Source organism: Paenibacillus ginsengarvi, from assembly GCF_003626695.1.
GTDB lineage: Bacteria > Bacillota > Bacilli > Paenibacillales > NBRC-103111 > Paenibacillus_AB > Paenibacillus_AB ginsengarvi.
Window position 1 is genome coordinate 1 of sequence record NZ_RBAH01000015.1, and the last position, 57,671, is coordinate 57,671.

Sequence of the window (57,671 nt, forward strand, 5' to 3'; positions counted from 1 at the left end):
ACTACCAAAGCGAATTCAGGGGGGTTGGTTTCCTATTGCCAAAAACGTGCGTATCCGGAGGATTGCGCAAAGACAATACCCTCCAAGCGGCGTTCTCCCACCCGATTAATTTTCAGGATAGAAAGTTTATTTGCTAAAGCTTTAAAGCGAAGTGCGACTTTCTGTACCAGAAAAACTTCCGCTAAACCGCGGTCGCTCCTCCTTGAATTTCGTCGATAGACGTTTTTCTTATAATACCACAAGATAGGCTTCGGAACGAAGCGGCTGAAGGGACACGTGTCAGAGAGAGCCGCATGTTCCGGATTAATGTATACAAAAACGATCGAAATTCAAAACTTTTCATGAAGATGCCACGGATTATGGATACCATAACCGGACTTTATATGTTAACATATAAATGATATTTGCAACAATATTCAATATTTTACCAAATATCCGCGTGTTCCACGTAAACATAGCCTAGTTATTGGCAAAGATAGTAGCAGGCATTCTTATCAAAATGAAAGATCGTTTATCGAAGCAACCGTTCCGGACCGTTCAGGTTTCATCGGAATCGCTGCGACTAGCGAAGCTGCAAATGAGGTGTAATTTTTGAAAATATCGACAAAAGGCCGCTACGGACTTACGATCATGATGGAGCTGGCCTCGAAGTTCGGTGAAGGCCCCACATCGCTTAAAAGCATTGCGGAGAAACATCAGCTATCCGAGCATTATTTGGAACAATTGATCGCACCGCTGCGCAACGCCGGTCTCGTAAAGAGTATCCGCGGCGCATACGGCGGTTACATCTTATCGCGCCAGCCCGAGGACATTACGGCGGGCGACATTATTCGCGTGCTGGAAGGACCGATCAGTCCGGTCGATTTCACGGACGAAGACGATCCGGCCAAGCGCGACCTGTGGATTCGAATCAAAAACAGCATTGCCGAAGTGCTTGATTCGACGACGCTGGCGGCCCTGATCGCGTATCAGGACGAAGGCAAAAACGATAATTTCATGTTTTATATTTGACGGTGGAGCCGATGAATCCGATTTATCTCGATCATGCGGCTACGACGCCGATGCGTGCGGAAGTGCTGGAAGCGATGCTTCCTTACTATACGGAGAAGTTCGGCAATCCGTCCAGTCTTCACGCTTTCGGCCGGGAAGCGCGTATTGCGCTGAGCCGTTCGCGCGACCGTATGGCTGAGCTGCTTGGCTGTTCGCCGTCGGAGCTGCTGTTTACGAGCGGCGGCACGGAAAGCGACAATACGGCGATATTCGGGGCAGCCTCCTTGTACGGCACCGCCAAGAAACATATCATTACGACGCAATCCGAGCATCATGCCGTTCTTCATGCATGCGAGCAGCTCGGGCGCTTCGGTTATGACATTACGTATTTGCCCGTTGACGAGACCGGACAGGTCAGCGCCTCCGATGTAGCCGATGCGATTCGGCCCGAAACGTTTCTGATCAGCGTCATGTATGCCAACAACGAAGTCGGGACGATTCAGCCGATCGAATCCATCGGCTCACTAGCGCGCGAGCGCGGCATCCTGTTCCATGTCGATGCAGTTCAGGCGCTTGGCTTGCTTCCTCTTCAGCTATCCGAACTGCCCGTCGATCTGATGAGCTTCTCGGCACACAAAATATACGGCCCGAAAGGCGTCGGAGCTTTGTACGTTTCGAAGCGGGTCTCCGTAACTCCTCTCCTCGTAGGGGGCTCCCAGGAGCGCAAACGGCGTGCGGGCACGGAACACGTAGCCGGCATCGTCGGGTTCGCCAAAGCGGCCGAGCTCGCCATCGAGGCACAACCGGACAACCGGCGGCATGTACAGCTTTTGCGCGACGAAATGATTGACGGCTTGTCCCGCGAGATCGGGACCGCAGCTTTTACGGTGAATGGCCATCCCTCCAGCGTTTTGCCGCACATCCTAAACGTCAGCTTCCCCGGCATTGATACCGAGACTATGCTAATGAGTCTGGATTTGGAAGGTATAGCGGCCGCCAGCGGTTCGGCCTGTACGTCCGGTTCTTTGGAACTTTCCCATGTGCTTCGCGCCATGAGGCTTCCGGAGAGCGTGATGCGCTCCGCTGTTCGCTTCAGCTTCGGTTTAACGCAGCCTGTCGAACAAATTCGTGCTGCAACTGAAAAAGTTGCAACCATTTCGCGCCGAATTCGTAATAGAACATAATAGACTGTTAAGCCACGTGTTCACGTGCCGGAGGAGGTGCGCCTATCGCAAACCGATCCAGCTTTTTCCCGTAGATAACACCGTATTTACGCTACCTTACGCCAAGGACAACCGACGCCCTAAGTGCGTGCGGAACAGGAATAAACTTCCGCCGGGGCGAGCATCATATATACGAACGTGTACGCTGAGGAAGCGGCTTGAATCAGCAAAGCTTGTAGGAGGATAAGGAAACCCTTGCGCAAAGCTGGAGACATCATGGGGCTTCCCGTTCTGATTCTCGCAACGGGTAAGCAGGCAGGAATAGCCAAAGATTTTTTGATCGATCGCGATTGGAAGCTGAGAGGCATCCTGATTGAGGCGAAAGGCTGGTTCGCCGCGTCCCGCTATATCGAATGGGACGACATCGAAGCTATTGGCGCGGACGCCGTCACTATAAAGGACGAGCAGGCCGTCCGTGACCTGGGCGAAGAAACGGCCGATCTCGTGCCGCTTCTGGATGGCAGCTTCAAATTGAAAGGATTGCCGGTCGTCACGGCTAGCGGCGACGAGCTTGGCTTTGTGGAAGATGTTTATTTTGGTACGCAAATGGATAAAAAGATACTAGGATACGAGTTATCCGGAGGATTGATATCCGACCTAACCGAAGGACGCAGATGGCTCCCATTGCCCGAAGAGGCGACGATCGGGGAGGACGCCGTGATCGTACCGGTCCATTGCGATCTAAAAGACGCACCATCAATTGAAGAAATAGGGTGATTATGATGCTCAGATGTCCGAACTGCAACTCCAAGGATATTGGAAAAATCGGCTCCCACCAGTTTTACTGCTGGAGCTGCTTTATTGAATTAACCGTAAACGGCGACAAAATGTCCGTGTATCAAGTAGAAGAAGACGGTACGCTCAGCTCGCTGGACGATTTGTTCTTTGAGGAAGAAATCCCGGAAGTTCACGCGAACTAAGGAAGCGATCCCGATAGACCGCTTAAGCTTTCATAAGACGAGAGAGATCACGCCAAGCCGGCGCGGTCTCTTTTTTGCTGCGCTTAACTCCTTCCGTATTCGCTCAGGTTCGTGAATGAAGCGGACCGGGTTGTACATATACTGTAGTGGGAAGGAGGCGGCAAAGCTTGGACAAATTCATCAAAAATAAATGGTTCGCCATCATGGTATACGTGCTGCTCGGATTGGCCATTTTGTTCATGCTGCTGCAAATAGGGCCGATCCTTTCTGCAGCTTACGGGTTTTTGAAGGCAGTGCTGGCGCCTTTTCTGATCGCTCTCATCATCTCTTACGTGCTGAACCCGATCGTGCGTATGTTGAACGTACGCAAAGTTCCGCGAACGGCGGCCGTATTGCTCATTTACGCCGTCTTCATCACCTCTTTCGTCGTTATCGTGATGAACTTGACGCCGATCTTCGTCAAGCAGATCGGGGAGCTTAACGAGCATATGCCGGAATTAACGATGCGGGCGCAAGGGCTGTTCGACGGCTTGAACGACAATCGGATGCTTCCTTTGAGTGTGCGCAGCGGCATCAACGACGCGCTGCTGAAGGCGGAGAACGGCCTGTCCAAATTTATTTCAAACTTTGTCGACGGCATCGGCAGCACGATCAATATGCTGATGATCGCATTTATCGTGCCGTTTCTCGCCTTTTACATTTTGAAGGATTACCAGCTTATCGAAAAAACGGTTCTCGCCACGGTCCCCCGCGCACACCGGCACAGCGCCATCAAACTTGTGATCGACATCGATACGGCCCTCGGCAATTACATACGCGGACAGTTTATCGTATGCGTGCTCGTTGGTCTTCTCGCGTACATCGGCTATTGGCTCATCGGGATGCCTTATGCGCTGCTGCTTGCCAGTATCGTGGCTATATTTAATATAATTCCTTATTTGGGGCCGTTTTTCGGGGCGGCTCCCGCTATTGTTATGGCTTCCACCGTGTCGTTTAAAATGGTGCTGTTCGTTGTGTTCGTTAATCTGCTCGTGCAAATCCTGGAAGGAAACGTCATCTCTCCCCAAGTTGTCGGACGAACGCTGCATTTGCATCCGCTGCTTATCATCTTCGCCTTGCTGGTAGGCGGCGAGCTTGCCGGCATTATCGGGCTTATACTCGCCGTACCGCTGTTTGCCGTAGGCAAAGTAATCGTTCAGCACATTTATTTGTATTACGTGAATCGAAGGCCGACTTCCTGAGGGAAGCGGCCTTTGATTTGATTTGTCTTCGGTTCACGAGTTCCGGTAGGTGTCGTACAGCGCTGTCCGGCGATTGTAAAACGGGGCTACGCCGCCATGGGCGCGATTGTAGGCCAGCATGTCCAGATCCGCAGAAGCGCACACGACGCCGTTGCGGTTCGTAGAACCGACGCCTATTATGCCGTTATCCGGAAACGGTTTGTCGCATGGGGCAAAAATGCCGGCCTGACAGTACCCGGCGTCGACCTGCTCCACATCCGGCATGTTGCCCACAAGGCCGCTCAGCGCGACATACAGCTGATTCTCGACCGCCCGCGCCTGGCTGCAATGGCGTACGCGCCAATAGCCGGCGGCGGCGTCCGTGTACGACGGGCACAGGATGATTTCCGCGCCCATATCGGCCACGATGCGAGCTCCTTCAGGGAACTCGATGTCGTAGCACACTTGAACGGCGACCTTACCGACGGCGGTCTCGTATACTTTATACTCATCGCCCGACAGCAGGGGCCACGCCCGCTGCTCCTCGGGAGTCAAATGAACTTTTTTGCAGCCTTCGATCCGGCCGTCCGGGAAAAACAGGAACGCCTCGTTATAATAGCGGGCTTCGGCACCAATTGGAGCGTTTTCCCGGTGAATATGCGTGCCGCCGAGCAAAATGAGGCCGGTTTCGCGGCTCATTTTCGTAAAACGGGATTTGTACTCGTCCGTAAACCGGTGTAAATATTCGCACGATTCGGCATTGTTCATCTTGGATGCCAGCGACAGCAGCTGCCCGGTCAAATATTCGGGAAATACGATCAGCTTTGCTCCTTCGGACTCGGCTTTCGCAACATGGCGGCGAATCCGGTTCCAAAACTCGTTCTCAGAACGCAGCGGGCCGATTCCGTATTGGACGGCGGCAATGATGTTAGATGTCATGAGGCGGTTTCCCCTCCCGAAATAGTGGTAATGCAACGTTCGTTTCTCCACTCGACCAATACGGCTTTGTTCAGCGATTCTTCGTCCTCCAAGTAGTCGTCCAGCACTTGGATCGGCACCATGCCCTGCCGCAGCATGAACGAGAGCACCAGGTCCTTGAACTCTCCATCGACTACGCGGCCAACATACTCCTCCGCGCTCATGCTGCCGGCGTGCAGATGAAAACCCGGAATGCGGCATCCGGCCATAAAACGTTTCAGGCCGGAGCGTACAACGAGCTGCTTGCGCGCTTCATACAGGGCGCCGGCGACGCCGCGAGACCGGTACGAAGGCCGGACGCACAAGTCTATGCCATACAGGCTGTCGCCCTCCGGGTCGTGTGAGCGCCTGATATAGCCGTTGTCGGACACCTCTGCCCATGTATGCGGCTGTCCCGTATAGGTGATGAGCAGGGAAGTGGCTGATCCGACCACAATCCCGTCGCACAGCGCAACCATCGCGCCTTCCGGGTATAGAGACACATGATCTTCGATCTGCTCCCTCTTCCACCAGAGCTCCTCGGGAAATGGGGGCGGGAACGCCTCGCGCTGAACGCTCAGCAGCCCCTCGTAATCGTTTCTCGTATAAGGCCTTATTTCAATAGTCACCCGATCAACTCCTTTTACCATATGGCCCGAATCGAGCGAAGCGGGGAAGTGGCGAACAAGTAAGCGATGCCACCGCATTCCCGGAGCGTGTAATAGGCGAGCCGCAGCGGCCTGATCTGTACGGGCTCCACGCTTGCGTCGATGCCTATCATCTTCGCCATCATCCGGGCTCTGAGGGCGTGGTAGCCGTGAGTGACCAGGACGGCGCTTTTCATCTCGTGCTGCTGCATAAACTCAAGACTGTTATGCAAATTCTCGTACGTGCTTCGGGACTTGTCCTCTATGATGATCCGGTTCTCGGGGACGCCTCGTTCGATTAACGTTTTCTTAATTACGGAAGCTTCCGAAGGTTCTCCGGGCAGGCCGATGCCCCCGGTGGCGATAATAGCCGGAGCGAGCTGATCGTTCCACGCCTCCACTGCCATATCGATCCGCTCTCGCAGCGCCGGGCTCGGCTTGCCGTTCCAGACGGCGGCTCCAAGCACGATAATGGTGTCAGCCGGCGTTCCTTTTGACGTCTTCCACGTATGCATAATGATCCAGCTCATGCCTCCAAAATAGAGACCCGCCGCCAAAACGGCGCCAAGCAATAGACGGAAGACGAGCCGGATAGGATGAAGTTTGCGCGCTCGTTTGTTCATGTTTAGGTTACCCGCCTATGTCGCAATTATGTTCCATTATACATGGATTTGCGGCCGAGCTAAAGACGGGGAGTGATTATGGACAAGATCCTGCTTCATGGCCAGCCGTTCCGTCAGACGGGACGCACTTCCAGTGCTAGAAACAAGGACTTGCTTTAGATTGGCTCCCTACTATTCGGCAACGCTTCCAATCCGTTACAATATATAAGGACAGGATCAGCAGTACATTCATGTGATTCGGGGGGATTTCTATGTCTTATTTATCGGTCAGCACCTGGAGCCTGCACCGGCTGCTCGGTCCGCTGCGCTGGACCGTCTGGAACGCAAATGCCGGTACGTTTGAAACGCGTATTCAGGAGCAGCCCGAGATCCATACGCTGCTGGAGCTGCCGGGGGAGGCGGCGAAGCGGGGATATGCGGCAGTTGAAATATGCCACTTTCACTTCCCGTCTACGGAAGAGGCCTATTTGTCGCAATTGGGCGAAGCGTTTGCCGACGCGGGCGTATCGCTGGATACGCTGCTGCTCGACTATGGCGACTTGACCTCGCAGGAGGAGCGCCGTGCAGCGGCCGATCTTGCGCTAGCCAAGCGATGGATCGATGTCGCTTCTGCCTGCGGGGCCAAGCAGATTCGCATCGTTGCGGGTGAAGCTTTGCCGACGGACGAAGAGGCGCTCCGCCGTTCCGCAGCGGCGCTTCTCGAGCTGGCCGCATATGGGGAAACCTGCCGTGTCCGCGTGGTTACCGAAAATTTCAAGCCATTGACTTCTACCGGCAGCAGCGCTTCCAGGCTGCTGGAGCTGACGGAACAGCGGATCGGTTTCATCACCGATTTCGGCAACTACAAGGGGGAGACCAAGTACGAGGACATTGCTCTGACGACGCCGCACAGCGTGTCCGTACACGCCAAGGCGATTTTCAACGAACGGGGCGTACCGGACGAAGCGGAATTCCGCCAATGTTTGGACGCTGTCTTGCAAACGGGCTTCGATGGCGCGTATGTTCTCATTTACGACGGCCCGGGCGACATGTGGGAAGGATTGGAGCGAGTGAGGCGAATTGTCGAGCCGTACTTGCGGCGCGGCTAAGCAAACTGGCGTTTAATTGGAGCTGTGAGATAAAGGTCGTATTCTGCAGGCGAGCGTCAATGTCTGCCGGGATACGGCTTTTCGGCATGGACAGAAAACCGGCGCGCTGACGATGCTCCGATGAGGACGAAGATTTGTGTCGAAAATGTGAAACCATTCGTCAAAAGGCGCGTATTAACTAATGACTAGTTAGGTTGATTAAAAATTGGAAAAGGCTGCACGCGGAAAGCGGGGTGAATCTTCGTGGAGCAATTGTTTTGGGCGTGTTTGGCCGGAGGCGTACTGTTTGCTATCGTTACCGTCATCTTGGGCGACCTGATCAGTCATGCGATCGACGGCCTCCTCGATTTTTTGTCGGTGGATGCGCTGCGGAAGCTGCGCCCGATGGTGATCGTCAGCGGTATTACGGTATTTGGCGGCGCAGGGCTGCTCGTCCTGCATTATACGCCGCTAGGCGGGCTGCTTGCGGCTTTAATCGCCATAGCGAGCGCCATCGCGATCGGAGCGCTGGTGTACGTGGCTTATGTACGGCCGATGGAAAACAGCGAGAACTCTACAGGCTTTTCGATCCACGAGCTGACAGGACGAATCGGAGAAGTGCTGGTGCCGGTTCCGCCGAGAGGCTACGGAGAAGTGATGGTGAAGATCGGACACGGGAATACGAATCAGATTGCCGCCAGCTTCGACGGCGAAACGCTGAAAGCAGGCGAGCGCGTCGTTATTGTCGAGGTTCGCGACGATACGCTGTTCGTTAGCCGACTGGACGAAACATCGCCATCCAATGGGAACAAAGACGAGAGAGGAGAGATCGGATGAATTTTTCGGAGGCACTCGTTATACCTGGTATTGTTGTAGGGGTCATTGTCATACTTGGCTTGGCGTTTTGGGCGAGGTACAAAACGGTCAGTCCTGACGAAGCGATGATCGTAACGGGTACGTTTCTCGGCAGCAAAAACTCGCTTGTCGACGATTCGGGCCGGCGCATCAAAATCGTACGCGGAGGCGGCGCGTTCATCCTGCCGATCTTCCAGAAAGCCGAGTTTTTATCGCTGCTTTCCCACAAGCTGGACGTGTCGACCCCGGAAGTATATACGGAGCAGGGCGTTCCGGTTATGACGGACGCCGTCGCGATCATTAAGATCGGCGGTTCCGTGGAAGATGTGGCCACGGCTGCGGAGCAATTTATGGGCAAGCCTACGGAAGGGCTGAAGAGCGAGGCGCAGGAAGTGCTGGAAGGTCATCTGCGCTCGATTCTCGGTTCGATGACGGTGGAGGAAGTGTACCGCAACCGCGACAAGTTCGCCCAGGAAGTGCAGGCTGTGGCCGCTAAAGATTTGAAGAAGATGGGCCTTCAGATCGTATCGTTTACGATCAAGGACGTTCGCGATAAGCACGGCTATCTCGATTCGTTAGGGAAGCCGCGTATCGCCGCCGTCAAGCGGGACGCCGAAATTGCCGAGGCCGAGGCGGTGCGGGATTCGCGGATTCAGAAGGCGAAGGCGGAGGAAGAAGGAATGAAGGCCGAGCTGCTGCGCGATACGAATATCGCCGAGGCGGCGAAGGAGAAAGAGCTGAAGACGGCCGCGTTTAAGAAAGATCAAGATATGGCTAAAGCCGAAGCGGATCAGGCGTACCATATTCAGGAGGCGCGCTCGAAGCAAAGCGTCGTCGAGGAGCAAATGAAAGTCGAGCTCGTTCGCAGAGAGCGGGAAATCGACCTCGAGGCGAAAGAGATATTGCGCCGCGAGAAGCAGTATGACGCCGAAGTGAAGAAGAAGGCGGACGCCGAGCGGTACGCGGTCGTACAGGCGGCGGAAGCGGAGAAGGCGCGGCGCTTTCTGGAGGCCGAGGCGATGCAGTACAAGATCGAGGCCGAAGCGAAAGCGAACGCCGAGATGAAGCGGCTTGAAGGTCTCGCGATCGCCGATGCGGAGCGGGCGAAAGGGACCGCGGACGCCGAGGTTATCCGGCTGCGCGGTCTGGCCGAAGCGGAAGCGAAGCAAAAGCTCGCCGAGGCGTTCGAGAAGTTCGGCGAAGCGGCGATTCTCGATATTATCGTGAAAATGCTGCCGGAGCTGGCCGGGAAGGTGGCCGAGCCGATCTCTTCGATCGACAAGCTGACCGTAGTCGATACCGGACACGGCGAAGGCGCCGCCCGCGTAAGCAATTACGTGACGCAACTGATGGCGACGGCGCCGGAAATGCTGAAAAGCGTCTCGGGCATCGATCTCGATCAACTGGTGAAAGGCTTAACCGGAAAGCTTGGCGGAGGCGCAACCGCCGGTACGTCAGTGCCTGCGAAGCCTAAGGCTGCCTCGCCGGTTGTGCTGCCGGTCGAACTGCCGAGCGATACGGCCAGTGACAAAGGCTGAAGACGATAATAGAATGAATGCGTTAAGCAAGCTGTGTTATAAGCCGAGGTCTGGCTTTAACGCAGCTTGTTTTTCGTTGTTGGACTGCATAGATTCTACCGCAGCGGGAGAAACTGAATCCCAAACAGGGAGGGATCTGTGTGGCATACCGTCAATTCGGAATCGGGGGCCTGACTGTTATCCTCTGCATCGCTTTGGCCGGCTGTGGCGGCAAATCCTCCAAGGCGGAAGCGGAGAAGGCGAAAGCGCAGCAGCAAAACCAGCCCAGCGTGATCGATCAGGAACTGAAGAAGCAATATCAGATGTACAGGGAAATGCGGCAGTATCAGCTCGAGCAGCAGATGAAGGCCGAGCAGGAAGCGAAGTCGAAGCAAGCGAAGTCGAAGGAAGCGAAGCAGGACGAAAACAAGCAGAACGGCAAAGGCGATAAGGACAACAGCAAGGACAAGGAAAAAAACAAGGAAGCGAATCGGGGGAAGGAAGGCGAGGATGGGGGCGATTGATTGCTTGGCGTTGGTTGCAGCAACGGATCATACTCCAAAAAGCCAATCGGCGGGGGAGCGGGAGCTGTTCGAGAACGATTTAGATTGAATTGAATCATACGGAGTCCGGCCAGGCATCCCGATGTCTGGTTTTTGCTTTTCTTGCAGGTTGTCGGCGGTAACGAAAAAACTTCTCGAAATATTAACTTTACATCCAAAGTTCGATGGAATATAGTGGAACTATACTGACTAGTCAGTATAAAAACAAGAAAAGGTGTTTAATATGAGCAGGCACAAAATTGTGCAAGCCGCAATCGAGCTGTTTGCGCTCAAAGGTTATCATCAAGCCAGCATGGATGAAATTGCGATTCGCGCTGGTGTTGCGAAGGGATCGCTTTACTATCATTTTACCGGCAAGTCGCAGCTGTTTCAGACGATTGTCAGCGAAGGGCTGCGCCAAATTACAACTAGAATCGACGCAGAGCTTAACAGCTCGGCCTCGATTCATGAACAAATTCAAAATATCGTCGGATATTATGTCGATTTGTTTTTGGAATACAGCGATTTGGCCCACATCGTTTTTCATGAGTTGTCGAATGGCATTGAAGAGGAGGTATTAATGGAGATCAGGCAACTGCGCAACAACCACCTCACCTACATGGCTGGCATCCTCGCAGAAGGCGTAAAGCTCGGCTATATACGCGACATCGATTGCAGGCTTGCCGCTTCAGGAGTATTCGGAATGCTCGACGGCTGCTGCGATTATTTCCTGAGAAATAATTCGCAAGTAACACGCCAGCAGGTGAAGTCGTTCATAAGTTCTACCGTTTTGTCGGGAATTGTCACAAAAAACGTTTAACATACAGCAAGCCCTTTTTTTGGTCTGACCACTAATGGTGAAGCGGGGAAATAAAAAATGAGCCCTATCGTGCCTGAACATCTCCTTCCGCTGGTTAAATTTCGCGACCGGAGATCGGTTTCTCCGGTGTTGTATCATCCGGACAGCAACGGTTGGTCCGTATACAAATACAGCGATGTAAAGGCAATTTTTAGCGATCACGAGCGGTTTTCGTCGCATACGGGACGTACGCCGACCAAAGAAGAGCCGATCGAAGCCAGCATTCTCCGCAAAGATCCGCCGAAGCACCGACAGCTGCGCTCGCTTGTTTCGCAGGCGTTCACTCCGCGGGCGATCGAGTCGCTGGTCCCCCGCATCCAGGCGGTGACGGACCGGCTGCTGGACGAAGCGGAGGCGAAAGGAAAAGGAGCGGCCATCGATGCGGTCGGCGAGTTTACCGGCCCGCTGCCCGTGCTGATTATCGCGGATATGCTCGGCATTCCTCCGGAAGACATCGGTTTGTTCAAGCGCTGGTCGGATGAGCTGGTCGGCAATAATGCGGATGATTTTTTCCGCTGCCAGCAGGAGATGAGCGTATACTTCTCCGACGTGGTCGAGTCGCGGCGGCTCGAACCGCGAGACGATCTGATAAGCAGGCTGGTGGCGGCAAGTATAAACAACGAGCGGCTGAGCGAGCTGGAGCTGATCGGATTTTGCATTTTGCTGCTCGTGGCGGGGAATGAGACGACGACAAACTTGATCTCGTCGGCGCTTCTATGTCTGAACGGTTCGGAGGAAGCGCGCGCACGGCTGATCGGCAGCGAAGCTCAGCTGCCGGGCGCGATCGAGGAGGTGCTGCGTTATTGCTCGCCGGTTCAGCATATGATCCGCCGGGTAACGGCGGACACCGAGTTTCGCGGGTTTCGGCTGACGGCGGGGCAGATCGTGCAATTGTGGATCGGCTCGGCGAATCACGATGAAGACGTGTTTGCATCTCCGGAGACGTTCGACATCGCGCGGGACCCGAATCCGCATCTCGCATTCGGGCACGGTATCCATTTTTGCCTCGGCGCTTTGCTTGCCCGGCTAGAGGCACGTATTGCCATCCAGTCTCTGCTCGCAAGATTTCCGGCCTTTGCGGCAGATCGCACGTATCCGCTTGAGCGACTGCCCAGCTCGATCATTTTCGGCGTGAAGCGTCTGCCTCTCACGTTATGCCCATAGACGCTACTGCACGGCGGCATCGATTTTATGCAAATATTGCTTTGGCGTGCAGCCGTTAAACCGTTTGAACAGCTCGTAAAAATGCGCCATATTTTCGATGCCGACCGCTCTGGCGATATCTCCTACATTTTGCCCGCTCGTGACGAGCAGCCGCTCGGCCTTCGCGATCCGTTTCCGATTCACGTAATCGGTGAACGACGAGCCCATCGCCCTTTTGAAATACTTGGAAAAGTAGAAGTAGCTCATCCCGGCGATATGGCTGACCTGCTCCATCTCGATTTTCTCCGCCAAATGGCTGTCCACATATTCGATAATCGGCTTCATAACGAGCGGATCGACGGAATCGTGCGCCTGCAGCAGCCCGCGCGTATCCCCCCGCAGCAGCGTCAGCAGCAAATGCTTGATATACATGCTGGCGGCGATTTCGTAGCCGGCCGACTTGCCGATAATTTCGTCATGCATACGCTCAATGATGCCCCCGACTTCGGCGCGCACGTTCGCGTTTTCCTTGAACATATAGTTCAGCTCTTCCAGCGGATGATGCACCTCGGAGAAATGGCGGTAATACCGCATCATCGCCGGATCGAAATACGGCTCCAGATCGACGTGAAGCACGATGTATACGACTTTATCGGTGAGGACTCTCGTCCGGTGAAGCTGAGAGGAGCCGATCAGGACGACATCGCCTTCGTGCAGCAGGTACGTATGACCCGGAGTATGCACCTCATGCGAGCCTTCCAACACGAGGATCAGCTCGACTTCCTTATGGTAATGCCAGCGGACGTCCTGAATCGGTCTCGGCGGGGAGGCCCGTCTTCCCTCGAACTTCCACACTTTGATGCACAGAATCGGATTCTGGTAATGGATCGGCTCTTTATAAATATCCATGAGCTTCGGCACCTGCTCTTTCGAACATGACAAAATTGGATACAAAACCGACAAATAGCGGCATATACGGAACATGGGAAAGGTTGTATCGTTGGCGTTGAGTCTATTATACAACGAAATGAAGAGAGGGAAAGCCATGAAAGTAGCCATCGTCGGTTGCGGGGGCTTGGGTAACGTACACGCGGGCGCCTACTCCAAAATTCCTGGCGTTACCATTGTCGGCGTATGCGACATCGACGCGAATCACTTGAGCAAAATGGCACAGCGTACGGGCGCGAAGGCGTACGAATCGTTCGACGAGATGCTGGAGCAATCGGGCTGCGAAGTTGTAAGCGTTACGCTTCCGAGCCATCTGCATAAGCCGTTCTCGATCAAGGCCGCGCAAGCGGGCAAACATGTCATCTGCGAAAAGCCGATTGCGCTTAATCTCGAGGACGCCGCCGAAATGATCCGCGTCTGCGAGGAAAACGGCGTGCGCCTGTTTATCGGACATGTCGTCCGTTTCTTCCCCGAATATGTGCAAATGAAAAATAAAATCGCTCAGGGCGCGCTCGGCCGCATCGGCGTCGCTCATCTGAAGCGGATCGGCGGACATCCCGGCGAACGTCGTCCCTGGTTCAAGGACGAAGAGAAAAGCGGCGGCGTTGTGCTCGATCTGATGGTGCATGACCTCGACTTCCTGCGCTGGTCGCTCGGCGAAGTCCGGTCCGTATACGGCCTCCGCAAGCTGGAAGGAAACGTGGATTATGCAGCCGCTACCCTCGTATTCGAAAGCGGCGCGGTTGCAAACGTGGAAGCGCACTGGGGCTATCAGGGACCGTTCACGACGGCGGCCGAAATCGCCGGCAGCGAAGGTCTGATCCGCAGCGACAGCTCCAAATCGGTATCGCTGCAAATTCGCAAAGCGGCGGCTGACAATGCAAAGGGTCCTTTTGTCGAAGTACCGCAAAGTCCGGGCTTCCACAGCCCGTTCGAGCTGGAGATCAAACATTATATCGAATGTATCGTGGAAAACAAGCAGCCGATCGTCACCGCTCAGGATGCCTATAAGGCGCTTGAGATCGGTCTTGCCGCTCTGGAGTCCGCTCGCACGGGCAAGGCTGTTTTCCTGAATAACAGCGCGCAGGAGGTATCGCGATGAACAAGCTGAAGGTTGGGATGATCAGCTTCGCCCATGGCCACGCCCACTCTTATTTGCATTCGCTGGCGGCGCTGCCGCAGGTGGAAGTAGTCGCGATTGCAGATGAAGAGAAGAGCCGCGTGGAAGGCGTCGTTACGAAACACGGAATCGCTTACTATGAAAACTATCTGGATCTGCTCGCGATCGCGGACATCGACGCCGTCGTCATCTGCTCCGAGAATGCGTTTCACGCGAAGCATACGATCGATTCGGCCCGAGCGAAAAAACACGTCATTTGCGAGAAGCCGCTTGGCATTTCGGTATCCGAAATGGAGCAGATGATCGCCGTATGCGAGGAAAACGGCGTACAACTGTTCACGGCGTTCCCTTGCCGCTACCTCGCGGCCGTCATCAGCGCGAAGGCAGCGGTCGACCGCGGCGATATCGGCGACATTTTGGCGATCAAAGGTACGAATCGCGGCACGATGCCGGGCAAATGGTTCGTCGAGCCGGAGCTCTCCGGCGGCGGCGCTTTGCTTGACCATACCGTCCACGTGATGGACCTTATGAACTGGTTCACCGGTTCGAAGGTGACCGAGGTTTATGCTTATGCGGCGACGCTGTTCCACGAGGATTTGAAGGTGGACGATGCGGGCATGATCCATGTCAAATTCGAGAACGGCACCATCGGCGTACTCGACACGAGCTGGTCGCGTCCGAAGGCGTTCCCGACGTGGGGCGACGTGACGATGGAAATCGTCGGCACGAAAGGCACGATCTCGGTCGACAGTTTCGCTCAGAAAAACGAAATGTTCAGCAACGCGATCGGCAAAGGCCAATATCTCGGCTGGGGCGACTCGATGGACCATTACATGGTCGAAGCGTTCGTGAATGCTCTGCTTGAAGGAAAGCCGGCTCCGATATCCGGTCTCGACGGGCTTCGTTCGGCGGAAGTGGCGCTTGCCGGCTACCAATCGGTGAAAACGGGCCAGCCTGTGCAAATATAAGCGGTAAGGAAAACGGAGTGCGGTCTGGCGACAGACGAGGCGCTCCGTTTTTATTTGTTGCGCCGACGCTCGTTTTGCGATAACGGAACGGATGTTCCGCTATTCTTTTTGGACAACGCGCCCAAACCCTACTATACTTTTACTGATAGACGCGAAAGGGGAATTGGACTTCAGTATGGATCGTTATGCCATCGTTTTCGATGTCGGAGGGACATCAATCAAAGCGGCCGTCGTTCGGGAGAACGGGGCGATCGTGGAGGGAGCTACCGAAACGTTTCCTTCCAGGGGGAAAGAGGATCGGGACACGCTGCTGGCGCATTTTTACGGGCTGATCGCGGGGCGCGTCGAGGTGCTGGAGAGGCTCGGCGAAGGGCGTCCATTCGAAGTGATCGGGATCGGTTATGCGTTCCCGTCGCCGTTTGATTACGATAACGGAATTTGTTATATACAGGGGCAGCAAAAATACGATGCGCTGTACGGGACCGATATGCGCGCGGCCATGAAGGAGCGCAACGCCGCCGATCCGGCCGTAAGCCGCGTTTTGGCGGCGGATGCGCCGATCGTGTTCGATAACGATGCGGCTTTGTTTGCCGCCGGTGAGCTGTACTACGGGCACGCGAAAAAGTATCACCGCTCGCTGTGCATTACGATCGGAACGGGCACGGGCTCGTCGTTCATCGACGAGCAGGGCATCGTCAAAGGAAAAGAGCTGTGGAACGATCCGTTCCTGGACAGCAATATCGACGATTACATTTCCCAGCGGGGCATTCTCCGGCTGGCGGAAGCGTACGGTCTCGGAAAGGACGGAGCTGTGAAGCCGATCGCGGACGCAGCCCGTGCCGGTATCGCGGACGCCCGGGACGTGTTTGCCCGGTTTGGCCGCATGTTCGGCGAGATGCTCGCTCCGTATGTGGACGAGTTCAAGCCGGAGGCCGTCATCGTAGGCGGCAATATTGCAAGAAGCGCCGATCTGTTCCTCGGGGAGACGAGGGAGGCACTGATCGGACGGGGTATTGCCTCACCGCGCGTCCCCGCCTTTGAGACAGCGGAGGATACGTCGGCGAGCGCCTTTGCCGGGGCATTGGCGCTCGTTCAGGAGTTTATCCGGCGCCCCCGTTAAGGGAAGCGCGTCAGTCTATCGGCTGGCGGCTGGCTAAACCCGGTTACTCCTGCGAATCGCCGCCCCGCGGGCCGTACAGCTCGTCGTCCTCTTTGTTGTCTCTTACGGTTTTCTGGAGCACGAACGAGGACATCGTCAGAAACAGGGCGCAGACGGCATAGTAGCCTTGTACGGACAGCGGCTGGTTCAAATTGTAGATGCCGATGAACATTGCGATCAGCGCGGTGGCGAAGGCGGCCCAGGCCAGAAAGGTGAAGGCGCCGGTGTTGCGTTTTTTGCCGGTCCCCTCGTCGTCTTGGTTGTCGCGGATCGTTTTTTGCAGGACGAAGGCGGACATGGTCAGGTAAAGCGCGGCGACGGCGTAATAACCCTTGACGGAAAGCGTCTCTTCTAGCGTGTAAATGCCGATGAACATGGCCAGAAACGCACAGGCGAACGCGGCCCAAGACATAAACGAAAATGCTGTCGTATTTCTTCTTCTCACGATCATTACAAACACCCCATTATGGAATATTGGACCGCGCGCCTGCCGGGTTATGTCGAAGGTTCCGCTCGTTAGCGCTACGTCCTAGTACCTGATCCTATATTATGCCGCCGGCGCCGTTTGCGACAGTACTAACTTTTCGTAGTACCCGGGCATATGGTACACTTTGAACCAGGATATAAGGACGATGGAAGGAGGCGGACGTATTGTTCGTGCAGCAAAGACATCAGGCGATTATGCAAAAGCTGAACAAGGAGCAGTCGATCAAAGCGTCGGAGCTGATCGAGCTGTTCGGTGTGTCGTTCGAGACGGTCCGCCGCGATCTCGAGTTTCTGGAGAACGAAGGGCTGCTCCAGCGCGTTCACGGCGGAGCGATTTTGAAGCAGTTGGATTATAGCCAGGAAATTCCGCTAACGGTGAGGGAAACCGCGTACCGGACCGAAAAAGTCGAGCTTGCCGCCGTCGCCTGCCGTTATGTGAGCGAAGGGCAATCGATCGCGTTGGACGTCAGCACGACGAACAACGAATTCGCCGCCGTGCTGGCCAAGAAGTTCGAGCGTCTGACAGTCATTACGAACTCGCTGCCGATCGCGAGTATGCTGTCGCCGATGCCACATTATACGGTCGTTTTGATCGGCGGTGTCATCCGCAGCAGCGAGCAAAGCATTATCGGCGATCTGGCCGAGCAGTTTGCCGCCCGCTTCCATCCCGATCTGTTCTTCATGAGCATGAGCGGAGTTACGCTCGCAGAGGGCATAACCGATTACGGCATCGGGGAAATCGGCGTCAAAAAAACGCTGCTGCGCAATGCAAAGCGTACGATCGCGCTGGCGGACAGCAGCAAGTTCGACCGCGTTTCGCTGACGAAAATATGCGGCTGCGCGGAGGTGGAGCGATTCGTGACCGATTCCGGCATCGATCGCGAGCTGGTGGAGCGGTATCGGCAAAACGGCGTGGAAATCGTATACGAATGAGGGAAAGGCGGTTGGTTGCGTCATGCGACTGACTGCCTTTTTTGTTTTTCCTTTTTGTGTGTTGTATTTTTGTGAATTATGTTGTATATATGTGTGTATACGTGTTATTTTCTGTATAGAGACAAAAAGATGAGATGTACAGCGGGAGTAAAGGGGAGATGGAGATGGCTTTGCCGGTCGTGTCGCTAGCATTCGTTATGTGTTCGGGTCTGGCGCATTCGATATGGAACTTGTTTGCGAAGAAAAGCGACAATAAAGCTGTGTTTTTATGGGCGATGTATATTCCGTCGACGCTTTTGCTGCTGCCGGTTTTGCTTATGGAATTGCCGGGTGTGCCGAGGCAGCCGGGCGTATACCTCAGCATTGCCCTGTCGCTTGCGCTTAACAGCGTGTACGCGCTGCTGCTGGCTCAGACATATAAACGGAGCGACCTGTCGCTGGCCTATCCGATTATGAGGGGCACGCCGACGCTGCTCGTTCCGGTGCTCGGCGTCGTTTTCCTGCAGGAATCTCTCCCGCTTCTGGGATGGGGTGGGATCGCCTGTCTCGTGGCCGGTTTTATCGTTATGAGCGGCTGGCTGCAGCGACGAGACGGTGCCGCGCTTGAGGTGAAGCCGTTTCTGCTTGCGCTTTCCGTCGGGTTATGCTCGACCAGCTATACGCTGGCCGACAAGCTTAACCTCGGCTATTTGTCGCCGGTGGCGCTGCTCGTCGTAACGAATATCGGCTTCATCCTCGGGCTTACGCCTTCGGCGCTTGTGTCGGGAGCGATCCGCTCGACGATCGTTCACCAGTGGAAGTCGTTTCTGGTCGGTGCCGTATTGTCGCCGGGCTCGTATCTCTTATTCCTGTTCGCAATGTCGCAAGCCCAGATGGCGTACATCGCTCCGCTGCGCGAGATCGGCATCGTGTTCGGCGTGCTGCTTGGGCTGTTCGTTCTCAAGGAGAAGCACGGCGTGAGCCGGATTGCAGCGTCGGCCGTCGTCGTGGCGGGTATATTTTTGATCGCGGTATCTGGAAATTAGCGGTAGATGCGGCTAAGACGCGGCATTTGCGGCAAACACATTTCGTTATGGTTGAAAGAGAAGGGGCGTTCGTAAAAACGCCGCTCGTCCAGCTAAAGTTCGGTCCTTTGCGGCCGGGCTTTTTTTTGCCGTTTGATCGTTTCCTTGTAAGAACATCGCACCGATGTACCGAATCCGTATTGACGTATGGATGCGATTTCCCTAATTTGGAAGATAAGCGGTTGCAATAGAAAATTAGTACTCGATGTAAATCAGTTGGCAGCGGTTTGTACATCGGTTGGAAGCGGGCGTAACCGATATGTACATCGCTGCGAGCGTAAAAGAGACGGAGGTGAGTAAGTCTGAATGCAACTGCTGATGGCGGATCACCCAACTCGGGAGCGCGGGAGGAGGAGCACATGAAGGGCAGACAATTGCACAAGCATTTCCGGGAGCGGCTGGAGACAATCGTACAAACGCTGCGCGATGAAATTTTGGACGGCCGATATGCTGTAGGCAGTTTTTTGCCCTCCGAGCTTGCTTTGGCGCAGCGGTTCCGGATCAGCAACAAATCGCTTAGATCCGGTCTCGCCGCACTTGTCAAGGAGGGGCTAATCGAGAAAGTACCGAGCGTAGGCAATCGCGTCGTGACCCGGCGAACCCGCGTTACGCTCACCCTGCTCAGCCCGCCTACGATGCTGCGCGATATTAACCTCATGAAGCTGCTGGAGGATTTTGGGACCATCCATCCGTGGATTCGCATCGAAACGATATTCGGCTTCGCGAACGAACAATATGTGCCTGCCGATCTGTGTATTCTAAATCGGCTCCAGTTCCGGGAAATGGTCGAAGCGGACGACTACGCCAAGCTTGAACCGCTTCAGCCGAGCGGCGATGCATATCCATTTTTGACGGATGCGTTTGCGCATAAGGAGCATGTATACGCCCAGCCGTTCATTTTCTCGCCGATCGTCCTTTGCTACAACAAGGAGCATTTTCGCGAGCGGAACGTTCCCGAGCCTGACGGCAGCTGGACATGGGAGCATCTTATTCGCGCAGCGGCAGAGTTGTCCGTCGAAGGGGAACGATTCGGCATATGCTTCCATCTTCCTTCGGAGCACCGGTGGCCGCTTTTCCTGGTCCAAAGCGGGGAGACTTTCCAATGGGAGGCAGGCGGTTCCAAATCGATCGAAGGCACCCGGCTGCTGGACAGTATGCGGTTATGCAAAAGCATCATCCGCAATCGGACGATTTTTCCGTTCTTTTTGTCCGAAAATAACGACGACACGCAAAACTTGTTCGCCGAGGGCAAAGTTTCGATGATTCTCAACAATTACATGAGCATGAACGATCTGGCGAACACGAGACTGCCTTATGATATTTCGCCCGTTCCGTTCGAAAGCGAGCCTCGAACGCTGCTGGTCACATGCGGCATCGGGATTTACCGCCATTCGGCGAAAAAGGAAGCAGCCGCCCTGCTGGTCGACTACTTCGTATCCGAGCGAGGTCAAGATTTCATCCGCCGTACGACGACCAGCATACCTGCCTGCAAGCAGGTCGCCGAACGTGACTTCGAGAAATCCGGAATGAACCGACCGAGCCGTTATGGCTTATTTCGGGAAATTTTATTTTCGATGCGCAACCACAGCGAATTGAACATCCCGGCCGCCTGTTTCAAGCCGTTGCTCCAGCCGCTGAAGGCGTACTGGTCCGATCTGATCGACGAGAGGCAGCTGTGCGCAAGAATTCAGAAGACGCTGTCCTCCCGCTCGTCGAAGGCGGGGGAGCTGGAGCAGCACGTTTTGTAACATGCCGGATGATCCATCGATACGGCATTGGCTTTCAATACGCCTATAGACAAGATTAGAAAGGGGACCGTATGATATGCCGAATGAAAAAAGAAACAAGGTCAGATTGCTAACCGCGCTTATGCTGCTGAGCGTACCGCTTGCCGCATGCGGTACGGGATCGGTTTCGAACTCGGGAGAAAAGTCGCAGACTCCTTCTGTAAGCGCTAACAAGGACTGGACGAAGGAATCGTTCAAGGTTGTGTTTTTCGCCAACAACACACAGAAGCAGGAGGAGATCGACTTTTGGTTCGGAAACCCGCTGCGTAAAAAGTTTCCGAATATCGAATTCGTCTGGCAGCCCTCCACGCCAGGTTATACGCTGCCGGAGCTGGTCGCGACCGGCGGGCAGATCGACGTGTTTTTCACGACCCGGGGCAATTTCGAGACGCTCGCCTACGGCCATGACATCCAGTACGACATGACGGAGCTGGCGAAGCTGCACGATGTCGACCTCAGCCGGATCGAACCGATATTGCTGGACGAAGTAAAGCGGACCTCGGGCGGAAAGCTGTATATGCTGCCGGTGCAGAACAATATTCAGCTGTTGTTTTACAACAAGGACATCTTCGATAAATTCGGCGTGACGTACCCGAAGGACGGCATGACGTGGGATGAGGTGCTCGCGCTCGGCAGCAAAATGACGCGCAAGGACGGCGACAAGCTGTATTTCGGCTTTTCCAATCAAGGAGCGGGGCAGGTCATCAAAATGAACCCGATGTCGCTCGTCAAAGTCGATCCGGAAACGGGCAAAGTGCAGGTCAACAAAGATCCGAAGTGGGCTAGCCTGTTCGAGACGTTTTTCGTCCGGCCGTATCCGCCGAATGCGGTGTTTCAGGAGTTTTTCGCAAAAAATAGCGCTCCGCCCGGAATTCTTCAATTTTATAAGGAGCAGAACACCGCAATGACGACGTACATTGCCTCGCTGCTCGGCCAGCAGTATATGGATCTGTATTTGGGCGATCTGAACTGGGATATCGTGTCGCATCCGACGATCAGCGGTTATCCCGGCCTTGGGACGCAGCCGGACCCGATTTATATCGGCATGACGAAGCTGACGAAAAACAAAGAGGCGACGATGGAGGTGATCAAATACCTCGTTTCCGATGAGTACCAGACGATGATGGCCCGGCAGGCGAATATGACCGTTCTGAAAGATCCGGCCATTCAGAAGCAGACCGGCGCAGATATTCAGCGAAGCGGCGTCGGCAAAAACTGGGGCGCCCTATACGCCAACAAAATGGCTCCGCTCGCGCCTATTCATCCGAAGGTTGACCTGCTCGTCGTGACCGAGCTGTCCAAATACGCGAACCAGGTTTCCAAAGGCGAGCTAGATCTGAATACGGCACTGCGAACGGCCGAGGAAGTCATTCAGAAAAAAATCGACGAGGAGCTGGCGAAGGGGAAATAAACGGCGGGCTGCCCAAGAGGAGGTTCCTTTTCATTCGTTTCCGATCAGGGGTATAATGTACAAGATTGTTACTTAGCGACCTTCGGTTCCGATAGAAAGGGGACACATCTGTGGCTACCATCCAATCCTCCTTGCCCGCCGAAACGGCCCGGCAGCACAAACGCAGCTCGAAGCTGAAAGTTCTTCGCAAGGCGCTTCTCATCTTCCTGGGAGCGGCGCTCGTATCCGTAGCGCTCGAAATTTTTCTCGTTCCGAACCGGATCATTGACGGCGGCGTGACCGGCGTTTCGATTATTGCCCAGCATTTGACGGGCTGGCCGCTCGGCGTGTTTTTGACCGTTATCAATTTGCCGTTTCTGTTTCTCGGGTATAAGCAGATCGGTAAAACGTTCGCAATTTCCACCTTGTACGGGGTTATTGTTATGTCAGTCGGCACAGCGCTGCTGCATCCTGTCGAGCCGCTTACACTCGATCCGTTGCTGGCGGCCGTATTCGGCGGCATTATTCTCGGCATCGGCGTCGGGATCGTCATCCGCGTCGGCGGATCGCTCGACGGTACGGAGATCGTCGCGATTTTGCTGAACAAAAACTCGCCGTTTTCCGTCGGGGAGTTCGTGATGTTTTTCAACGTGTTCATTCTCGGCAGCGCCGGCTTCGTTTTCGGCTGGGATCACGCGATGTATTCGCTGATTGCTTATTATATTGCCTTCAAAATGATCGACATTACGATCGAAGGCTTCGACGAGTCGAAGTCAGTATGGATTATAAGCGACGAATCGAAGGCGCTTGGGGAAGCGATTTTGAAGCGGCTCGGACGCGGCGTTACGTATTTGCACGGGGAAGGCGGATATTCCGGCGACGACAAAAACGTTATTTTTTGCGTCGTGACGCGGCTTGAGCAGGCGAAGTTGAAGACGATCGTAGAGGAGATGGACCCGAACGCGTTTCTTGCGATCGGCAACATTCATGACGTGAAGGGCGGACGGTTCAAGAAAAAGGACATCCACTAAGTTACCCCAAAAAGTGAAGCGAAGCGATGTAGCGTAGTCCGATTACTTTTCGGGGACCCCGGTACTTCACCCCAAAAAGTGAACATTTTTCCACCAAGACGACTTCCGGTCAGACCTGCACGAATGTCAACTTCGAAAAGGTCAAGGAGGATTTGGATGGGAACGAGCAAACGATATCGGAAGCCAATGTGGTTATGTGTAGGGCTGGCGATCCTGGTCGCCTTTTTATGGAACGACGCTCCTTCGCGGGCATATGCGCTTGGCACGCCGCTGCATATTGTGGAGAACGGCACCGCGCATGCGGTTATCCTGGTGCCGGAGCAGGCGGATCCGGTCATTGCCCGGGCAGCCGGAGAACTGGCCGAGTACGTTCTGAAATCGACGGGAGCGACGCTCCCGATTATGACGGAAGCCGAGCTTCAAGCAAACGGCGGAGGACTGAACGGTCATGTCCGTATATATGTCGGCGATTCCGGTTCGGACCCGCATATGAGCACCTTGCTCAGCGGGCTGAACAGCGACGGCTTTGCGATTCATCCGCATGGGACGAGGATTGTGATTGCAGGATCGACGCCGAGCGGCACCTTGTACGGGGTTTATGAATTTCTGGAGCGATACGCGGGCGTACGGTGGCTGATGCCCGGCGATAACGGGGAAGATGTGCCGAGCCAAACCGATCTGGACGTTCCCGATCAGGATGTCGTTATGCAGCCGGCTTTTTTCTCGCGGGTATTCAGCCCGGGGGTGAGCTGGACGCAAGCTCCGGAGCGGTCGGACTGGCTCGACAAAAACCGGCTCCACAATCAAATCCAGTTTCATCACAACTTGCTGAAGCTGTTTCCGCCTTCGAAATACGGCTCCACGCATCCGGAATACTTCCCGGTTCGGAACGGTCAGCCGTATATTCCTCCGACCGATTCGACGCATGGATGGCAGCCTTGCTTTACGGCTCCAGGTATCGTGCAGGAGGCGATCCAGAACATCATCCAATATTTCGGCGACCATCCGGAGGAAACGTCGTACTCGCTCGGAATGAACGATTCGGGCGGCTTTTGCGAGGCGAACCCCGCCCATCCGGATTATCCGAACAAAATCAATTCGATCGGGCTCGTCGACATGTCCGACATTTACTATGGTTGGGTCAATCAGGTCGTCGAAGGCGTGCTGGACGTGTATCCGGACAAATGGTTCGGTTTGCTCGCTTATCAGGAAGTGATGGACCCGCCTTCATTTGCGCTGACCCCCCGGGTCGTTCCGTTTCTGACGAAAGACCGGATGGCTTGGGCCGACCCGGCCGTCGAAGCGGCGGGCAAAGCGCAGGTAGCGGCCTGGGCGGCCGTATCGGACAATTTGGCCTGGTACGATTATATGTACGGCACGCCGTATTTGCTGCCGAGAGTGTACAACCACCTGATGGCCGACAATTACAAATACGCCAAGCAGGCCGGTGTATCCGCCCACTATGCGGAGCTGTATCCGAACTGGGGAGAAGGACCGAAGCCGTGGCTGTCCGCCAAGCTGCAGTGGGACCCGGATGCGGATGAGGACGCTTTGCTGCAGGAATGGTACGTCCGGGCAGTTGGACCGACTGCAGCCGCCGACCTCGCCGCTTACTACGACCATTGGGAGCAATTTTGGACCGACCGGGTGCTCTCGACCGACTGGTTCCAGTCCCGTAAAATGACCACTTACTTAGAGTTTAATTATTCGGAATACTTGAATCTCGTCACCGATCAGGAAATTGCGGACAGCCGCGCGCTGCTGGAATCTGTCGTCGCGAAGGCGCAGACGGCGCCGCAAAAAGCCCGCGCGAACTTGCTGCTGCGTGCATTCGAGTATTATGAGGCGTCGGCGCTCAGTTATCCGAAAGACGAACCGGCTCCGACGGACAGCACTTCCGCGCTGGCGCTGCTGGACGGGCTCGATACCCGGCGGCTTAATCTGCAGAAACGGCTCACGCTCGTCGACGAATTCAAGAGCGATCCGGTGCTGGCGCATCCGCTGGACCCTAGAACGTATTCGCTGGAATGGCCGCTGTGGAATGCCGGGACGTTCTGGAACCTTGTGGCGTATTTGAAGCAAGAGGAACCGGGAGGCGGGACAGTTACGTCTCATATAGCCGGGCTGGCGGCGAGCGGAAGCCCGTCCGAGCAGGCATTCGCCAAACTGCTGCAGGAAGCGGTCCGGGGACTGTTCCCGCTGGAGGCGAACGGCTCGTTCGAGAACGGGACGACATCGGCGTCTTCCTGGGCGAACTGGATTCAAAGTATCGGAACGATACAACGATCGACGGAGAACCCCCGGACAGGAGCGGCGGGGCTTAAAATCCAAGGACTCGATCGTGGCGGACCCGTTCAGGTGATGCCGGTAAAACCCGGACTGTTCGCCGCCCGCGCCTATTATTCCGCTCCGAACGGGTACAACGGCAAAGGCACGATCCAGCTTGCCATCAACTTGCGCGATGCCGCCGGCAAGCAGATCGGCACGGCCAAAGGCAAGACGGTGCCGTTATCCGCCGGCGCAGGCGTTTGGCGGGAGTCGGTATTCCTGTACGATATTCCGGCTCTGATAGGCGGCGCGGAAGTGAAAAGCGCGCAGTTTATCGTGATTGTGGACGGCGTGCAGGACAGCACGGTGTATGTGGACGACGTATCCGTATACCAAGCGAACGACAGCATGAACCTGGCGTCGAACTTTTGGCGGGTGCTGGATTATATCCGGACGAACGAGCCGTTAGGCGGACCGCTGAAGCAATCCGTTACGGATACGGTGTACGGCACCGTATACGGGTCCGTGTACGAGACGGAACGGAACTGGGCGAAGCTGCTGCTCCGGGTAGTAGATTCTGCTCCTTCCGAGGCCATCAATAGCTCGTTCGAGACCGGCTCTGGAGCGTCCGCCGCTTCTTGGAGCTACTGGTATTCGTCAACGGGAAGCATCTCGCGCACGACCGAGGCGGCGCGCAGCGGACAATACGGCCTGAAGATCAAGGATATTCCGCGCGGCGGTCCGAATCAAACGATAACGGCATCCCCCGGACTGTTCGCGGCGGAAGTCTGGTATACGGTCAAGCCGGGAACGCCGCCGAACGGAACGATCCAGCTCTCCGTTAATTTCTTGGATGCGCAGGGCAAAACGATTGCGAACGCCTTATCGGAGGTTCGGGCGCTTAGCGGCGCCGCTCCGGGCGCATGGAGCCCGCTCGGCTTGAAGGCGGCCATTCCGGCGGCGGTCAACGGCACCGAGGTCAAGAAGCTGCAAATCGTCATTATCGCCGACAAAGTGCAGAACGGAGCCGAGCTTCTGGTCGACGATCTCATGCTGTATACGACACCGAATCCATGACGCATGGGGGCAAATGCAATAGAGGGCACTACCGCCTCTAATGCGTTTGCCCTGGACGTAGGCGACCAAACATTGACAAACCGTGCCCCCAAAGATAGAATAATGGGATAAATGCGGTTTACAAACAACTCCGCAAAATGTTATATCCCAAACGCCATGATGAAACGAGTACGTCGTAGCCCTTGATCCAGAGAGAAGGCTCCGGTGCCGGAATTCCAATTCCTCAGCCGTGCTGGAAGAGCCTTTATTGAAGAAGAACGACCGAAGCTGCTTCGGAGCGTGGATCAAACTCCACCGGTGCGGAACCGTTACTTTCCGGCAAAGGCGATTGCGGGCATCTGCCCGGAACAGGCCGTACCTAGCGGGCAATGTTAGCAAATGTTGCAGGCGGGAACGGAGTTTCCGGCCGGGCACAGGCGCAATAACCAGGGTGGTACCGCGAGGAAGAACTCGTCCCTGAATTTATTCAGGGGCGTTTTTTGTTTTCTTTGGAGATGTAACCTATAACCCCAGGTAGATGGAGGAATCACGATGAAAGCTAGTGAAATTCGCCGCAAGTGGCTGGAATTTTTCGCTGAGAAAGGACACAAAATCGAGCCCAGCGCATCGCTCGTGCCGCACAACGATCCATCCCTACTGTGGATTAACGCGGGCATGGCGCCGCTGAAGGCTTACTTCGACGGCCGGGTCGTGCCGGAAAATCCGCGGATCGCCAATTCGCAGAAATGTATCCGCACAAACGACATCGAAAATGTCGGCAAAACGCGCCGTCACCATACGATGTTCGAAATGCTCGGCAACTTCTCCATCGGCGATTACTTCAAGGAAGAAACGATCACTTGGGCCTGGGAGTTTCTGACCAACCCGAAATGGATCGGCTTCGATCCGGATCGCCTGTCCGTCACCGTGTATCCGGAAGATACGGAAGCGTACGAGTTTTGGAACAAAAAGATCGGTATCCCGGAGAACCGGATCTACAAGCTGGAAGAAAACTTCTGGGATATCGGCGAAGGCCCGTGCGGCCCTTGTACGGAAATTTTCTACGACCGCGGCGATAAATACGGCGATCTGAACGATCCCGAATGCTGGCCGGGCGGCGAGAACGAACGCTTCCTGGAAGTATGGAACCTCGTCTTCTCGCAATTTAACCATAACAAGGACGGCAGCTACACGCCACTGCCGAACAAAAATATCGATACCGGCGCGGGACTTGAGCGTTTTGCTTCGATTTTACAGGATGTCGATTCGAACTTCGATACCGATCTGTTCCAGCCGATCATTCAGCAAACCAGCCAAATTGCCGGCGTTACGTACCATATGAACGCCGACCACGATGTGGCGCTCAAAGTCATCGCCGACCATATCCGCACGGTTGTATTTGCCGTAGGAGACGGCGTTCTTCCTTCGAACGAAGGCCGCGGGTACATCATCCGCCGTCTGCTGCGCCGCGCCGTTCGTTACGGTAAGTCACTCGGCATCGAGAAGCCGTTCATGTACAAGCTGACGGAAACGGTCGGCTCCATCATGGGCACGTATTATCCGGAAGTGGTCGAGAAGTGCGAATTTATCGAGAAAGTGATCAGGACGGAGGAAGAGCGGTTCCACGAAACGCTGTCCGATGGGCTCGATATGCTGCAATCGATAATCGCCGGGCTGAAGAAGGAAGGCAGCACCGTCATCGGCGGGCAGGATGCGTTCCGTCTGTACGATACGTACGGCTTCCCGCTCGATCTGACCGAAGACTTCGCCCAAGAGAACGGTTTTACGGTCGACAGCGCCGGCTTCGAAAGCGAAATGGAAGCTCAGCGAAATCGCGCCCGTTCGGCCCGGCAAGAGTCGGAAAGCATGAAGGTGCAGGGCGGACCGTTCGCCGAATATACGGTTAAAACCGAATTTGTTGGATATACTGATCTGGTAACTACTGCTAAAATTGTGGCGATCGTACACGGTGAATCGTTCGTCGATCTGATCGGCGCCGGCGAAACGTGCCAGGTCGTGCTGGACCGGACGCCCTTCTATGCGGAGAGCGGCGGGCAAGTAAGCGATCATGGCTTTATTGTCGGCAGCGGCGTGCGGGCGATCGTAGAGGACGTGTGGAAAGCGCCGCACGGTCAGACCGTACAATCGGTCAAGATCGAGCAAGGCACGCTCCGCACGGGGGATACCGTGCAGGCCGAAGTCCAGGTTTCGAGCCGCGGCGACATCGTCAAAAATCATACGGCGACGCACCTGCTCCACAAGGCGCTGAAGGAAACGCTTGGGGAACACGTGAATCAGGCAGGCTCTCTCGTCGAGCCGGACCGGCTGCGCTTCGACTTCTCCCACTTCGGTTCGATCAGCGCCGAAGAACTGGCACAGATCGAACAGCGGGTTAACGAGCAGATCTGGAAGCAGACGGGCGTCGTCATCGAGCAAAAACCGATCGCAGAAGCAAAGGCAATGGGCGCCATGGCGCTGTTTGGCGAAAAATACGGCGAAGTCGTCCGCGTCGTGCAGGTCGGCGACTACAGCATCGAGCTATGCGGCGGCTGCCACGTCCGCAATACGGCGGAGATCGGACTGTTCAAAATCGTCAGCGAAAGCGGCATTGGCTCAGGCGTGCGCCGCATCGAGGCCGTGACCGGACGAAACGCATACTTGTATCTGGATTCGCAGCTAGGACTGCTGCGCGAATCGGCAGCGATGCTGAAGTCGAGCGTAGCTGACGTGCCGAAGCGCGTGGAAGCAGCGCTTGCCCAGATGAAAGAGCTGCAGCGCGAAAACGAATCGCTGCGCGGCAAATTAAGCGCGATCGAGGCTGGTTCGCTGACGGACAGCGCCAAGACGGTCGGCGGAGTGACGCTGCTTGCGGCTAAGGTGAACGCTGGCGACATGGATTCGCTGCGCAATATCGTAGACCAGATGAAAGTGAAGCTGGGCTCGGCCGTGGTCGTGCTCGGAGCAGTGGAGGGCGACAAAGTGAATCTCGTTGCGGCCGTGACGCCGGATCTCGTGCAGAAAGGCTTCCATGCCGGCAAGCTGGTCAAGGAAGTTGCTGCCCGCTGCGGCGGTGGCGGCGGCGGCAGACCGGATATGGCGCAGGCAGGCGGCAAAGATCCGTCGAAGCTCGGCGAAGCGCTTGCGGCTGTCGAGGCGATCGTAGCGGGACAATAACCGCAAGGCATTCACCAGTGCCTCAATTACAAACTTTTTTAAAATTGTGTGAATATTTACAAGCTCCGACAGGAATTTTGCGGGGACTCGCGAATAATAATGGTAAACAATGGCGTTTCAGCAATCGGGGGGTGTTACGGTAATGAATCCGATGGATAAAACGATGAAATTCGACGTCAAAGCCGACGGCGTGGAAACTTCGCCGAAGGAGGTTTTGCTCGCGGTGTACGATGCGTTGCAGGAGAAAGGGTACAATCCGATTAACCAGATCGTCGGTTATTTGTTATCCGGGGACCCTGCGTTCATACCCCGCCATAACAATGCAAGAAGCCTGATCCGCAAAAGAGAGCGGGATGAGCTGATTGAAGAGCTCGTCCGGTTCTACTTGCAGCACCATAAATGACCGATGGCCGGTGGAGATTTCCATCGGCTTCCGTGCTTAGGCGTTTTTTCCGAAAAAGGGCGCCGCTATCGGGCGGCGGCCTGTACGGGAAGCGCACGTAATCGCTGCGGAGACGATGGTTGTCCGGCCGGCGGCGAAAGGGATTGTAAACGATCATGGGCCGAATTATGGGACTGGATTATGGAGACAAGACGATCGGCGTTGCCGTCAGCGACGAATTCGGCTGGACAGCGCAGGGGGTCGAGGTCATCCGGAGGCGGAAGCCGGAGGATGACGAGTTGCGGCTGCAGCAATTGACCGCCGAATACGAGGTCCAGTCGATCGTGGTCGGTTTGCCGAAAAATATGAACAACACGATCGGACCGCGCGGCGAGCTGTGCATGGCGTTTGCCGAATCGCTGCGGGAGTCGCTGCGGCTCCCCGTCAGTATGTGGGACGAACGGCTGTCGACGGCGGCTGCGCAGCGGACGCTGCTCGAAGCGGACGTCAGCCGTAAAAAAAGAAAGATGGTCGTCGACAAAATGGCGGCCGCGATTATTTTGCAAAACTACTTGGATTCCAGGCGCGGTTAATAAGAAACGGACTAACAACGTTCTTTTTGATCCCGCCATAAATCGAAAAGGTGAGGTGCGACCATGTCTAAAGATGAGCTTAACGCAAATGAGCCGGAAATCATCTATATTCCGGACGAGGAAGGCAACGAAGAGGAATTTGAAGTGATTATGAAATTCGAGATCGAATCCGGGGAGTTTGCGGGCAACCAATACATGATGGTCGTTCCGATCGAGACGGATGAGGAGAACGAAGATAGCGACGAAGTATACGCGTTCCGCTACGAGGAAGACGGCGACGATCTGCAATTGTATACGATCGAGAATGAGAAGGAATGGGACGAAGTGGAAGAAACGTTCAACACGCTCGTTGCCGAGGTCGAGGAAGAGGAAGACAAGTGAGCGAGCAGTCGGAATGGGCGCAAGTCGAAGAAGCCCGGACGCTCCGGGACAAGTACGGCGACCAGATCGAACTGACGGATGAGCAGGACGAAGCGGTCGTTCACCGCATATTGGCGGAATTTCGCCACGAGGGCAGCCTGTATGCGGTGCTCCAATCGAAGGAACTGAAGAAAGACAAGGAAGTCGCCATTTTCAAAGTTACGCAAGCCGCAGACGGCGAGCTCACGCTCGAGACGATTGAAGACGATGACGAATGGGAAACCGTTTCGGAGCTGTATGACGAAATGTCGTTTCCCGGTCAGGACCGGCCCTAAAGCCGGGTGCCTCGCGCACCCCGGCAGTGCCGGCTGGCCAGTTGCACGACTACGGGCGGCTGTATAACCGCTCTTTTTTTCGTGTACAGCCGCGCTTGGATATGGGAGAGGGATCGTTTGAAACGAATCGCATTTGTAGTGCTTTGGTGCGTATTGCTGGGCCTGGTGCTCGCCGGGGCGGGAACTGCGGTCTATGTAGCGTCCGCGCTTAAGCCGGTCGAAGCCTCGGGGGATAATGAGGTACGGATTTCGATTCCGGCAGGCTTCGGCTCGGGGCAAATCGCGAGACTGCTGGAGAGCAGCGGGCTGATCCGCGACGCCAAAGTATTCCGCTATTATTTGATCTATAAAAAAGAAGGCGCCCGGTTTCAGGCCGGTGACTATATGATGACGAAAGGGATGGAGCTGGACGACATCATCCGCAAGCTGAACGACGGCGATACCGTCAAGGACGAGACGTTACGCTTCACGATACCCGAAGGGTACTCGGTGATGCAGGTGGCGGACAAGCTGGAAGAGCAGCCGGGCTTCGACCGGAACGCGTTCCTCCAGCTGGTAAACAGCAAAGACGAGTTCGCGGCGGTGAAATGGGTGTCGGACATTCCGGACGACCCGAGAATCAAAACCAGGCTGGAAGGTTATCTGTTTCCCGAAACGTACGAAATGAAGCTGGACAGCACCACGAAAGACATGGTGCTCCGGATGGCCGGCGAGCTGGACAAAAAGCTCGCGGGACTGCCCGCCGATTGGCAGGACAAGCTGAAGATGCGGGGGCTTACGTTCCACCAGATGATGACGATCGCTTCGATGATCGAGCGCGAAGTGGTGGACGACGAGGAACGGCCGCTTGTCGCCAGCGTCATTTATAACCGGATGAAAATCGGCATGAAGCTGCAGCTCGACGCTACGGTGCAGTACGTGCTGGACAAGCCGAAGGAACGGCTGTTTGAGAAGGATCTGCTGATCGACAGTCCGTACAATACGTACAAGGTCGCCGGATTGCCGCCGGGGCCGATCGCAAGCCCGAGTTTGAAGTCGATCGAGGCGGTGCTGTATCCGGCCGAATCGAAATTTTTGTTTTACGTGACGAAAAGCGACGGATCGCAAAAGCATAACTTCGCGGAGACGTACGAGCAGCATCTGAAAAATATTGCGGATAGCAAGAAGAGGTGACAACGAGAATGACGAGCGATGAAGGAAGAGAAGCCTCAGCGGGATTTCGCAAGCCCGAGCTGCTGATCGGAGCGGGCTCGATCGAGCAAATCGAGCGATTTGCGGATGCCGGCGCGGATGCGGTTGGCATCGGCGATCGCCGCTTCGGCATGCGGCTGATGGGACATATCCCCGAGGAGCGCATCGCGGAGGCGATCCGGGCTGCCCACAGCAAGGGCATGAAGGCGTACGTCGTGTGCAACGGCATTTTGCATAACGAACTGCTGCCCGCCCTGCCCGGCTATTTGAAGCGGATAGCGGACGCCGGAGCGGACGCCGTCGTGTTCGGCGACCCGGCCGTGCTAATCTCGATGAGACAGGCAGGCGTCAAGCTGCCGCTTCACTGGAACGCCGAGATGACCTCGACCAACTACAAAACGGCGGGGTATTGGGTCAGCAAAGGAGCGACGCGCGTGTTCCTCGCCCGGGAGCTGAATATGGACGAGGTGCTGGAGTTCCGGCGCCAATTCGCCGCCGAAATCCAGGTGCAGGTTCACGGGATGACGAATATTTACCATTCGAAGCGGAATCTGCTGACGAACTACTGGGAGCATCAGGGACGACCCGCGAGCGGGGAACGGCTGGATGCGGACCGCAAGCTGTTCCTGATCGAGGAAGAGCGCAAGGACGAGAAATATCCGGTATACGAGGACGAGAGCGGCACCCACATTATGAGCGGTGACGATCTGTGCATGCTGGAAAGCTTGCATGAGCTTATGGAAGCCGGTTTCGACAGCTTCCGGATCGAAGGGCTGCTGAAATCGCCGGAATATAATGAAGCGGTCCTTCGCGCCTACCGTCTGGCGATAGACGCGTATGCGGCTGATCCGGCGGGGTATTCGTTCGACGAGGCATGGCTCGAGCCGATTCGCAGTCTGCAGGACCCGGATCGCGAGCTGTCGTTCGGCTTTTTCTACAAGGAGCAGGTGTACTGATGGCGCCTTTTCCAAGCATATACGGCTTGACGGAAAAGGATCAGACCGGCACGATAGAGGCAGGGGTGGTTAAGGATGAATAAAGTGCTGGAGCAAATCGTTCATACGACATTAAAGCCGGGGCAGAAGCCGGAGCTGCTCGCGCCCGGCGGCAATCTAGAGAAGCTGAAATTCGCGATCCATTACGGCGCGGATGCGGTTTATATAGGCGGGCAGAAGTACGGGCTTCGCTCGAACGCCGACAATTTCACGTTCGAGGAAATGCGCGAGGCGGTCGAATTCGCGAACCAGTACGGGGCCAAAGTGTTCGTGGCCGCCAACATTTACGCGCACAACGAAGATATTGCGGGCATTGAGGATTACTTGCGCAATTTGCAGGAAGCGGGCATTGCCGCCATCATCGTTGCCGATCCGGCGATTATCGAGACGTGCAAACGGGCGGCGCCGAAACTGGAGATCCATCTAAGCACCCAGCAGTCGACCGTCAACTGGCAGGCGGTGCAATTTTGGAAGGAAGAAGGCATTCACCGCATCGTCCTAGGCCGGGAGGCGACGATGGAGGAAATAACCGAGATCAAGCGTTATGTGGATATCGAGATCGAGACGTTCATCCATGGAGCGATGTGCAGCTCTTACTCCGGACGGTGCGTACTGTCGAACCATTTTACCGACCGGGATTCGAACCGCGGGGGCTGCTGCCAATCGTGCCGGTGGAAATACGATCTGTTCGAAGAAAGCGGCGCGGAGATCGAACAGATCGTCAGCGAGGAGGAAGCTTTGGCGGATCAGGCCGTCAAGCGCTACAAGGAAGGCATGACCGGAACGCCGCTGTTCCCGGGAGAAGACCCGTTCATGATGAGCGCCAAAGACTTGTGCATGATCGAACACGTGCCGGAGATGATGATGTCCGGGGTGGAGAGTTTCAAGATCGAAGGGCGAATGAAGAGCATCCACTACGTGGCAACCGTCGTTAATGCGTATCGCCAGGCGATTGACGCCTTCTACGCCGACCCGGAAGGCTACGAGCTGAAGGAACAATGGCTGCACGAAATTTATAAAGCGGCGAATCGTCCGCTCAATACCGGATTTTTTCTGGACGTACCGGACCATGAGGATCATATATTCGGCCCGGAGGAGAAACGGATCGATTACGATTTTGCCGGTTTGGTCGTTGCGTATGACGAATCGACGCGGATGGCGACCGTGCAGCAGCGCAATCATTTCAAGCCCGGCCAAGAGGTCGAATTTTTCGGCCCCGGCGGCACCTTTTTCAAGCAGCAGGTCGGCCAGCTGACCGACGAGGAGGGGCAGACGCTGGACGCCGCCCGCCACCCGCTGCAGCTTGTGAAGTTTCAGGTCGAACAGCCGGTCAAGGCGATGGATATGATGCGCAAGCAGGTCGGCCGGAAGAAGTGACAAGATCTTAAGTCGTTGTGTTGCTGCTTGAAGCGGCAAACAGCGGCTTTTTTTTGTACCACGCTGATATTTGGAGCGAGCTCGAGCGGTTCGATGCCGGCTGTTTGCGCCCTCGCCGCTTTGTCGATACTGATACTTGATACGCACAAAGACGAGGCAAAAGGGATGGTCTGGATGAGGCAGCGCAGAATATGGTTCAGCTTGCTTGTTATCACGCTGTTGCTAGGCATATGGCTAGGCCGCCTGGCCTGGATTCAGGTGATCGACACCGGCAGCTTCTCGCGAAGGGACATCGATCTGACCCGAAACTCGGTGGCGCAGCGGGAGGTGGGCATCGAGCTGGACAGCGGGCGTGGCGGGTTCGTGGACCGATTAGGCAAGCCGCTGACCGGGGAAACGGTCAAGGCGCTTGTCGTCTTCCCGCTTTCGCGCAGCGAAACGCAGTATGCGGGCGCGCTTGCCGAGGCAGGGGCTATTTTGCAGGCGGATGGGAAGGTGTGGAACGACTTCGTAAGCAGCGCGGTCAGTCCGGCGATGTGGACGGATGCCGCCAGCGGTTTGCCGGTCGCTCTCACGGACAAGCAGGTAAGGATCCTAACCGGGCTGGATATTCCCGGCATCGTCGTTATGGATACGGTGCGAAGATATCCCGGGGATGGGGCGGCCAGGCATGTTATCGGATACATTGGGCAAAATCCGCAGCGGATCGAATCCGAGTTCGCCAGGCAGCTGCTTAGCGGAAGTTTGACGATGACGAGCCGGATCGGCGCGTCAGGGCTGGAGAAGACGATGGAGACCTATTTGCAGAGCGTGGGCAAAACGTCGGTCAGCTTGTTTACGGACGGGGCTCACAGACCGCTCGCCGGGCTGAACGTTCGCTTGATTCAGCCGAACAACCCGTATTATCCGCTTCAGGTGAATACGACGCTGGACCTCGATTTGCAGAAGCAGGCGGAGCGGCTGCTGGACAAGGCCGGGATCGCTTCCGGGGCGGCTGTCATTCTGGATGCGAACAACGCCGATGTGCTGGCGATGGCCAGCCGGCCGGATTTTGATCCGTACCGGGTGACGCCGCAGGACGGCAACTGGGGCAACAAGGCGCTCAAGGCGATAACGCCGGGGTCGGTATTCAAAACCGTTGTGGCGGCCGCCGCGCTGGAGGAAGGCGTCGTACAGCCGGGGGAAACGTTCGAGTGTAACGGCGAGCTGGGCAAATACGGCTTTACGTGCTGGCTGCATGGCGGTCACGGAACGATTACGTTCGAAGAGGGATTTGCGAAGTCGTGCAACATCGTCTTCGCCAGAGTGATGCAGCGGCTAAGCGGCAGCAAATTGCAGGAGGTGGCCGATCGGCTCGGTCTGGATAGGCAGGTAGGCTGGTCCGCCGGAAACAATGACGGCAAGTCATGGAGCCAGTTTGACGGGGAAGAGCGCGGCCAGATTTTCGCCGGACGTACGCCCAGCGAGGACGAAGGCGTTCGCGTCCAAACGGCGATCGGCCAGCGCGACGTGCTCGTATCGCCGCTCCAGGCGGCCAATCTGGTCGTAACGCTGCTGCATGGCGGAGAAGTGCGCAGCCCCCGCATCGTTACGGATGTGCGCTATCGCACCGGGGCCGTCGTCAAGTCGTTTCCGGAGCGGGTGCTTGTTTCCGGCAAGGCGGGTATTCCGGCCAAAACAGCCGGAACGATTCTGGACTTCATGCAGGAGGTTGTCTCTGAGGGAACGGGACAATCGCTGCAAAACGCCAAATGGCATCTCGCCGGCAAGTCCGGCACGGCGCAAACGGCATGCGGAGGGCGGCCCTGCGTACATAGCTGGTTTGTCGGCTACGGGCCCGCAGAAAAGCCGAAGTACGCCGTCGCCGTTGTGGCCGAAAACGAGCCGGAGAACACGGCGAGCCGGGCGATCGCCGCTTTTCGGGACATCATGGACATGCTGGCTGAGCGAGAGAATAAGCTTTTGCCGAGGGACAAATGAACAGGAAGATGTCCTTCCCCGGGCATACGATATAGCGTTATCCGCTAATGGTACTGCCGCAAAAGCTTAGGATGACGCGGTAACAATCGGCCCTGGGAATTGAATCCTCCGGCGAAGCTTCGGCCGCTGTTCACGCGGCGCAGGCTGTTCCGGAAGTTCGAGGAGGTAAGTGAAGTTATGGAACAAGATTTGCAAGAGGAGGGAAAGGAAGCGAATATTGCGTCGGCCGAACAGGCAGCGGAACTAAGTGAGATCCCTCAGCCTGCCGCAGCGGATGCCTCCGCTCCGCCGGCGTCCGAGCAAGAGGAGAAGGCGACCATTTCTCGTCAGGTGGCCAGCAAGTGGGTGAAAACCTCCGTCCTGCAGCAGGACGGAAGAGTGGCGCGATACATTCCGGAAACGCATCTTTTCTCTCCCGCGCATTTGGGCTCCATGCTGTCCAGATATGGGAGAGTCGTGATGAAGCCGGTCGTGGGCACAGGCGGCAGCGGCGTCGTGATGATCATTAAATCGGGCTCGTCCTATACCGTGCGCCATCGGCGGAAAATACGGCGGTTTGGAAGCTTCTCCGCGATGCAGGCTTTCGTAAACGGCATACGGCGCAGGCGCTCGTATCTCGTGCAGCGCGGGATATCGCTGGCAACGATCGGCGGTCGCCCGATCGATTACCGGGTGAAGATGGTGAAGGAGCACGGGGGCTGGGTGACGCGGGCGATGGTAGGGCGGCTGGCCAATCCAGGCATGTTCGTCACGAATTTGTGTCGCGGCGGGACGATGCTCTCCTCTACTCAAGGAATTAGCAGATCGCTTTCGAGCAAGCTCGTTCGCCGCAAAAAAGCAGAAATGCGCGACGTTACGCGCACCTGCATCCAACTTCTCGAAAGACATTTTCCGGGTGTCGGCCAGCTCGGTTTCGATTACGGGTTCGACCGTTCCGGAAGAATGTGGATTTTCGAAGTGAACACGAGACCGCACTAATAGTCGATCTTGCAATATGTACTCGCGAAAAGCGAGGAAGGATGCCGCTTACTGCGTTTGGTGCAGAGGCGGCATCCTTTTTTTTTGGGAGCGGCGCACGGGCTTGTCCTCCCGGCTATTCCCGCATGACCAGCGCCGAGCGGATGGGCGGTCATGCGGGCTCTATTTCGGATTCACCGCCAAATAGCGGGCAAATTGGTAATGCAGCCGGAAGCAGCGTTTAGCCGCCTCGTCGCCGTACACTTTGCGGATGACCGATTTTCCGGGTTTAATATTCGCTTCGAGCAGCCACAGCGCCCCGGAGCGGTCGACCGCAAAATCGAGTCCGAATTCGGCAAAGCGTTTGCCGTAGTCGGCCTCCAGATGGGCCGGAATATGGCCGGACAAAAATTCGATTTTGTCCAGTAGTTCCGAGGTTTTATCCGGGTCGAACAGCTTCTCGAGGTATGCTTTCGTTTCGTAGGCGCGGCCGCCGCCGGAGATGTTGGAGGTGATGCTGTTCCGGGCGCCTTCTCTGACGGCTGTTCCCGTAATGACCCATTGTCCCGAACCGTCTTTCTGGACAAGCGAACGGATATCGTACACTCGTCCTTCCGGGTTGCGGATATCGATCCAGCGCTGGAGCAAATACTTGCCTCCGCCTGCAGCCAAACGCAAGGCGCTGCGAACGGTCGGCTCGCTCCCGGAAACGACCGATCGGCCGTTTCTCACAAGCGCCCACCCCGTGCCTGCGCGGGTCAGCTTCATGATGCCCTTGCCGCCCTTGCCGTTGATCGGCTTGATCATAATCGTGCCGTGCTCTTTTGCGAATGCAATCGCATCGCCGGTCGACCGCATCGGTATCGTCGGCAGCAGATGGGGCTTAAGCGCCTCCGAGGCGAGCAGATGCTGCTGGATCGTCCATTTGTTGCCGGAGGCAAAACCGGTGAAGCGGATCGGCGTCGCCTGTTTCACCCGGATCGACCGCTGTACCGTCTCGGGCTTCGTATAATAGCCGATATCGATGGCCGCGACCGGGTATTCGCGGGACGTCTTTACCCAGCCGCGGCCCGGTGTGTACATATACCCGTCGATACGTTTGCCGAGCAGCCGGACGCCTTGCGGGACAAACAACAGAACGCCGGAAAAGCCGGCGGAAACAGCTGCTTGCGCATGCGGATGGAACCGTCTCGGGTTGCCGATATGGTTGGTCATGATCCCAAGCAGGTTGGTTGTCATTGTCGCATCACCTGATGTATCGATGTTTTTCCATATCCTAAGCATATGCCGCTAAGCCCGCTTGGTGCGGAGGTGCCGGCGGAAACGGGCGATAGGCTGTTTAAGTCGTGCCAGGGAAGTAAACACTGAACAAATGTAAGACCAACAAAAATCGATCAACTAGGAGGAAACAGCATGAATGGAAAACATACCGGTTTGATCTCGCTCGGTGTGCTTTTGCTTGCAGCAACCGGATGCCAGTCGCAATCGGTATCTGGGCAAGCGGCGGCCGAGCCTGCGAAAGCGGTCATCCAGTCGTCGATCGTAAATGGCACAGGTCAAACGATCGGTAAAGCGACGCTTATGGAGCAGCCGGGCGGCGTACGCATCCAGATGGAAGTGAAGGGCATCTCGCCGGGCGTGCACGGCTTCCATATTCACGAGGTCGGAAAATGCGAAGGACCGGACTTCACCTCCGCGGGAGCGCATTTTAATCCGCTGGACAAAAAGCACGGCCTCCTCAGCATGGCCGGTCCGCACGCAGGCGATATGCCGAACCTGGTAGCTGCGGCGGACGGAAGCGCGAACGCCGACTGGCTCTTAAGCGGGGTTACGCTTGCGCCGGGCAAACCGAATTCGCTCCTGAAGGAAGGCGGTACATCGCTTATGATTCACGAGAAAGCCGACGACGGAATGACCGATCCTTCGGGCAATTCGGGCGCCCGCATCGCTTGCGGCGTCATTCGCCGGTAATCGCATCAGCTTGCATCAGCACATAAGCCGCTATCCCTGGAAAACTCGGATGGCGGCTATTGATTTGTTTGAAGTGAAATTCCCAATCGCCCGTCGGTTATGGTACTTTATACGTATATGAAATTTGGAGTCGGGGGTGCGTGCGGAATGACTGTACTGGGCGGAGTGGATATCGGCGGCACAAAATGCGCCGTTACGCTGGGCGTGTCGGAAGAAGGAACGGCTCGGATCGCGGCAAAGAAGTTATTTCCGACACCGGGTACGCCGGAGGAGGCGATGCGTCTCATTCGCGAAATGTTGGGGGAACTGCTTGCGGAGCAAAACGGCTGGAGCCTGGAGGCGATCGGCATCAGCTGCGGCGGCCCGCTGGACAGCAGATCGGGGCTCGTCCTGTCGCCGCCGAACCTGCCGCTCTGGGACCGGATTGATTGCGTGTCTCCGCTTCGCGAGTCGTTCGGCGTTCCGGTGGCGCTGCAAAACGACGCGAACGCTTGCGCTCTGGCGGAATGGAAATGGGGAGCGGGCAAAGGGACGAGGAACATGGTGTTTCTGACGTTCGGCACCGGTATGGGGGCAGGTCTCATCCTGGACGGCAAGCTATACTCGGGGACGAACGATATGGCCGGGGAAGTCGGTCATATGCGTTTGAGCGAGGACGGTCCGGTCGGCTATGGCAAAGCCGGCTCGTTCGAAGGATTTTGCAGCGGCGGCGGTATCGCCCGGCTGGCGAGAGTAAGAGCGGAGGAAGCGATCGGAAGCGGCTCCCCGCCATCCTTCTGCCGGTCGCCGGAGCTGCTGGAGACGATTACGGCGAAAACGGTTGGAGAGGCGGCGGAGCAGGGGGACCCGCTCGCGCTGGACATATACGCTGCGGTCGGCCGGATGCTCGGCCGAGGACTGGCGATGCTCGTCGACGTGCTTAATCCGGAGCTGATCGTTATAGGCAGCATTTACGGCAGGCAGCGTTCCTTGCTCGAGCCAGCGGCTCTTGAGGAACTGCGGCAGGAGTCGCTTGCGCTGCCTGCGAGCGTATGCCGGATCGTGCCGGCCGGACTCGGCGAGCAGGTAGGCGACTTCGCGGGCTTATCCGTCGCTATGAACGCTTTGCAGCGATAAGGCGGCTGTTGCGCCTTCCGATGCAAGCCGCTGCGGGCAAGCTTGACGGAGAACGATAAAACCGTTTTAATTATAGTAAACGATTGCCGGGAGAACGTATACAATGAAAAAATCGTTAACGATACATGACATTGCGAAGCTGGCGGACGTTTCGTCGGCGACAGTATCGCGGGTGCTCAGCAACAGCAGCTATCCGGTCAGCCCGGAGCTCCGCCAGAAAATTTTGCGCATCGCCAAAGAATACAATTATGTGCCGAATATGCTCGGCAAACAGCTCAAGACGAAGACGAGCATGACGATCGGGGTCATTATCCCGACAATTACGAACTTGTTCTATTCTTCCATCATACTCGGCGTCGAAGAGATTGCCCGCAAAAACAATTATCAGGTGCTTCTCTGCAATTCCTTTCAGGATCCCGCGCTGGAAGATAAATACATTCAGGCGATGTTCGAGAAGCAGGTGCGAGGTCTCGTTATCTCCTCCATCTCGAGCGATAAGCGACAGCTGAAACATTTTATCGATATGGGCCTGAACGTGGTGGCGGTCGACCAGAAGATGGGCATGGACGATGTCAGCGAGATCGACTTCGACTATTACAAGGGCGGCCATCAAGCGACCAGACACATGATCGGGAAAGGGCACCACCGCATCGCATACGTGACGGCGCCGCTGGACCGGCCGAGCCGGATCAGTATCCACGAAGGCTATCTCGCCGCCATGAAGGAGGCGGGGCTCGAGCCGCTCGTGCAGGAGGGCGGCATTGAATCGTACAGCGGCACGTACGAGTTCGAGAACGGTAAGCTGCTGACCCGCAAGCTGCTCGGCCGAGAGGGGGAGCGGCCGACGGCGATATTCGCCTGTAACGACATGACCGCGTTCGGCGTCATTAACGAATTGTCGGCAGAGGGGCTGAAAGTGCCGGACGATATGTCGGTGATGGGCTTCGACGGCATCGACTTCGGAGCGATGATGAACCCGCCGCTAACGTCGGTGCTCCAGCCGACCTACGAGATGGGCAGGCTGGCGTGTAATATGCTGCTGGACATGCTGATCGATTCCAAAAAGGCGGAGACGGGCATCATGCTTCAGCCCAAGCTCGTGGAGCGCGAATCGGTCGCCGATCTGCGAGGCTGAGTGCACCGCCGCAAGCTGCTGCAAAATGCAAAGCGGTCCCGCCTATGGGCCGGGACCGTTTTTTCGTACAACTACTCGCGGAACGTTTCAGCGGCCCCTCGTCCGGATTTCGGTCCGCCCGTCGCTTCTGCCGATTATAAGCGTATCGGCCATGTGGACGAAGAGTCCGTTTTCCACGACACCCGGAATCGTGTTGAGTTCGCTGTGGATACGCTCGGGGCCGGGGATCGCAGTGAACCGGCAATCGGCGATGTAATGGCCGTTATCGGTAACGAACGGAACATTGTCCTTCATTCGGAGAACGGGCGTGCAAGGATACGCTTTGCTCAGCTGTCTCATCGTCGTTTCCCAGCCGAATGTAACAATTTCCACCGGCAGAGGAAACTTGCCGAGTTCATCGACGTATTTCGTTTCGTCTGCGACAATGATGAGGCGTTTCGAGATCGAGGCGACCATCTTCTCGCGCAGCAGCGCGCCGCCGCCGCCTTTAATCAGGTTCAGGGCCGGATCGGCCTCGTCCGCGCCGTCGATCGTCAAGTCCAGCTCGTCGATGCGGTCGATGCCGATCAAAGTGATTCCAAGCGAGGCGGCAAGCCGCTCCGTATCGTTTGACGTGGATACGCAGCGGACGCGGAGTCCTTCTTTTACCCGCTCAGCCAGCTTGACGATCGTCCAATATACCGTCGAACCGGTACCGAGCCCGAGCGTCATTCCGTCTTGAACGTATTCGAGCGCTTTTTCTCCGGCTATTCGCTTACTTTCCATGATCATTCCCTCCATGTGCCGAACTTTCACTTTACATTCGTCCTTCTCTCCCTATCTTCCTGCGGCCCGCGGAGAGCAACGGATGCGATTTTTGCATAAAATAACCGTTGGCAAATGTTCGGCTGTATGGTAAACTGACAGTAATCGATTACTTATCTTTTTGTTTTACTGTTAACTTTGCTGTTTTTTTGTCTCAATGTTAATCGATTTCTTTCTGGCCGGTCCAGAAAAAGAACCGCTTTTTAGGGTCGGCTGAAACCTTAGTGGTCGGGAGTTAATACAGATGAGCTTGGACAAACGAAAAGCAAGAAGGGCGGATACCGGCGAAACGGTAGAGGTCGTTTTTGGAGATGGAGTTATTGCGGAAGTTCGCGCCTGCTATGACGAGCCGGCCGCAGCTGCCGAGGCGCTGCCCTTCATCTCGCCGGGCTGGATCGACATTCAAGTAAACGGTTACTCCGGCTTCGATTTCAACAAAGAGCCGGTAACTGCCGAGGATGTGCTTGGCGTCACAGCACAGATGCACAAGTATGGGGTAACCACGTATTTGCCGACCATCATTACCGGCAGCTTCGAGCTAATGGAACAAGCCGCCCGGCAGATCGGCAGCGTCTGCGACACGCACGAACTGGCTGCAAACTCGATAGCGGGCATTCATCTGGAGGGCCCTTACTTGTCGGGCGAAGACGGTCCGCGGGGCGCCCATCCGCGCGAGCATACACGCGATCCGGACTATGCGGAGTGGCGGCAGCTTCAGCTTGCCAGCGGGGGCCGGGTCCGCATGATCACGATTGCTCCCGAGCGCGCGGGGACCCGGGAGTTTGTAAGCCGGCTTGCGGAAGAAGGAATCGCGGTTTGTATCGGCCATACGGCGGCGTCTTCAGAGCAGCTCGAGGCGGCTGCCCGGGCCGGGGCGGTATTGTCGACGCATCTCGGCAACGGTTCGCACCCGGTGCTTGCCCGGCATCCGAACTATATATGGCATCAGCTCGGCGACGACCGGCTGTGGGCGTCGTTCATTCCGGACGGCCATCATCTCGCGCCTGCCGTGCTGAAATCGATGGTGCGGGCGAAGCGGGACCGCTTCGTATTCGTCACCGACTGCGTAGCGCTTGGCGGCATGCCGCCCGGCCGGTACCGCTCGGGCATCGGCGGCGAAGTGGACGTTCACCCCAGCGGCCGGCTGAGCACGGCCGGCAATCCGAACATTTTGGCCGGATCAAGCGCCACGATGGCCGATTGCGTCGCCGGGGGGATGCGTTATGCAGGTTTGTCGCTGCGGGAGACGATTGAGGCGGTTACGCAGCGCCCGGCGCTCGTGCTCGGCAGAGAGGATCTCGGCCGTCTGGAGCCGGGGACCGCAGCGGATTTGACGCTGTTCCGAGTGGACGGCGATGGCGGCGTTACGGTGCTTGAAACGATCGTAAAGGGAAAAAGCGTGTACGGCGGCCACTAAAGGTGGACCGAAAATCGTCATGGGAGAGAGTGAGCTGCAATGAAAAAATATGTCATCGTCGGTGCCGGAGGCCGGGCGCTCGGCATGTTTGCCAAACCGTTCGCGGCCGAGCTGAAGCCATTTGCCGAACTGGCCGGCGTATTTGATGTCAACCCGGTGAGGGCTACCATATTAAGCGAGCAGGCGGGCGGCGTTCCCGTCTACAATGACTTCGACGCGATGATTAGCGAAGTAAAGCCGGATGCGGTCATCGTGACGACACCGGACGCCCTGCATCACGAATATATTATTCGCGCGCTGGAAGCGGGATGCGACGCCATATCGGAGAAGCCGATGACGACGGACGCGGAGAAGTGCCGGGAAATTATCGAAGCCGAGCGGCGCACCGGCAAAAAAGTAATCGTTACATTTAACTGCCGTTACATGCCGTATGTCGTCCGGATTAAGGAACTGCTTCAATCGGGGACGATCGGCGATATTTTGCACGTAACGCTGAACTGGTCGCTCGATACGAAGCACGGCGCGGATTATTTCCGCCGCTGGCACCGCCAGATGAAAAACAGCGGCGGCTTGCTCATCCACAAATCCACGCATCACTTCGATATGGTCAACTGGTGGCTGGACGACGAGCCTGCTACGGTATATGCGAACGGGTCGCGATTGTTTTACGGACCGACCCGCGAAGAACGCGGCCGCACATGCTCGACCTGTGCGCATACGAGCACCTGCGAGTTCCATTACGATATTAACGCGAGCGCCTTTACGAAGTCGTTCTACAAGGATGCGGAACAGCATGACGGCTATTACCGCGACCAATGCGTGTTCGGCGACGATATTGACATCTACGATACGATGTCGCTCAGCGTCAAATATTCGAAGGGCACCCAGATGTCGTATTCCTTGAACGCATACAGCCCGTACGAAGGCTGGAAGGCGACGTTCGTCGGCACGAAGGGCCGGATCGAAGCGGAAGACAGCCATAGCGGCTTCGCTACGCAAGAACCGTTTAACTATGTCCGGGTATATAACCATAAAGGCGAACTGATGACGGTTCAGAGCCGGAAGGCGACGGGCGATCACGGGGGCGGCGATCAGCGGCTGCGGCGGATGATATTCGCGGGCGACGTGGCCGATCCGCTCGGCCAGATGGCCGGCTCGAGGGCGGGCGCCATGTCGCTTTTGATCGGCGCAGCGGCCAACATTTCCATCGTTAGCGGCGAGCAAATCGTAATTAGCGATCTACTGAAGGAAACGGTAACGAAATAATGATCATTTTTACCCCAAGGAGGATGTAGCATGAGTATCCATATTTCGGAAACGCCCGAGCAACTCGGGGCGGCTGCAGCGCGTCAAGCGGCGGACATCGTTCGCGGCGCGATCGCGGCCAAAGGAAAGGCACGCATCGTATTGTCCACCGGAGCTTCCCAATTCCAGTTCATACAGGCGTTTATTCAGGAAGAGCTGGATTGGAGCCGGGTCGAAATGTTCCATCTGGATGAATATGTCGGCTTGTCCGAATCGCATATTGCCAGCTTCCGCAAATATTTGAAGGAGCGCTTTGCCGATCTGATTCCGCTCGGCACGGCCCATTACGTGAACGGCGAAGGCGATGTCGCAGCGAATATTGCCGCGCTTACCGCCGAGCTTCGCAAGGAGCCGATCGATCTGGCGCTGATCGGCATCGGCGAGAACAGCCATATCGCCTTCAACGATCCGCCTGCCGATTTCGATACGAAGGAAGCGTACATCGTCGTCGATCTCGACGACGCGTGCAAACAGCAGCAGGTTGGTGAAGGCTGGTTCGCGACGATCGACGACGTGCCGAAGCAGGCGATCTCGATGAGCGTGTACCAAATTATGCAGGCGAAGACGATCATTTCGTGCGTGCCGCATCAAGTGAAGGCAAACGCGATCAAGAAAACGATGGAAAGCGAGCTGACGAATCTGGTGCCTTCGACGATGCTGAAGACGCATACCGACTGGGCGCTGTATCTGGACCGGGCTTCGGCTTCGCTAATCGATGCTGCGGCACTTTCGGGTCGTTAAGAGAAACTGCGGGACAACAGGTCCTGCCCCCATCCTCCGTACCGATCTGGTGCGGAGGATTTTGGCGTTTGACTGCAAATACTGGTATATTGATAATAGTAGTAAGGAATGGTATTCTCATTAAAGAACGTAATTCTACATAGTAGAACAAGTCGAATCGAGGGGAATGGTTAATGTTCCGCCTGTCATCTCTTATCATAAAACTAGGCGTAGGAGCAGCCCTGCTTTCACTGGCGTCAGGCTGTGAAATGAAAGCGCAACCAACCGAGCCGGTAACACTCAAGCTCATGCGCAGCGACCATCCGGCGCAAGCCTTGCGGACTGACAGTGTCGTCTTGCGCGAAATCGAAACGAGAACAGGCATCAAGCTCGAGATCGAACCGATTCCGCTGAGCAGCTACACGGACAAAAAGCGCGCGCTGCTCACCACCGATCATATGCCGGACATTTTGCTCATTAACCCGAACGAACTGAGCGAGTTTGTAAGATCGGGCCAATTTTTGCCGATATCCGATTACATGGAGCAAATGCCCCATTTCCGAAGCGTTGCAGCCGACCACCCGCAAATTCAGAGATTGTATGTGGATGGCAAGCTGTATGGGTTTCCCGTTACGGCCCAGCATTTTATCCAGGGCGGCAGGGCGCCGATGATCCGGACGGATTTGCTGCGGAAACTGGGTCTGGCCGTTCCCGAATCGTTCGAAGAGCTGTATGCAGTGCTAAGCAAGCTGAAGATGATATACCCGGATTCGGTGCCGTGGACGGCCAGAGGGCTGAGTTCGTTTTTCGGCGCGGTCGCCTTCGGCATGGGCTCCGGCTTCGGCATGTATTTCGATCCCGATATACGGGGCGGGAGCTACGTATACGGCTCGAATAAGCCGGCGTTCAAGCCGGTTCTGGAGTATATGAACAGGCTGTACCGCGAGGGGCTGCTCGATCCGGATTTCGACGTCAATACGCAGCAAATCTGGAGCGACAAGCTGAGCCGTGGACAATCGTTTTTTTACTACGACAACAATACGTTTGCGCTGAATTTCAACGAGACGTTAAAGCGGAGCAATCCCGATTACAAGCTGGAGCTGATTCCGTATTTCTCGAATGACGGCGGAACGAAACGAGGCTCCTTATACCCGAAAGGCTGGCTGACCGATATTTATGTGATAAGCTCCCATGTGAAGGACCCGACCAGAGTGATCCAGCTCTTCGATTGGCTGTACAGCCCGGAGGGAGCGGAAATTTCCAACTTTGGCAAGCTGGGCGAAACGTACGAGCTTGTGAACGGGGAGCCGAGATTCGTGGACAGCCTGGTGCAAAAGTATAAGCATTCGGCCGACCCGGTGCGCATGCTGCTGTCCGAAATCGGCGCCGGGCTGCTCGCCATCTCGCCGCATGTCGACGACAGGCCGAGCCGGCAGTTGTCGAATCCCGATTTGTTCCGCTGGAGCGAGCAGCTCAAAAACGATCCCGGAGCGTACGTAATTCCAAGTCTGGCTCCGGCTTTTACGAAAGAGGAACGGGAGCGGCTGACGGAGATTTCGTCGAAAATCGCGCCGATCGAACAAGAGGTGCTCAAGTTTATCATCGGCGCCAAGCCTTTGCGGGAGTTCGAGGAGTTTGCGGAGCGGCTGACTTTATCGGGCGTGCCGGAGATGGAAAGCATCTATAACAACGCCATGGCACGTACGGTGAAATGAGCGGGTGATGGCAGAGCGATAACGGCGGCCCATGCGAATCGAAGGGGGAGGGAAGCAGATGAGAAAACGGCAAAGGCCCGTTCGCGTGAACCGGTTGTTTTTGCAAATATGGCTTTACTTTTTATCGCTCCTCCTGCCGGTTGTGCTGATCGGGACTTTCACTTATTTTCATTTCGTCAATCAGTTCAAACGGGACTATACGGAAAAAATGACGATTAATCTGCAATCGTCCGCCGCTTCCATCGATAACGATTTGCGCATGGTGCAGGAGCTGGCCGTCGGCTTTTTTAACGACTCGTCTGTCATTCGTTTATTCAAGCCGTATACGACCTATACCCTGCAAGAGCGGTCTGAAATCTCGCAGATCCTTGGCAGCTTGCGCAATCTGCGCTCGGTCGCGAACGATTTCGTCGACGAGTTGTTTGTATTTACCGATTTCCATAAAGTGTATACAAGCGCCGGTCTTGTGGATTTTGATTCTTTTTTCGAAACGCATTACCGGTTCGATCAGTACGACAAGAGCTTTTGGCAGAAGAAGCTGGGCGGCGGACTTGGCGTCGACATCTTGGACCGCTCCCTCGTCAGCACCCCTTTGGCGCAAAAACAAGTGATTCCGCTGCTCACCACCGGCGTCGTTCAGGGCAACAAGACGCTGCTCGCCGCTTCCGTCTCTATCGATGCGATCCAAAAGACGCTGAAGGGGAGCGCGGCTTCCCCGAGTACCCGTTTTATCGTAACCGCTCGCGATCGTTTCCTGCTTGCTTCCGACCCAGGCTTTCCCAATCAGCAAGCGACCGAGGAGATAAGCAGGCGGATCGGGGTGGGGCCGGGTTATACCGGGACGATATCCATACAGAACGAAACGTACATCCCTACGATCGTCCGGTCGGAGATGTACGGCTGGGATTACTATGCGCTGACCCCGATAGGCGAGTTCAACAAGCAAGCGTCCGGTATCGTCAGTATGATCGTCATCATTTGCACCGTGCTTGTCGTAACCGGCGTCGCTTTTTCATTTGTGTTCACCTACCGCATCTACAATCCGATCCGGCATATATCGGATATTTTGAACCGGAAGGAGGACGACGATAGCGGGATTTCAAACGAAGCTGCGAACGATAACGAGTTTGCTCGGATCGGTCAGGGCATTCACCGGCTGATCGGGCACAATCGGAAGTTTCAGGATGAGCTGCACCTCGTCTCCACGGAATATTTGGACTACGCCTTGCTTCAGATGATTCAGGGCAATGACGTTCCGAAGGATTTGGACATCTCGAAAATGATCCGCAGTCAGATGCGATATAAGCACGACAGCTTCATTTGCTACACCATTTTGTTCGACTTTCAGGATGAGTTTTATGCCTCGATCCAGGACGTGGACCGCATACGCATTCAGAGCAAATTGAAAAAGCTGATTGCGGGCATGCTGCAGGACTGCACCGATTTGTACGTCCTGGAGTGCAAGCAGCATCAGTATATTAGCTTGTTCAACGTCGAGGCCAGCAGCGATTTGGCCGCCATTCGCGAAGGCTTGACCCGGTTTACGGAAACGTTCCGCTATGACGCCTTGTACTGTAAAATCCATGTCGGGGTCGGGAGCGTAAGTCCCGGTCTCGAAGGGATCGCGGGGTCGTATCGCGTCGCGATGGCCGATCTGCAAAGCCAAACGCCCTGCGCCGAGTTTTTGACGCTGCGTGCGGAGGATCGGGAATTACGGTACAGCGCCCAATACTTTTTCTCCGACGAAAACAAGCTGCTTAATTTGCTCAAGGCGGGCGATGCGGACGCAGCGGCGGAGTTTATCGAGGACATGCTGCGGGCGAGCGAGGAAAAGGGGGCTTCGCCGCAGCGATTGAGCATGCTCCTGTCCGATATGTACCATACGGCTGAACGGTTTATGTCCGAAAGAGGGATCGCGATGGACGGTCATCTGTCGGACGGTGAGCGGCGTTTGCTCGTTCATTCGGGCGAGCACGGAGCCGATTTTGCAAGCAGGAAACAGCTGCTGCTCACGTTTTACCGCGGACTTGCCGGAACGACCGTCCGCCAGCAGCAGGCGTACAAGTCCGGCGCGCTCGTTTCCACGATTATGAATTATATTGACGAGCATTATGCCGAAGATTTATATCTGGACAAAATATCGGAGGAAATGAACGTTTCCGTCAAGTATGTATCGCGGATCTTCAAGGAGAAGACCGGGATGAACATTACGGATTACATCAGCGAGGTACGCATAGGCAAAGCGAAGGAGCTGCTCGTGCATACCGATCTGACGATCTACGATATCGCCGAGAAGGTGGGCATCAGCAACCGAACGACGTTTCTGCGCACGTTTAAAAAGATGGAAGGCTTGTCGCCGACCGATTTTCGCAAATCGTTCTCGAGGGGAACTTCCCGTGAGCCGTTTGTCCGGGAATAAATTTATCGATCTATAGTCCGCATCCATCCGGTTGCGGGCTTTTTTAACGTTACGACCACTTTACGCGGGTATTTGAAATATGCAGCACGGTAGAAATATGCATCCAAATCGCTTGCAGGGAGAAAAACGATGCGCCAAGTTCCCTTACTGCTTCTTGGAAGCGTCCGCATCCCGGGGTATAGTGATTCCTGAATACGGCCGTATTCGCAAATGGAGATGAAAAACAAGCGGAAGGGTGGGCCCTATTGAAGGTTACCGCTAAAGAGAAACAGTATATTTTTGAAGACCGCCGGCCGTTTGCGAGCTGCCATGCCTCGTCGCTGGTTGTTCTGGAGAAGGAAGATCTGCTTGCGGTCTGGTTCGGGGGCACGAAGGAAGGGGCTAACGATGTTGCAATCTGGAGCTCCAGACGCACCCGGGGCGAATGGAGCGAGCCGAGGAAAGTTGCGTATAAGGAAGGACTTCCCCATTGGAACCCGGTACTGTTCCGAACGAAGGACGGACATCTGCAGCTCTATTACAAAGTCGGCCACACGATTCCCCACTGGAGTACGATGGTTGCGACTTCGCTGGATGGGGGAGCAAGTTGGTCAACGCCGCATCCTTTAGTTGAAGGCGATGTAGGCGGTCGTGGGCCGGTACGCAGCAAGCCGATCTATGTAAGCAGCGGCAAGCTGCTAGCCCCAGCTTCGGTCGAAACGTTGCAGCAGTGGGATGCGTTCGTCGATATTTCCGACGACGATGGCATTACGTGGACGAGAAGCGCGAATGTGCCAGTCGATCACCGCGGTTTTCCCGGAAAAGGGATCATTCAGCCGACGCTATGGGAATCGCCGGAAGGGGTGCATATGCTGCTGCGCAGCACGGCGGGAGCGATATACCGGAGCGACTCCCGGGATCAAGGCGTTACCTGGTCGGCGGCTTATCGGACGACACTTCCAAATAATAACAGCGGCATCGATCTGGCGCAGACGGAAAGCGGCGTACTGGCGCTCGTCTACAATCCGGTCGGCACCGACAAAGGGCCAAGAACGCCGCTCGTCGTCCGTTTATCTGCCAGTAACGGCGAGACTTGGGACCATGAGCTTGTTTTGGAGTCGGAGCCCGGCGAGTATTCTTATCCGGCCATTATTGCCGAACAAAACCGTCTCTATATAACGTACACGTGGAATCGGGTTAGGATCGTTTGCTGGAGCCTGACGCTGGAAACGTAAATTTGCACGATTATACAACTTGATGATGCGGGGGAGAAAGAGATGCAGAGTAGAAGAGTGGCGGTCGTATGTGCCGGATTATGCGCGCTGCTGATAAGCGCGGGCTGCGGGGGAGGCGGCGAATCGCCAGCGAAAAAAGGGGCGGACGGGTCCGTGGGCGCAGAGCGGACGGAAACGGGCAAATCGGCGGCGGTCGATACGACGCCGGTTACGCTGACTTTGTTCCCGTCTGTCGGGATCGAAGACAAGGATATGAACAACTTGATCATCCAGCCTGTCCGCAAAAAGTATCCGCATATTACGATCGAAATGATTAAGCCGGGTAAAGGAACGATGATCCAGGACTTGGTCACGGCCGGTCAGCCGCCGGATTTGCTGTATACATGGAATGGCGGCCTGCCGACTTTCCAGGCTTTCGATCTGTTGTACGACATCGCCCCGCTAACGCAGAAGGCGGGGATCGACTTGTCCCGGTTCGAACCGGTTGTACTCGACGCCATCAAGGTGCTGTCGGCCAAAGGCGAGTTGTATGCGCTTCCTTTTGCCGTGAATTTTAATGCGCTCTACTACAATAAAGACATATTCGACAAGTTCGGCGTAGCCTATCCGAAGGACGGTTTGACGTGGGAGGATACGCTGGAGCTGGCCAAAAAATTGTCGCGCAGCGACGGGGGCGTCCAGTACCGGGGACTCGATCCGGAAGCGGTATCCCGGTTGTCCAAGCCGTTCGGACTTACTTATGTCGATTACAAATCGGAGAAGGCGGCGATCAACAAGGAAGAATGGAAGCGGGTTTACGAACTGGCGCGCAGCATTTATGCGATCCCCGGCAACCAGCCGGCGTCGTTTTTAAACGCGAATGCGAAGCCTGCTTTCCTCAAGGACAAAAATTTGGCGATGCTGGCGACGATCAATTTGTTCAATCTCGCTTTGGAAGAAGCAACGAAGGAAGGATTGAACTGGGACGTGGCCCAGTATCCGAGCAATAAGGATAAACCGAATGTGTACGGGCATGTCGATGCCAATGTGATCGCCATAACGAAAACAAGCAAATACAAAGAGGCGGCGATGCAAGTGCTTGAGGTCGTTACGTCAGACGAGGTTCAACTGCTCTCTGCCAAAACGACGGCGAGATTATCCTCCTTGAAAAATCCGGAAATGAAAAAACAATTGGGGGCCGATCTGCCTTTCTTGAAAGGAAAACGGCTGGAGTCGATTTTCAAAAGCGCGCCCGTTCCGGCGCCGGCTTACTCGCAGTTTGAAGACAGCACGACCAATCAGATCGTGCTGAAAAGCTTCGAGGACTATTTTAACGGCAAAGATCTGAACTCCTCGCTGAGAGAGGCGGAGGAGAAAATGAACAAGCATATCGGGGAGAGCAAAACAAAATAAAATAAAAAAGGGGATCAACACAATGGTCAAAAACACGATTGCTGTATCCAGCGCCATGCTTGTTTTGTTTGGAGCGCTGCTAGCCGGCTGCGGCGGAAGTGGGGGAAAGACGGGCGGGAACGAGTCCGGGGGGAAAGGGGCTTCCGTACCTGGCGATAAGGCAGCGACATCCGTTCAGCCTGTCAATAACGAGCCGGTCACGATTACGTTTGGCTACCGGTCGGGGTACTTTACCGAGCAGGAAATTCAGGAGTACATTATTGAACCGCTCAAGAAGACGCATCCGCATATTACCGTTAAGCCGCTGTTTATCGATAACAAAACGGTGACGCTGCCAAACTTGATCGCGGCGAAGGAAGTTCCGGACATCATTACGACGAACTCGCTCACGCTGCAAGATTTCAAGCAGATGGATCTGCAGTTCGATATGACCGAGCTGATCAAAAACCAGAAGATCGATCTGAGCAAGTTCAAGCCCGATGCGCTCGATTCGCTCAAAATCACGAACCAGACGGACTATCTCGTCGGATTTCCGTATACGGTGCAATTCAACGCGCTTTATTACAACAAAGACATTTTCAATAAATTCGGCGTCGCTTATCCGAAGGACGGTATGACCTGGGCGGAAGTAGCGGAGCTGGCGAAAAAGCTGACGAGGGTATCGGATAATGTGCAGTATCGCGGCTTGGAGCCCGACTCCGTGTTCCGGCCCGCCTCGCAGCTGGAGCTGCCGCTGATTGACCCGACGACCTACAAATCGATTGCGAATACCGATCAGTGGAAGCGCGTATTCCAGATGGTTAGGGACATCTATGAAATTCCCGGCAACTCGGATATTAAGTCGCTCGGCAACGGCATCAAGGATTTCAACCAAACGCAGACGATTGCGATGATCGCGGGCTTGAACTGGCTGAGCTTTATGAACGACGACAAAATAAAGGCAACCTTTACGAACTGGGATATGGCCTCTTACCCGGTGTTTCCGGAGAAACCCGGAATCGGGACGCAAATCGACATTCATCTGATGCTGCTGAGCAAAACGAGCAAAAATAAGGAAGCCGCCTTGCAGGTGATGAGCCAGATGTTCTCCGAAGAATCCCAGCTGGCTATGGTGCGAAATGGGAAAGGAGCGGTGCTCAAAGATAAAAAGTTCGAGGAGGAGTTCGGCAAAAACCTCGATATTTTAAAAGGCAAAAACGTGCAGGCGATATTCAAAACGAAGCCGGCGAAGCCTTTCCCGCCGACCGAGTTCGCCAGCAGAGCGTTAAACGACGTAACGAATCTGATGGGCAAAATCATCAAGGAGCAATTGGATCTGAATACGGCTTTGCGTCAATTCGACGAAGAGCAGACCAAAAAGTATGCCGAAGCGCGCCGCTAAAGCAACGTTATAGTACGGAATCATCGAACAAATCGAAGGAGTGATTCGAAGATGACGGAAAAAAACGATAACCAGATTTCGGAGCAGATGGGTGACAGCGGTTCCGCCAAGCCACTGAGCCGAAGAAAGGTGCTTGCGGGCGTTGGCCTTGCGGGTGCGGCTATCGTATCCGCGGAGCTGCTTCGGCTCGGATCGTCAGCCAGCGCAGCGCCGTCGGTTCACGGGGCGGTTTACGGCAGCGGGAACGCAAGCGGTCTTCGGGCGGAGCTGGCGGATCAATCGGACGCCGAGAAGGGAGCCGCGCTCGTCGGTTATTCCGGGAGAACGGTGGCCGACAAGCTCGGAGAGATCGTCAGCGCGGGCGATCGGCAGGGAGACACGCAGCTTGCCGCAGATTCGGCCGGAGGCAAAGTTTATTTGGTGCCGCAGGAGTCGAATATCGTCATTCAGGTACCGGCGCAATATCCGGATCTGAATGCGGCGCTTCGCGCGATCGAAAGCTGGATCATTCCGGCTAGCGCCACGGTTCGCATCCAGCTAGCCGCAGGACAGCACGTCATGCCCGGCGCTACGCGGATCAGCCACCCTTATGCCGAGCAGATTCAGATCAAGGGAGCCGACATTAATCTGACCGCTAAGGCGACGGCGCAAGTTAACGTAACCGGCGCTGCGGGCGAATATTTCGTCTCGCTGGCGGTTACCACGGCGGCTGGGCTAGCGGCTGGGGATTGGGTCATGATCCGCAAAACCGCAGGCTCAGGCAATCATTATGCGCATGTCGGGTTTTGGGAAGTGACGGGGATAACCGGCAGCCAGATTACGGTGCGCAACCGTCACCGTCAGTCCGCGTTTCCGACGAATACGCTGACATCGGCGGAGATTAACAAGGTCGGCACGATATTGAAGTATAACGGGACGGACGGCATCGTCGTGCGCGGCGCCAGTGTCGGCCTACTTGAGGATGTCGGCATCGTCGGCAATATGTACGACTATTGGAACCCGGCGAACGTGACGGGAACGGAGAAAGGCACGCACGGCATCTATGTCGGCTCCAATACGATCATTAACGGCGCGGCTGCTCCCGGAGGCGAGAACCCGCTTGGCATCTCCGGCGGTTCCATCTCCCTGGGCGAGTTCGTGTGCGTCAGCCAGTTCGATCAGCAAGGCTTGTGCATCGCAGGCGGCTCCGGCATATACGGGAAATCTGTCGTATCTACCGGGAATGGCCGGAGGGGATTCTACGTCGGCACGTCCAGCGCAATAGAGATCAAGTTCTGCATCGCTGCGGGAAATTATTTGGATGGCGTCATCGCGGATTACGGCGGATGTTTTAATACGAGCGGCGCGATTTTCTCCGGCAACCGGCAGGACGGCGGGTTTGCTTTCAACGGTGGATCGTTGATCGCCCCGAATACGGTGGCGGCGGGAAATGCGGTCAACGGCTTCGAGGCGAGAGCAGGTGCGCAGATCAGCGTGGACGGAGCCACTGCGATCTATAACGGCTATAACGGCATTAATGGAGAGTACGGGGGAAGAATCTCCTGCACAAGCGCGGTCTCGACCTTTAATGCGCGGGACGGTCTGGCGCTCGCCTTCGGGGCTGTGGCAAGAGCGACGAACGTGAACTCCAGCAGCAATACCCGTTATGGTGTGTATTGCGATGGCGGCTCAACCGCAGTCGTATCCGGAGCGACGACAACGGCAAATGCAGCGGCGGATCGTCTGGCCAAGCAGATGTCCGTCATTCAGGACGGAGCGGCCTATACGCCCGGGACGATCGACGGCATATCTCGCCAAACGTTCAGAAACGGAACGGCGTATGTCGACGAGACGATTACAAGCGGAGGCGATCTGGCGCTATCGTTTAACGGGACTTTGCAATTTCTGTTCAAAAGCGGCGGAACGTTCCAACCGGCCCGGGACGGCACGCAGGACATCGGCACATCGGCCAACCGGTTTCGCGATATTTATGCGGCGAACGGGTTGATTCAAACGTCCGACGAGAGACTAAAGCATCATATCGACGAGTCCGATCTGGGGTTAGCGTTCGTAGCGAAGCTAAAGCCGGTCAAATATGAAAGGGTCGACGATCAAAGCGGGCGAGTCCATTACGGCTTGCTGGCGCAGGATGTGGAGCGGCTGCTTCAGGAGCAGGGCATGGCGGATCACGAGTTTGCCGCCTTGAATCGTCCTTCAAGTCCGGGCGACGGGGCGAAAGCTGCCGGCGAAGCGGCCTACGGTTTGCGTTATACCGAATTTATTGCGCCTCTTATCAAGGCCGTGCAGGAGCTTGCCGCACGTGTTCATGCTCTGGAAGCGCATTAAGCCGCTTTAACGGAATTTTATCTTAAAGTTTCCCTTGGCGCCGGATTCGGCGCCTTTTTGCTGCAATCCGTTCGATTTATCGACTACTGATTACCTTTTATTGACGGTGCTAAGACAAGGGCGTATGATTCGGAGAGGAAGGATGTATTCGACCCCGAGCCGGTTGCTCGCGAATACAAGAATCAAGAAGATAAGGTGGGTATAAACGATGAAGCTAGCTGCATTCGGAGATAGCATTACGGCAGGGCAATATTTGCAGGAAAGCGACACGTATTTGCACCTGTTGTCGGCCCGATTCGGACTCGAGCCGATTAATGCGGGCGTACCCGGCAATACGATCGGGCAAGGACTGGCGAGGTTCGAGCAGGATGTGCTAGCCAAACGGCCGGATATTTGCATCGTCGCGTTCGGCATGAACGATCATGTGAATACGGCGCCGGAGCAAGCGAAAACGCCGCTTGCGGAATTTCGCGCGAAGCTTGCGTCAGTCGTGGAAAGGCTGCGAGCCGAAGGGATCGCTCCGCTGCTCTGTACGATTAGTCCGATTATCGAGGGCGACAGGGAGGCGTATTACTATAACCGCCACCCCGAGGAGTGGTATCGCAATCCGGATGGTGCGCAGGCGTGGATCGATATGTAC

50 protein-coding genes and 1 pseudogene (1 of these 51 running past the window's edge) are annotated in these 57,671 nt (G+C 55.8%); 43 read left to right on the forward strand and 8 right to left on the reverse strand.

Annotation, left to right across the window (positions count from 1 at the left end; all coding sequences use genetic code 11):
• The first annotated feature begins 591 nt into the window (after positions 1-591).
• From cymR to D7M11_RS19920, 5 genes are all read left to right on the forward strand, one after another.
• A complete protein-coding gene (gene cymR, locus D7M11_RS19900) occupies positions 592-1,011 on the forward strand; it encodes a cysteine metabolism transcriptional regulator CymR (protein WP_120749007.1) in 420 nt (139 codons plus the stop codon).
• Between the two features lie 11 nt (positions 1,012-1,022).
• Positions 1,023-2,174 carry a cysteine desulfurase family protein gene (locus D7M11_RS19905; protein WP_120749135.1) on the forward strand — a complete coding sequence of 384 codons (1,152 nt, stop codon included), beginning with the start codon at positions 1,023-1,025 and terminating at the stop codon, positions 2,172-2,174.
• 234 nt (positions 2,175-2,408) lie between these two features.
• On the forward strand, positions 2,409-2,930 hold the full coding sequence (locus tag D7M11_RS19910) for a PRC-barrel domain-containing protein (RefSeq protein WP_120749008.1): 522 nt from the start codon (positions 2,409-2,411) through the stop codon (positions 2,928-2,930).
• A 5-nt stretch (positions 2,931-2,935) separates the two neighbouring features.
• Entirely contained in the window at positions 2,936-3,133 is a 198-nt protein-coding gene (locus tag D7M11_RS19915; protein ID WP_120749136.1) for a hypothetical protein, read from the forward strand.
• Between the two features lie 167 nt (positions 3,134-3,300).
• On the forward strand, positions 3,301-4,374 hold the full coding sequence (locus tag D7M11_RS19920) for an AI-2E family transporter (protein WP_120749009.1): 1,074 nt from the start codon (positions 3,301-3,303) through the stop codon (positions 4,372-4,374).
• Positions 4,375-4,407: 33 nt separating this feature from the next.
• On the opposite strand, the gene D7M11_RS19925 is transcribed toward D7M11_RS19920, so the two are convergent.
• From D7M11_RS19925 to D7M11_RS19935, 3 genes are read right to left on the reverse strand one after another with little or no spacing between them, the layout of a single operon-like run.
• Entirely contained in the window at positions 4,408-5,292 is an 885-nt protein-coding gene (locus D7M11_RS19925; RefSeq protein ID WP_120749010.1) for a carbon-nitrogen hydrolase family protein, read from the reverse strand.
• Entirely contained in the window at positions 5,289-5,939 is a 651-nt protein-coding gene (locus D7M11_RS19930; RefSeq protein WP_240041225.1) for a GNAT family N-acetyltransferase, read from the reverse strand. The genes D7M11_RS19925 and D7M11_RS19930 overlap by 4 nt, the downstream gene beginning before the upstream one ends.
• A 14-nt stretch (positions 5,940-5,953) precedes the next feature.
• Positions 5,954-6,580, reverse strand: a complete 627-nt coding sequence (locus D7M11_RS19935; RefSeq protein ID WP_120749012.1) for a YdcF family protein — start codon at positions 6,578-6,580, stop codon at positions 5,954-5,956.
• Positions 6,581-6,831: 251 nt separating this feature from the next.
• Between D7M11_RS19935 and D7M11_RS19940 the strand changes: the two genes are divergently transcribed.
• From D7M11_RS19940 to D7M11_RS19965, 6 genes are all read left to right on the forward strand, one after another.
• A complete protein-coding gene (locus tag D7M11_RS19940; RefSeq protein WP_120749013.1) occupies positions 6,832-7,668 on the forward strand; it encodes a sugar phosphate isomerase/epimerase family protein in 837 nt (278 codons plus the stop codon).
• Between the two features lie 243 nt (positions 7,669-7,911).
• Positions 7,912-8,484 carry an NfeD family protein gene (locus D7M11_RS19945; protein ID WP_120749014.1) on the forward strand — a complete coding sequence of 191 codons (573 nt, stop codon included), beginning with the start codon at positions 7,912-7,914 and terminating at the stop codon, positions 8,482-8,484.
• Complete coding sequence (locus D7M11_RS19950; RefSeq protein ID WP_120749015.1) at positions 8,481-10,040, forward strand: flotillin family protein; 1,560 nt, start codon at positions 8,481-8,483, stop codon at positions 10,038-10,040. The genes D7M11_RS19945 and D7M11_RS19950 overlap by 4 nt, the downstream gene beginning before the upstream one ends.
• A 140-nt stretch (positions 10,041-10,180) precedes the next feature.
• A complete protein-coding gene (locus tag D7M11_RS19955) occupies positions 10,181-10,543 on the forward strand; it encodes a hypothetical protein (RefSeq protein ID WP_120749016.1) in 363 nt (120 codons plus the stop codon).
• Positions 10,544-10,805: 262 nt separating this feature from the next.
• Positions 10,806-11,381, forward strand: a complete 576-nt coding sequence (locus D7M11_RS19960; RefSeq protein ID WP_120749017.1) for a TetR/AcrR family transcriptional regulator — start codon at positions 10,806-10,808, stop codon at positions 11,379-11,381.
• A gap of 57 nt (positions 11,382-11,438) precedes the next feature.
• Positions 11,439-12,584 carry a cytochrome P450 gene (locus D7M11_RS19965; RefSeq protein WP_120749018.1) on the forward strand — a complete coding sequence of 382 codons (1,146 nt, stop codon included), beginning with the start codon at positions 11,439-11,441 and terminating at the stop codon, positions 12,582-12,584.
• A gap of 3 nt (positions 12,585-12,587) precedes the next feature.
• Here D7M11_RS19965 and D7M11_RS19970 read toward each other — a convergent pair whose 3' ends face one another.
• Positions 12,588-13,472, reverse strand: coding sequence for a helix-turn-helix transcriptional regulator (locus D7M11_RS19970; protein WP_120749137.1), 885 nt, complete (start codon positions 13,470-13,472; stop codon positions 12,588-12,590).
• A gap of 136 nt (positions 13,473-13,608) precedes the next feature.
• Between D7M11_RS19970 and D7M11_RS19975 the strand changes: the two genes are divergently transcribed.
• The 3 genes from D7M11_RS19975 (at position 13,609) to D7M11_RS19985 (ending at position 16,719) form a co-directional block, all read left to right on the forward strand.
• Positions 13,609-14,613: a Gfo/Idh/MocA family protein gene (locus D7M11_RS19975; RefSeq protein ID WP_120749019.1), complete on the forward strand. Its 1,005-nt coding sequence runs from the start codon at positions 13,609-13,611 to the stop codon at positions 14,611-14,613.
• Positions 14,610-15,599 carry a Gfo/Idh/MocA family protein gene (locus tag D7M11_RS19980; protein WP_120749020.1) on the forward strand — a complete coding sequence of 330 codons (990 nt, stop codon included), beginning with the start codon at positions 14,610-14,612 and terminating at the stop codon, positions 15,597-15,599. Before D7M11_RS19975 ends, D7M11_RS19980 begins: the two co-directional genes overlap by 4 nt.
• Before the next feature lie 175 nt (positions 15,600-15,774).
• The gene (locus D7M11_RS19985; RefSeq protein ID WP_158606733.1) at positions 15,775-16,719 is read left to right on the forward strand and encodes an ROK family protein; all 945 of its coding nucleotides are present in this window, start codon (positions 15,775-15,777) and stop codon (positions 16,717-16,719) included.
• A 43-nt stretch (positions 16,720-16,762) separates the two neighbouring features.
• Here the strand turns inward: D7M11_RS19985 and D7M11_RS37475 are convergent, their stop codons facing one another.
• Positions 16,763-17,029: a YiaA/YiaB family inner membrane protein gene (locus tag D7M11_RS37475; protein ID WP_240041233.1), complete on the reverse strand. Its 267-nt coding sequence runs from the start codon at positions 17,027-17,029 to the stop codon at positions 16,763-16,765.
• Positions 17,009-17,203: pseudogene (locus tag D7M11_RS37480) on the reverse strand (YiaA/YiaB family inner membrane protein); the annotation flags it as partial. The gene D7M11_RS37475 and the pseudogene D7M11_RS37480, both read right to left, overlap by 21 nt.
• Positions 17,204-17,415: 212 nt before the next feature.
• Here D7M11_RS37480 and D7M11_RS19995 point away from each other — a divergent pair.
• The 16 genes from D7M11_RS19995 to D7M11_RS20070 all read left to right on the forward strand — a co-directional run bounded on the left by D7M11_RS19995 (position 17,416) and on the right by D7M11_RS20070 (position 38,138).
• On the forward strand, positions 17,416-18,177 hold the full coding sequence (locus tag D7M11_RS19995) for a DeoR/GlpR family DNA-binding transcription regulator (RefSeq protein ID WP_338042507.1): 762 nt from the start codon (positions 17,416-17,418) through the stop codon (positions 18,175-18,177).
• Positions 18,178-18,335: 158 nt separating this feature from the next.
• The gene (locus tag D7M11_RS20000; protein ID WP_240041226.1) at positions 18,336-19,202 is read left to right on the forward strand and encodes a DMT family transporter; all 867 of its coding nucleotides are present in this window, start codon (positions 18,336-18,338) and stop codon (positions 19,200-19,202) included.
• A gap of 398 nt (positions 19,203-19,600) precedes the next feature.
• Positions 19,601-20,989, forward strand: coding sequence for an extracellular solute-binding protein (locus tag D7M11_RS20005; RefSeq protein ID WP_120749023.1), 1,389 nt, complete (start codon positions 19,601-19,603; stop codon positions 20,987-20,989).
• Between the two features lie 76 nt (positions 20,990-21,065).
• The gene (locus tag D7M11_RS20010; RefSeq protein ID WP_120749024.1) at positions 21,066-22,439 is read left to right on the forward strand and encodes an ABC transporter substrate-binding protein; all 1,374 of its coding nucleotides are present in this window, start codon (positions 21,066-21,068) and stop codon (positions 22,437-22,439) included.
• 119 nt (positions 22,440-22,558) lie between these two features.
• Positions 22,559-23,449, forward strand: a complete 891-nt coding sequence (locus D7M11_RS20015) for a YitT family protein (protein ID WP_120749140.1) — start codon at positions 22,559-22,561, stop codon at positions 23,447-23,449.
• 156 nt (positions 23,450-23,605) lie between these two features.
• Positions 23,606-26,794, forward strand: coding sequence for a DUF4838 domain-containing protein (locus D7M11_RS20020; RefSeq protein WP_158606734.1), 3,189 nt, complete (start codon positions 23,606-23,608; stop codon positions 26,792-26,794).
• Positions 26,795-27,325: 531 nt separating this feature from the next.
• Positions 27,326-29,947, forward strand: coding sequence for an alanine--tRNA ligase (gene alaS / locus D7M11_RS20025; RefSeq protein ID WP_120749026.1), 2,622 nt, complete (start codon positions 27,326-27,328; stop codon positions 29,945-29,947).
• A gap of 142 nt (positions 29,948-30,089) precedes the next feature.
• On the forward strand, positions 30,090-30,350 hold the full coding sequence (locus D7M11_RS20030) for an IreB family regulatory phosphoprotein (RefSeq protein ID WP_120749027.1): 261 nt from the start codon (positions 30,090-30,092) through the stop codon (positions 30,348-30,350).
• A 155-nt stretch (positions 30,351-30,505) separates the two neighbouring features.
• The gene (gene ruvX / locus D7M11_RS20035) at positions 30,506-30,922 is read left to right on the forward strand and encodes a Holliday junction resolvase RuvX (protein WP_120749028.1); all 417 of its coding nucleotides are present in this window, start codon (positions 30,506-30,508) and stop codon (positions 30,920-30,922) included.
• A gap of 63 nt (positions 30,923-30,985) precedes the next feature.
• Positions 30,986-31,303 (forward strand): DUF1292 domain-containing protein, encoded by a 318-nt coding sequence (locus tag D7M11_RS20040; RefSeq protein WP_120749029.1) that lies wholly within the window; start codon positions 30,986-30,988, stop codon positions 31,301-31,303.
• Positions 31,300-31,617 (forward strand): DUF1292 domain-containing protein, encoded by a 318-nt coding sequence (locus D7M11_RS20045; RefSeq protein WP_240041227.1) that lies wholly within the window; start codon positions 31,300-31,302, stop codon positions 31,615-31,617. Before D7M11_RS20040 ends, D7M11_RS20045 begins: the two co-directional genes overlap by 4 nt.
• A 117-nt stretch (positions 31,618-31,734) precedes the next feature.
• Positions 31,735-32,790 carry an endolytic transglycosylase MltG gene (mltG, locus tag D7M11_RS20050; protein WP_240041228.1) on the forward strand — a complete coding sequence of 352 codons (1,056 nt, stop codon included), beginning with the start codon at positions 31,735-31,737 and terminating at the stop codon, positions 32,788-32,790.
• Positions 32,791-32,798: 8 nt separating this feature from the next.
• On the forward strand, positions 32,799-33,764 hold the full coding sequence (locus tag D7M11_RS20055) for a peptidase U32 family protein (protein WP_120749031.1): 966 nt from the start codon (positions 32,799-32,801) through the stop codon (positions 33,762-33,764).
• A gap of 75 nt (positions 33,765-33,839) precedes the next feature.
• Positions 33,840-35,180 carry a peptidase U32 family protein gene (locus D7M11_RS20060; protein ID WP_120749032.1) on the forward strand — a complete coding sequence of 447 codons (1,341 nt, stop codon included), beginning with the start codon at positions 33,840-33,842 and terminating at the stop codon, positions 35,178-35,180.
• 165 nt (positions 35,181-35,345) lie between these two features.
• Positions 35,346-37,160 (forward strand): peptidoglycan D,D-transpeptidase FtsI family protein, encoded by a 1,815-nt coding sequence (locus D7M11_RS20065; RefSeq protein WP_120749142.1) that lies wholly within the window; start codon positions 35,346-35,348, stop codon positions 37,158-37,160.
• 177 nt (positions 37,161-37,337) lie between these two features.
• Positions 37,338-38,138 carry a YheC/YheD family protein gene (locus D7M11_RS20070; protein ID WP_120749143.1) on the forward strand — a complete coding sequence of 267 codons (801 nt, stop codon included), beginning with the start codon at positions 37,338-37,340 and terminating at the stop codon, positions 38,136-38,138.
• A gap of 162 nt (positions 38,139-38,300) precedes the next feature.
• Here D7M11_RS20070 and D7M11_RS20075 read toward each other — a convergent pair whose 3' ends face one another.
• A complete protein-coding gene (locus tag D7M11_RS20075; protein WP_158606735.1) occupies positions 38,301-39,356 on the reverse strand; it encodes a YheC/YheD family endospore coat-associated protein in 1,056 nt (351 codons plus the stop codon).
• Between the two features lie 174 nt (positions 39,357-39,530).
• On the opposite strand from D7M11_RS20075, the gene D7M11_RS20080 reads away from it, so the two are divergent.
• From D7M11_RS20080 to D7M11_RS20090, 3 genes are all read left to right on the forward strand, one after another.
• On the forward strand, positions 39,531-40,088 hold the full coding sequence (locus D7M11_RS20080; RefSeq protein WP_120749034.1) for a superoxide dismutase family protein: 558 nt from the start codon (positions 39,531-39,533) through the stop codon (positions 40,086-40,088).
• Between the two features lie 147 nt (positions 40,089-40,235).
• Complete coding sequence (locus D7M11_RS20085; protein ID WP_120749035.1) at positions 40,236-41,204, forward strand: ROK family protein; 969 nt, start codon at positions 40,236-40,238, stop codon at positions 41,202-41,204.
• Positions 41,205-41,307: 103 nt separating this feature from the next.
• Positions 41,308-42,339, forward strand: a complete 1,032-nt coding sequence (locus D7M11_RS20090; RefSeq protein WP_120749036.1) for a LacI family DNA-binding transcriptional regulator — start codon at positions 41,308-41,310, stop codon at positions 42,337-42,339.
• Positions 42,340-42,426: 87 nt separating this feature from the next.
• On the opposite strand, the gene rpiA is transcribed toward D7M11_RS20090, so the two are convergent.
• Entirely contained in the window at positions 42,427-43,104 is a 678-nt protein-coding gene (gene rpiA / locus D7M11_RS20095; RefSeq protein ID WP_120749037.1) for a ribose-5-phosphate isomerase RpiA, read from the reverse strand.
• Between the two features lie 283 nt (positions 43,105-43,387).
• Here rpiA and D7M11_RS20100 point away from each other — a divergent pair, with 283 nt between their 5' ends.
• From D7M11_RS20100 to D7M11_RS20145, 10 genes are all read left to right on the forward strand, one after another.
• Positions 43,388-44,560 carry an N-acetylglucosamine-6-phosphate deacetylase gene (locus D7M11_RS20100; protein WP_120749038.1) on the forward strand — a complete coding sequence of 391 codons (1,173 nt, stop codon included), beginning with the start codon at positions 43,388-43,390 and terminating at the stop codon, positions 44,558-44,560.
• 39 nt (positions 44,561-44,599) lie between these two features.
• A complete protein-coding gene (locus D7M11_RS20105; protein WP_120749039.1) occupies positions 44,600-45,826 on the forward strand; it encodes a Gfo/Idh/MocA family protein in 1,227 nt (408 codons plus the stop codon).
• A 30-nt stretch (positions 45,827-45,856) separates the two neighbouring features.
• Entirely contained in the window at positions 45,857-46,606 is a 750-nt protein-coding gene (locus D7M11_RS20110) for a 6-phosphogluconolactonase (RefSeq protein ID WP_120749040.1), read from the forward strand.
• A gap of 248 nt (positions 46,607-46,854) precedes the next feature.
• Positions 46,855-48,300, forward strand: coding sequence for an extracellular solute-binding protein (locus D7M11_RS20115; RefSeq protein ID WP_158606736.1), 1,446 nt, complete (start codon positions 46,855-46,857; stop codon positions 48,298-48,300).
• A gap of 58 nt (positions 48,301-48,358) precedes the next feature.
• Positions 48,359-50,719, forward strand: a complete 2,361-nt coding sequence (locus D7M11_RS20120) for a helix-turn-helix domain-containing protein (RefSeq protein ID WP_158606737.1) — start codon at positions 48,359-48,361, stop codon at positions 50,717-50,719.
• Positions 50,720-50,964: 245 nt separating this feature from the next.
• The gene (locus D7M11_RS20125) at positions 50,965-51,933 is read left to right on the forward strand and encodes a sialidase family protein (protein WP_120749043.1); all 969 of its coding nucleotides are present in this window, start codon (positions 50,965-50,967) and stop codon (positions 51,931-51,933) included.
• A 42-nt stretch (positions 51,934-51,975) separates the two neighbouring features.
• On the forward strand, positions 51,976-53,325 hold the full coding sequence (locus tag D7M11_RS20130) for an ABC transporter substrate-binding protein (protein WP_120749044.1): 1,350 nt from the start codon (positions 51,976-51,978) through the stop codon (positions 53,323-53,325).
• A gap of 22 nt (positions 53,326-53,347) precedes the next feature.
• Positions 53,348-54,706: an ABC transporter substrate-binding protein gene (locus D7M11_RS20135; RefSeq protein WP_120749045.1), complete on the forward strand. Its 1,359-nt coding sequence runs from the start codon at positions 53,348-53,350 to the stop codon at positions 54,704-54,706.
• 51 nt (positions 54,707-54,757) lie between these two features.
• Positions 54,758-57,031 carry a tail fiber domain-containing protein gene (locus D7M11_RS20140; protein WP_120749046.1) on the forward strand — a complete coding sequence of 758 codons (2,274 nt, stop codon included), beginning with the start codon at positions 54,758-54,760 and terminating at the stop codon, positions 57,029-57,031.
• A gap of 208 nt (positions 57,032-57,239) precedes the next feature.
• Positions 57,240-57,671, forward strand: the 5' portion of a protein-coding gene (locus D7M11_RS20145) for an SGNH/GDSL hydrolase family protein (protein ID WP_120749047.1). Its footprint extends 231 nt past the window's final position; 432 of the gene's 663 nt are visible here — the first part of the coding sequence; the start codon lies at positions 57,240-57,242; its stop codon lies beyond the right edge, outside the window.

Excerpts from the sequence above, each read along its gene's own strand:
- D7M11_RS19905 (WP_120749135.1), top strand. The coding sequence starts at position 1,023 with ATGAATCCGATTTATCTCGATCATGCGGCTACGACGCCGATGCGTGCG.
- D7M11_RS19915 (WP_120749136.1), top strand. The coding sequence starts at position 2,936 with ATGCTCAGATGTCCGAACTGCAACTCCAAGGATATTGGAAAAATCGGC.
- D7M11_RS19925 (WP_120749010.1), bottom strand. The coding sequence starts at position 5,292 with ATGACATCTAACATCATTGCCGCCGTCCAATACGGAATCGGCCCGCTG.
- D7M11_RS19935 (WP_120749012.1), bottom strand. The coding sequence starts at position 6,580 with ATGAACAAACGAGCGCGCAAACTTCATCCTATCCGGCTCGTCTTCCGT.
- D7M11_RS19940 (WP_120749013.1), top strand. The coding sequence starts at position 6,832 with ATGTCTTATTTATCGGTCAGCACCTGGAGCCTGCACCGGCTGCTCGGT.
- D7M11_RS19950 (WP_120749015.1), top strand. The coding sequence starts at position 8,481 with ATGAATTTTTCGGAGGCACTCGTTATACCTGGTATTGTTGTAGGGGTC.
- D7M11_RS19960 (WP_120749017.1), top strand. The coding sequence starts at position 10,806 with ATGAGCAGGCACAAAATTGTGCAAGCCGCAATCGAGCTGTTTGCGCTC.
- D7M11_RS19965 (WP_120749018.1), top strand. The coding sequence starts at position 11,439 with ATGAGCCCTATCGTGCCTGAACATCTCCTTCCGCTGGTTAAATTTCGC.
- D7M11_RS19970 (WP_120749137.1), bottom strand. The coding sequence starts at position 13,472 with ATGGATATTTATAAAGAGCCGATCCATTACCAGAATCCGATTCTGTGC.
- D7M11_RS19975 (WP_120749019.1), top strand. The coding sequence starts at position 13,609 with ATGAAAGTAGCCATCGTCGGTTGCGGGGGCTTGGGTAACGTACACGCG.
- D7M11_RS19980 (WP_120749020.1), top strand. The coding sequence starts at position 14,610 with ATGAACAAGCTGAAGGTTGGGATGATCAGCTTCGCCCATGGCCACGCC.
- D7M11_RS19985 (WP_158606733.1), top strand. The coding sequence starts at position 15,775 with ATGGATCGTTATGCCATCGTTTTCGATGTCGGAGGGACATCAATCAAA.
- D7M11_RS20000 (WP_240041226.1), top strand. The coding sequence starts at position 18,336 with ATGGAGATGGCTTTGCCGGTCGTGTCGCTAGCATTCGTTATGTGTTCG.
- D7M11_RS20005 (WP_120749023.1), top strand. The coding sequence starts at position 19,601 with ATGAAGGGCAGACAATTGCACAAGCATTTCCGGGAGCGGCTGGAGACA.
- D7M11_RS20010 (WP_120749024.1), top strand. The coding sequence starts at position 21,066 with ATGCCGAATGAAAAAAGAAACAAGGTCAGATTGCTAACCGCGCTTATG.
- D7M11_RS20020 (WP_158606734.1), top strand. The coding sequence starts at position 23,606 with ATGGGAACGAGCAAACGATATCGGAAGCCAATGTGGTTATGTGTAGGG.
- alaS (WP_120749026.1), top strand. The coding sequence starts at position 27,326 with ATGAAAGCTAGTGAAATTCGCCGCAAGTGGCTGGAATTTTTCGCTGAG.
- D7M11_RS20030 (WP_120749027.1), top strand. The coding sequence starts at position 30,090 with ATGAATCCGATGGATAAAACGATGAAATTCGACGTCAAAGCCGACGGC.
- ruvX (WP_120749028.1), top strand. The coding sequence starts at position 30,506 with ATGGGCCGAATTATGGGACTGGATTATGGAGACAAGACGATCGGCGTT.
- D7M11_RS20040 (WP_120749029.1), top strand. The coding sequence starts at position 30,986 with ATGTCTAAAGATGAGCTTAACGCAAATGAGCCGGAAATCATCTATATT.
- D7M11_RS20055 (WP_120749031.1), top strand. The coding sequence starts at position 32,799 with ATGACGAGCGATGAAGGAAGAGAAGCCTCAGCGGGATTTCGCAAGCCC.
- D7M11_RS20060 (WP_120749032.1), top strand. The coding sequence starts at position 33,840 with ATGAATAAAGTGCTGGAGCAAATCGTTCATACGACATTAAAGCCGGGG.
- D7M11_RS20065 (WP_120749142.1), top strand. The coding sequence starts at position 35,346 with ATGGTCTGGATGAGGCAGCGCAGAATATGGTTCAGCTTGCTTGTTATC.
- D7M11_RS20070 (WP_120749143.1), top strand. The coding sequence starts at position 37,338 with ATGGAACAAGATTTGCAAGAGGAGGGAAAGGAAGCGAATATTGCGTCG.
- D7M11_RS20075 (WP_158606735.1), bottom strand. The coding sequence starts at position 39,356 with ATGACAACCAACCTGCTTGGGATCATGACCAACCATATCGGCAACCCG.
- D7M11_RS20080 (WP_120749034.1), top strand. The coding sequence starts at position 39,531 with ATGAATGGAAAACATACCGGTTTGATCTCGCTCGGTGTGCTTTTGCTT.
- D7M11_RS20085 (WP_120749035.1), top strand. The coding sequence starts at position 40,236 with ATGACTGTACTGGGCGGAGTGGATATCGGCGGCACAAAATGCGCCGTT.
- D7M11_RS20090 (WP_120749036.1), top strand. The coding sequence starts at position 41,308 with ATGAAAAAATCGTTAACGATACATGACATTGCGAAGCTGGCGGACGTT.
- rpiA (WP_120749037.1), bottom strand. The coding sequence starts at position 43,104 with ATGGAAAGTAAGCGAATAGCCGGAGAAAAAGCGCTCGAATACGTTCAA.
- D7M11_RS20100 (WP_120749038.1), top strand. The coding sequence starts at position 43,388 with ATGAGCTTGGACAAACGAAAAGCAAGAAGGGCGGATACCGGCGAAACG.
- D7M11_RS20105 (WP_120749039.1), top strand. The coding sequence starts at position 44,600 with ATGAAAAAATATGTCATCGTCGGTGCCGGAGGCCGGGCGCTCGGCATG.
- D7M11_RS20110 (WP_120749040.1), top strand. The coding sequence starts at position 45,857 with ATGAGTATCCATATTTCGGAAACGCCCGAGCAACTCGGGGCGGCTGCA.
- D7M11_RS20115 (WP_158606736.1), top strand. The coding sequence starts at position 46,855 with ATGAAAGCGCAACCAACCGAGCCGGTAACACTCAAGCTCATGCGCAGC.
- D7M11_RS20120 (WP_158606737.1), top strand. The coding sequence starts at position 48,359 with ATGAGAAAACGGCAAAGGCCCGTTCGCGTGAACCGGTTGTTTTTGCAA.
- D7M11_RS20130 (WP_120749044.1), top strand. The coding sequence starts at position 51,976 with ATGCAGAGTAGAAGAGTGGCGGTCGTATGTGCCGGATTATGCGCGCTG.
- D7M11_RS20135 (WP_120749045.1), top strand. The coding sequence starts at position 53,348 with ATGGTCAAAAACACGATTGCTGTATCCAGCGCCATGCTTGTTTTGTTT.
- D7M11_RS20140 (WP_120749046.1), top strand. The coding sequence starts at position 54,758 with ATGACGGAAAAAAACGATAACCAGATTTCGGAGCAGATGGGTGACAGC.